The organism is Pseudanabaena sp. BC1403, from assembly GCF_002914585.1.
Taxonomy (GTDB): Bacteria; Cyanobacteriota; Cyanobacteriia; order Pseudanabaenales; family Pseudanabaenaceae; genus Pseudanabaena.
The window spans coordinates 57,672-115,342 of sequence record NZ_PDDM01000008.1; the positions used below are offsets into that span (position 1 = coordinate 57,672).

Here is a 57,671-nt window from a genome sequence, read left to right on the forward strand (position 1 = left end):
CAATCTCTCAAACTATTTAGGATTGCTATATCACTATCAAATTTGATATTCTTTTAAACTATGAGGTGATTTTAAAGTTAATCTCGTAGCTATTAGCCTAATAGATCCATAATTATGCTGATCTTGCCGGACTAGGTAGTATTAAAGTTTTTTTTGCTGAGATTGATCAATAAGAAGTTAGAGGAATTTTTAAATCAGGGAGCATTTTATGACCATAGAAAGCCTTCTAACACTCTATAAAATACCTATTCTTTTATTAGTATTTTTATCTCCTTGGCTAGCTTACTACATTTGCATATTTGTTCCTGGGACTAAAGAGGAACCCTATGTATTAAGTGTAAATTTGAGCATATCTGCATTTGTAGCTATTGTGTTTGCTGGTTACATAGCCTATGCCAGCAATACTGGAGGCTGGGGAAAATTAGGCAAGGAAGCGGATATTTTGTTACTCTTATCCGCCCCTTATCACGTAATCTGCTCGATTATTCTTGCGAAAAAGCGGATGCCACTTAGTCGGATTCCAGCCTTTAAATTTATCCAAGGCTTGATGTTAATGTCAATGGTATTCATATTTTTATCATGGATTTCTAACAGGATTCATTTATATTTCTTCTCATACTTGCCTTTCAACTCATTTTTAATAATTTTGGCAATAGTTCTCCTAATAGGTTATGTAGGCTATACCAAAGTCTTTGGAGAAGATTAGTATAAATAAGCTATAGAGTGGACTTCTAGTGTTTAGAATTTGGAGAAGACAGAATTGATATTTAAAAGATATTTAAATTTCATTCTGAATAACCTTAAAAAATAGCTTTTCAAGTTATAGAAAATTCACCGAGCTCATATTCATGTCAGGGCAAATATCTGGGTTCAAGATCGGGATTGGAACTAAACTTAATTTGATGAACAAGAGATCATACAAATGTTACGTCTTTTTATTGAAGATTTTTAGTACAAATATCTAAATGCTAGCAAAATCAAGGTAGTCACTTAAATTTCAGCACAAATTTAACACCTCAAATGCAGAAGCTTAGTGTCATAATGAGGCAGACTTATTAGACGAACTAAACCTCAAACGGTAATGGCGAAAAATTCCTCTGCGACGGCAAATAGCCAAGTTGATAAGACTGCTCCGAGTGCTCAAGCTGCAAAGACAAGCATCAGCCCTGAGAAAAAGAAAGCGCTCGATGCAATCATGCAAAAAATCGAGAAGGATCATGGGAAAGGCGCAATCATGCGTCTTGGCGATGCTACCAATATGCGTGTTGAGACCATCCCTAGCGGCGCATTACCTCTCGACCTTGCTCTAGGTGGTGGACTCCCCAAAGGTCGAGTCATCGAAGTGTACGGGCCAGAAAGCTCAGGTAAAACCACTCTAGTACTTCATGCGATCGCCGAAGTCCAGAAACGTGGTGGCATTGCCGCTTTCGTTGATGCCGAACATGCCCTCGACCCAACTTATGCAGCGGCTGTGGGTGTTGATATTAATAACCTACTGATTTCCCAGCCTGACTCAGGCGAAATGGCACTGGAAATTGTCGATAACCTCGTGCGATCGATGGCAGTAGATATCATTGCGATCGACTCCGTAGCAGCCCTCGTGCCCCGCGCTGAAATCGAAGGTGAAATGGGCGCATCCCACGTTGGGTTACAAGCAAGACTAATGAGTCAAGCCCTCCGTAAAATCACCGCCAATGTCGGCAGATCTAACTGCATCGTCATTTTCTTAAACCAATTGCGTCAAAAAATCGGCGTATCCTATGGCAGCCCTGAGGTAACCACAGGCGGAACTGCCCTGAAATTCTATGCTTCAGTACGTCTAGATATTCGCCGCATCCAAACCCTCAAAAAGGGCACTGAAGAATATGGCATCCGCGCCAAGGTCAAAGTTGCCAAAAATAAAGTTGCTCCACCTTTTCGGATCGCCGAGTTTGACATTATTTTTGGGAAAGGGATCTCTACAGTTGGTTGCCTAGTCGATCTAGCCGAAGAAATGAGTATCATTGTCCGCAAGGGTGCTTGGTATAGCTACCAAGGTGACAACATCGGACAGGGTAGAGATAACACGATCAAATACATGGAAGACAAGCCAGAATTTGCTCAAGATGTCGAACGCCAAGTACGCGAAAAATTATCCGCAGGTGTTGAGGTTTCAGCGACAAAGGTAGTCCCCGAAGAAATTGAGCCTGAAGATGATGAAGTACCAGTAGAAGATTTCTAACTTCAAAAAGACGAGTGGCGGTGCTTCGCACCGCCACTCGTCTTTTTGAAACTAAAAGTAAAGCTTTGCGTCACTTTTCAATTTAGAAAACCAACATTTCCCTAATTAGCCATCGATTATCTTTTTTTACCAAATCATACTCAACTGTATAGCTGGCATCATCTTTTGATGCTCCACGATCAAGTTCGCCATTATTAAAGTAATTGCGCGACTCGGAAATCTTAGCAACTACTTTAGCCTTACTATCGCCATCAGGCGTAACACTATCAACTGCGCTTGATTTTGTTTGGTACTGCAAATAGGAGTTACTCGCTTTGAGTTCTTTAGCTCGTCCTTTCCAATCACTCAGAGCAGGGTCAATCAAAATTTCTTCTAAAAGATTATCTTCATATCCCTTGCCAAGAGCTTTTGCTTTAGTTGCTTGCCATGACTCGATAACTTTGGTAGCAGTTTCTTTATCTAAAGGCCCTGGTTGCGCAACTGGGACGGCATTATTTTCCTTAAGTGCTTGGACTAGATTTGTGATTGGTTTCTCTAAAGTTATAGGCTGCGGCTGTGGAGAGCCAGTTAAGGCACGAACAGCCCAAACAACTAACCAAATAGATCCAACGAGCACCGCGATCGCTAAAACGATTACCGTTACTAACCGACCAACATTAAATTTACGTTTTGGTGAAGATGTAGGAACTGATGTGTGACCTTGAGATGGGCGCTTGATCTCCCTGACAGATTCATTAGCGGCTCTTGTCGAATTTCTGACAGGCGGCACATTGCTGGTACGACGGGAGCTAGGCAGATCTCTTGTTACATTGCCAGTCCCATTGGCATTGACATAGGCAGCAGGCCTATCAATTACAGGGATCGTGGAGCGTTGAAAACGATTAGGCGTTTCAGGAGCGTAAGTAGATAGTTTTGGTTCAGCAACGGCGCTCTTGGCAGGATTAAGATCAAAATCTCGATTAGCAGATGGCGACTCATCGAGGGAAGACATTGCCGAAAAGCGATCGCCTCCCACAGGTGAAGTCCATTCCGATGACATTGCACCAGTATTAGGTAATTCCTCTAGGTATGCTTGCACCTGCTCATCAGCAAAATAATCCTTAAGCGATACGATTTGACTCATCAGATCGCGGAAATGAGGATAGACCTCTTCTTGCATCCAGCGTTCGCTGTACAGGCATAGTCCTGGCAAAAGATCGGGTGCACCTTCAGAATTTTGGCGGATGTATGCGATTTGATCATCTTCGCCACTCTGATCGATCGCGGAACTCGCTTCCTCTGTTTGCCCTAGTAAAAGAGCACATACAGCTTTTTCTAAATAAATATCTTGCTTGGCACTTAGTTTAACTAGTAGCCCTTTTGCCCGACGGATCAATGCGGGCTGACGTTGTGAAAATCCACGCGCAATCAACGCATATACTGCGAGATAGGTTGCCACGGACGACGGACGACGGGCTTCTTCTTCAAACAAGGTTTGCTGCTCGATCGCAGTCATGTAGCTACGTAATTGCTGAATAAATCGCAAAAAGTCGTCAATGCCGAGACTAGAATAATCATTGCCAGAGCCATCAATGCCGCGCCGCGCTTCTAGCATCTCTTGCAAAAGTGACATGCCTTTGCGATGCGCTTCTGTATGATTGTCAGGAGATGCCAACAATTCGAGAATTCGATAGGGGCGGAGGCGAAATAGATCGGCTTGAATTTCACTACGAATACTGAGAAATAATCCTTCTCGCAATAAAATTTCTTGAGCCGATTCTAGGGATGAAGCCGCAGATTCATATTGTCCTTGTTTCCAATATTCGCGACCAAGATCTAGATAGGAAAGCGATACAGAGAGAAGTAAATCAGGATCATGAGGCGAAATTCTTGCTGACTGATATTCGGCTTCTTCAGGATCATAATAAGGTTTAGCAAGGGATAAAACTTTCTCGGATTCGCCGAGTTCATACAAAATCAGTAATAGCCCCGCAAAGTCTTTTTCGTCAGCTTCGATTTGAGGTGGCAATGTCAAAACTTGGCGATCGCTATCTGCCTCCAATGCATCACTTTCACTTGAAGCGCTAAGGCGATCGCGGTCGGTTAGAGTTTCATAAGCTTTATCAATGATGCGCTTACGAGAAGCGATTGCCGCATCAGAATATTCTCGCCTTGGCATAGAGAGCAGGCGATCGCGATGGGCTTGATGAACTTTGTCTAGCCCTGACAGGTGTGTTAAACCTAGAATACGGTAACAGTCTAGAGGAACTCTCACTTTGCTTCTCTACCCAAAACTTCAATTGGAAATGCCGATCTGAACTCCGATAATGCCAATCTGTTAGCCTCTCAACTCAAAGATGCTCCGTAATCTAATGCACCAAGAACAGATGTAATGTACTCAATCTTTTAAGTACATTAAACGCCCGAATTATACACCAAGTTAATCAACTTGGTGGAAATAGCAAAAAAAGTCACCAAAACCAATTTTGTGGTTTGCAGCGCCTGCGGGGCTGCAAACCACAAAATTGGTTTCATCAAAAGCGGCACTTTAGCTGCACTTTTAAGTCGATGGGCATAATTAATTTCAAACCGAAACCCTTAAGGTTGCGCCCCACAGGGGCGCGACCTTAAGGGTTTCGGTAATTTATTTTTAAGTGTCAAGCGCGATCGCTTTATCAATCGCTAACTTTTGATTAAGACGGGTTTGATAAGCTTGCAATTCCTTCGGCTTGATGCCGCTAATGATGCAAAAACTATCAACATCAATGCCACGAGATAACATTTCTATACACCAAGTATGCCGAGCCTGATCAATTGTTAAAGGTGAGCCATTCAAATTTCGATATGGCTGTGTCCAACGCTCCCAAAGTTGTTCGATCTCTTCTAAGGATAGTGGTTTACCGTCGCTACTAAGAAGCAAAGATGCAACATCCTCAATATTTTTCAGATCTTTTAAATCCTTTAACTCATTCTTGCGAGTCTTGAGGTAAGCACTAAGGGGATTATTAGTTGCCGAGCCATAGCGATGACCAAGAATTTTTTGATTAAGTGGTACGGATCTCTCATTACCCGTAGCATCCCTAGTTATTAAAATTCCGTGGTTAGCTTGGTGTTGATAGTCTTTTAAGCGCAATCTCGTAATATCGAGTGCCGTCAGTCCTGCCCCAAATAGCAAATAGGCGATCGCATAGTCCTTTACCCCACATTTTTTGGCTTGCAATAGGATTTCGCGTACAGTCTCCGCAGAGATATCGTTAATTGGTTGCGCTTGGGCGAGCGGGTTAACTTCTTGAATAAACATATCGACAAGCGTACTGACAAACTCGTCGCGATCGCGCCAAATTGCCTGCACATCGCTGGTTAAAGTGATCACTGCGTAGCCCAAAATACAAGTATTTAATAAGTTAGCAAGCTTGATCGGGGGTAAAGAATATTGCAAGCGCGAATTGACCAATACATCATTGATGGCAGTTGCGATCGTTTGATTAACTTGATTAATTCCTTGCGCCAAGGCTTGTCGGCTTTCAAGGGGATATTGTCCCGCCTCGCCAACTAGCGATCGCACCAACTCAGGCACACTTTCGAGTGCCCGCAATGAGCTTTGAATGTAATATTTGAGAAATCTCCGCAAATCACTCTGACTAGAGATATCAGACACCATGAGCGACTCTCCCACTTGCGCCAACACCAAATATTTTTGCAGACATTCTTGCAATACGGCTAGCAATAATCCATGTTTATTTCCAAAATGACGAAATAAAGTTACTTCGTTGACCTGAGCAAAGTCAGCGATTTGGCGAGTAGTTGTCTCGGTGATTCCTTTACTAGCAAACAATTCTAGTGCTGTGTTCACTATGCGTTGACGAGTAGGAATTCGAGATACAGACATGAGAGCATGTACCATTGAGATGATTTGCAAGTGATACTTGCATTATTACTTAAAAAGCAGTTAAACTTAATATAACTGTAAGTGATACTTGCATTTCCTCACCACCCACAAAGTTGTTATTTCATGACCGCTACTACTGAAGCCATCTCAACTGAACAAAAACTGAACTGGACAAATGTCGCCTTCTTCAGTGCTTTTCATATTGCTGCCCTAGCTGCTCCTTTTTACTTCTCTTGGCAAGCTGTAATTCTTACAGTTTTCTTACATTGGTTATTTGGCAGCATCGGTATTACTTTAGGATATCATCGCTTACTTAGCCATCGGAGCTTTCAAGTGCCTCAGTGGTTGGAATACATCATCGCTACTATCGGCGCATTAGCACTGCAAGGTGGGCCAGTATTTTGGGTGGGCGGACATCGTCAACATCACGGTTTTACAGAAGATAATCAAAAAGATCCCTACTCGGCAAACAAAGGTTTTTGGTGGAGCCACATGATGTGGATCATGTACTCCAAGCCTGAGCATTTTCAGCGTTCCAACTACAGTAAATTTGCGCCCGATCTTGCCAACGATCCTTACTACAAGTTTTTAGATGTTTATTTCCTATTGTTGCAAGTGCCCCTTGCCGCATTGCTATATGTAATTGGCGAAAAGGTTTTCTCTGGACTAGGTGCATCATTCTTGGTTTACGGTGTGGCGGTACGCTCAGTATTTCTCTGGCATAGCACTTGGTTGATTAACTCTGCCTGTCACAAATGGGGTTATAAAAACTTTGCGGAAACCCCTGACCATTCCACAAACCTTTGGTGGGCAGCAATTTTGACCTACGGCGAAGGCTGGCACAACAATCATCACGCTTTTCCTAAGTCGGCACGTTCTGGTTTGAAATGGTGGGAAATTGATCCAACTTGGGGCGTAATCAATCTGCTAAAAGCAGTTGGCTTGGCAAAAAAAGTTTATTTGCCTGAGCCTTGGCAACCTAGCAAATAAGGAATGATTGCTTTTACTAAAAAGAGGGGGCGTTGCGCCCCCTCTTTTTAGTAAAAGTGCAAAATATGTTCTAGCAAAAATAGATACATTGACGGGATCAGTAGTGTGTAAACCTAGTACAAAATGGGTTAATCAATGCGGGAAAACAAGCAGATGGATCATCGCCACATTCGCTTTAGCGATCGCCATGAAGAAGTCGATTTAGAACAGTTACAAGGATTATTTCGACTAGGGGCATTTTGGGCAAAGGAACGTACCTTGGCGGGGATGGCGATCGCGATCGCTAACTCCAATCCAGTTGTAACAGTGTGGGATGGCGATCGCCTAATCGGACATGCTCGCGCTACTAGTGATGGCATTTATCGGGCGACAATTTGGGACGTGGTGATCGATCCCGACTATCGGGGTGCTGGCTTAGGTCGGAAGTTAGTCCAAACAGTGTTAGCGCATCCCAATGTTTGCAATGTTGAGCGTGTTTATTTGATGACCACTCATCAGCAAAAATTTTACGAGCAGATTGGCTTTGAGCAAAATTCTTCAACCACGTTGGTTTTATTTAACGGGGATGGCGATCGCGATCGGCATCTTACAACTTCAGAATTAGTTCCAACGAATGTTTTTAAATAAAAGCATTAAGAGTTAGCACTTCATACTAAGTACTTGTACAAAATAAATTACCCAAACCCTTAAAGCTTTTACCCTGCGGGAGAAACTTTGTGGGTTTTGGTTTGTAATTAGTTATGTATATCTATAATTATCTCTTATTTTTTTTATAGTATTTACAAACACTGTCGATCTCTACAAGTTATGTAAAGATATCTAAAGATAAAGACCTCAAATGGTTTATGGGAGTGTAACCAAAAGGTGTCCACTCTCATAAACCATTTTTAGGATAGTTTTTCATCCCATTTAAATTTGGTGGGAGCCAATGAACGAGACCTCATATCTAAGTCAAAAACGAACAAGGAGCGAATTTGAACGCCAACTGCATCGCCTAGAACAAGATTCTTTACGAATGGGAGCACTTGTCGAAAATTCATTCCTCTTAGCTCATGCAGCTTTATTTGAGCGCGATCTTGAAGCTGCAACTCGTATTGATCCTCAAGACAAACAAATTGATCAAATCTATCGCCAAATTGAAATCGATTGCATTGAATTGATCACCTTACAGTCGCCAGTTGCTCGCGATATTAGATTACTAAGTGCCTTGATGCAGCTGATCCGCGACATTGAACGGATCGGAGACTACGCTGAAAACCTTGGTGATATTGCCATTAAACTTTTTACTTATCCTCCATCTCCCTATCTCAGCGAATTGCAGGTAATGTCCAATCGCTGTCGAGCCATGCTTGCCATGAGTTTAGAAGCCCTAGCTAACCTTGATGAAAATATTGGTTTGCAAATTAAGACAAAGGATGATGCTGTTGACGACGACTACAAGCAAATCTATAACTTATTAGCGGCTCAAAAGCTATTTGGTGGAGAGCCAATGGAACCTATAATGCTGATGGTATTAGCAATTCACCATTTAGAGCGCATGGCAGATCATGCCGCTAATGTGGGGCAGCGAGTTGCTTATATTGTCACTGGCAAGCTTGGCTAAAGGGAAAGAGAGTCGGGGCAAAGCACCGACTCTCTTTATAAAATAAAAAATAGGAGCACAAGCGCTATAGCGCGGTAATCTAAGTTAAGTGCTTTACAGCACATCTGAATTTATGTGGGAAAGTTTTAAGGATTGAAATGAAGTCATATTTGGCGGCTGCCGTACAAATGACCAGTGTCTCTGATGTAGATAAAAATCTTGCTCAAGCAGAAGATTTGATCCAACTGGCAGTGAATCGAGGTGCAGAATTAGTTTGTCTACCTGAAAACTTTTCGTTTTTAGGAGATGAGAACGAAAAGACAAGACTTTCTACAGAAATTGCAGAAAAGAGCGAAAAGTTTTTAATTACGATCGCACAACGCTATCAAATCTTGTTACTTGGTGGTGGTTTTCCTGTGCCTGTTGCTGAAAGCAATAATGGTAATCGTGGCAAAATGTACAACACCGCCTTGCTGATTGGGCGTGAAGGTGAAGAACTAGCGCGTTATCGAAAGATGCATCTATTTGATGTGAATCTGCCTGATGGCAATACTTATCAGGAGTCGGCTACGGTGCTAGCAGGCACTGAGTCTCCACCTGTATATATGTCCGAGAAATATGGCAACTTAGGGCTATCAGTTTGCTATGACGTAAGATTTCCAGAGCTTTATCGCCATTTATCTCAGAACGGTGCAAATGTATTGTTTGTTCCTGCTGCTTTTACGGCTTTTACTGGCAAAGATCATTGGCAAGTTTTATTGCAAGCTAGAGCAATTGAGAATACTAGCTATGTGATCGCACCTGCTCAAGTGGGAATGCATACGCCTCGCCGCCAGTCCCATGGTCATGCGATGATTGTCGATCCTTGGGGCATTGTCCTCGCTGATGCAGGCGATCGCATTGGTGTTGCGATCGCCGAAATTCAACCTTCGCGCATTGACCAAATCCGTCGCCAGATGCCATCTTTGCAACATCGCACTTTTTCCTGTTCTTAAGAAAAGGGAGCACTTCGGGACGGCATTCCAAGAATATGTATTAAAATTATAGGCAAAGGGTTTTTCTTAGTTCTTACAGCCATTTTTCATCAAGTGAACCAATAAATTTTAAAAAAATTTATTGGTTCTAGTTAGAGCACAAAGCTTTGTAATTAAGACACCCCAAGCCAAATTTTAATATTTCAGGTCAATCTCCTAGGCTTTATCAACTCCCTTTCTGGCGTGAGCATATGCAACCTTTTCCAGTGCTTGGTAACACAATCCGCCCACTACAGCACCGCGACATAGAGATCATTCAGAGATTCGCATCTCCCAATGATCTCGAACAAATTGCAGTTAGCGATCTCAGTGGTTGTCGCAGCCGCCAAAAAACCAGCTTGCACCAGCTTGCTAGTTGGTTGCCTGCGCCTGTGCAAACCCTACTCAAGCCCTATTTACGTGCCTATGTCTCTGAATGTAATGGTGTCATCCAAGGGTTTATTCGCGTTTCCCCCTTTAATAACAACAGTAGTACTTGGCAGATTGATCGCGTCGTGGTTTTGCCAGAAGCTCAGAATGGTCAACACAACGTTGGCACACAACTAATTCGCTATTGCCTAGAATCTTGTCTAGAAGCGCGGACATGGGTATTACAAGTTGACATTAATCAAAAAGATACGATCGCGCTCTATCGGCAAAATGGATTTCAGCCATTAGCTCAGTTCACCGATTGGGAAATTGATGCCGCAAGTCTGCACGAACTGGCGCAGCATTCTCCCGATCTACCAAATTTGATGCCCGTTAGTAATGCTGATGCTAGCTTGCTTTATCAACTGGACACAGCTGCGATGCCCCCACATATTCGCCAAGTTTACGATCTCAACATCGATGATTTTAGGGCAAAGACTATCGACAAGCTGGTTAATCACAGTTCATTGTTAATCAATCACTTACAAGATGTATCGGGCTATGTCTATGAGCCACAACGAAAAGCTGCGATCGGCTACTTTTATCTGCTATTGCAGCGCCCGACCGTCAACCAGCCTGAAGAAAAATTGGTTCACCATTGCCAACTTACAGTTCATCCTGCCTATACATGGCTTTATCCTGAACTCACTTCGCAAATCGCCCAAATTGTCACCAAGCAATCTCCTGAGAAATTATCCGACAATGTAAGCTTGCAACTATCATCAGCAGATTATCAGCCTGAACGGGAAGATTATTTAGAAGGGATTCGTGCCGAACGGCAAGGGCATTCCTTGTTGATGGCGCGATCGGTTTGGCACAAAATTCGTGAGACTAAGACAGTCCTTGATGGCTTGCAACTTTCGCGCATGTTGTCGGGGTTACAACCTAATCAAAAGCCAATTCCTGGCAGAATTGAGACTTTACCTCAACAACATCAACATACCGATGAATCTCTGTAGAAATCTGGTATCTTATGGCAGTCAGACAATTGATAGGGGAAAAGCTGAAATTGGTTTAACAATGACTTTCATAATGACAATATCTGAATCACAACAGTTAGTTTAACTAGGTTTTTATTGTTGAAGGTATTTCTAAGTCATTGGTTAACCCAAAATTTGGATTCACCCGAGCGCAAAGCTCTGAGAGAAACAGAATTACTGAAGTTATTGTTAACTAATCTAATTTTGGTTCAATTTATACAAAATGAAGATCCACAAGATCGCTAGGATTAGACACTGGACATTTAGGCATTGGATGCACCTTTAAAAACGCTTGACTATGAAAATTCTCAAAATCCAGACATTACGTGGTCCAAACTATTGGAGTATCCAAAGACATCAGCTTGTAGTTGTGCGATTAGATTTAGAGGATTTTCAAGTACAACGGACTAGCTTTTATCAAAATTTATGTAAAGTTTTGCCAAGTCTAGCGGGGAAAGACATTGCACAGCGTCCAGATATTAGTGACTCTGATTTCTTAGCAGAAATTGTCAAAGATATTGCGATCGCTCTTCAAGGCTATGTTGGCATGAAGGTTGACTTCGGGGCAATCAGACCCACTGTTGAGAATAACGTTTATCAAGTCGTATTTGAGTATCAAACCGAAGGTGCAGGCCGCTATGCAGCGCGTGCAGCAGTAAGAATCTGTACTAGTATTCTGGAAACAGGAACCTATGCAACTACTGAGTTGCAAGAGGATCTCAAGGATTTAAGAGATATTCGCCTTGATGGACAATTAGGACCAAGTACCGAGTCGATTGTTGCCGAAGCTAAAGCCCAAAATATTCCTTGGTTAGAACTGGGCAGCCGCGCCATGATTCAGCTTGGATATGGGGTTCATCAGAGTCGGATTCAGGCAACTTTGTCAAACAAAACGGGGATCTTAGCTGTTGAGTTAGCCTGTGACAAGGAAGGGACAAAGAGTATTTTGCGGGCTTCAGGTGTGCCAGTGCCGAGGGGAACAACGATCCGATCGCCCAAATATCTAGAAGATGCGATCGCGGAAGTCGGCGGATTTCCAATTGTAATCAAGCCCTTAAATGGCAATCATGGTCGTGGGATCACCATTGATATACGTAGTATCAAAGAGTCGATAGATGCCTTTGACATGGCGCAAGAAGTATCCGAAGAAGTAATTATCGAAAGATTTCATACTGGAAGGGATCATCGTATATTGGTGATCAATGGCAAATTTGTGGCAGTTGCTGAGCGCGTTCCTGCCAATGTCACAGGTGATGGGGTGTCATCAATTTCCCAACTAATTGAAATTACTAACCAAGATCCGCGTCGTGGCGATGGTCATGACAATGTATTGACTCGTATCGAGATTGATCGCACGAGTATGGATATCCTTGCGAGACAGGGCTTTACATTGGAATCTGTACCGCCAAATGGTCAAGTTTGCTATCTCAAGGCAACTGCAAATTTAAGTACTGGTGGCGTATCAGTTGATCGCACAGACGAGATTCACCCCGAAAATATCTGGCTGGCAGAGCGCGTGGCAAGAATTATCGGTCTGGATATTGCAGGCATCGATATGGTCACTGAAGATATCTCTTTGCCTGTACGCCAAACTGATGGTGCGATCGTGGAAGTCAATGCAGCTCCCGGATTCAGAATGCATACTGCTCCCAGCATTGGCACACCCCGCAATGTAGCAGCGCCAGTCATCAATATGCTATTCCCCCCTGGAGCGCCTACAAGAATACCAATCGTGGCGATCACAGGGACAAATGGTAAAACTACTACTACACGCCTAATTGCTCATATCTTCAAGCAAACTGGCAAACGAGTTGGTTACACCACTACCGATGGGATTTACATTGGCGAATGTTTAGTTGAAAAGGGCGATACAACTGGCCCCTACAGTGCTCAAGTAATCCTGCGTGATCCTACGGTTGAAGTTGCAGTCCTCGAAACAGCTAGAGGCGGTCTTTTGCGATCGGGATTAGGATTTGATGGCAGCGATGTGGGAGTGGTGATGAATGTAGCCGCCGATCACCTTGGCATTGGCGACATTGACACAATTGAAGACTTGGCAAGGCTTAAGAGTGTAGTTGTCAAAACAACATTGCCGAGTGGCTATGCTGTCCTGAATGCTGATGATCCATTGGTTGTTGCGATGGCTAAAGATGTGGATGCAAAGATTGCTTACTTCAGCATGGATCCTGATAGTCTTTTAATCAAATCTCATATCGAGCAAGGTGGACTTGCCGCAGTATATGAAGAAGGATATCTAACAATCTTAAAAGGGGATTGGAAACTACGAATTGAAGAAGCTGTCAACGTACCTTTGACCCTTGGTGGTCGTGCTGCCTTCAATATTCAAAATTCTCTGGCAGCAAGTTTAGCCGCCTTCTGTCAAGATGTACAGATTGAAGAGATTCGTCAAGGGCTTTCCACATTTGTGGCTTCGAGTGAGCAAACCCCTGGACGGATGAATTTATTTGATTTGGGTAAATATCATGCCTTGGTCGATTATGCTCACAATCCTGCGGGATTTAAAGCGATCGCTGACTTTATCCAGAAATGGAATGGTGAAGCGATTGGGGTGATCGGTGCACCTGGAGATCGACGCGATGAAGACATTATCGAATTAGGGCAACTTGCGGCGAATATGTTTGGGCAAATCTTTATTAAAGAAGATAAAGATCTGCGAGGTCGTGCCCCTCGCGTCGTTGCGGATTTATTGCGTCAGGGAGTTCAAGAGATTAATCCTAATATTCCCTGTATTACAATTCTTGACGAAGCGGAAGCCATCACAGCTGCCTTGGATAGCGCCCCTCAAAGTAGTTTAGTTGTGGTATTCCCCGATAAAGTGGATTCAGCTATTGCTATTATTGAATCGCGAAAGTCCAAAATGTCGTCGTAAAGTCCGCTATGCCGCGTGTAATTTGTCTTGGCGAAGTTTTAATCGATCAAATAGCTGAAGATATTGGTGCTCCTTATGAGCAAGTTAGCTCTTGGAAGCCTTATTTTGGCGGAGCCCCTGCCAATGTTGCCTGTGGTTTGGCCAAGCTGGGAACACCAGTAAGCTTAATTAGCTGCGTTGGTCAAGATGCTACAGGAACCGATTTGCTCAAACAGTTGGGAGCAGCAGGTGTGGAGACTTCAGGCGTGCAAGTGCATCCTGAATCCACTACTCGCGAGGTATATGTCACCCGCGATGCTCAAGGCGATCGCAGTTTTGCTCGCTTTAATGGTGATGCTCAAACTGTATATGCAGACACTTTGATGTCTGCCGAGCATTTGCCTGAGCATTTATTCTCTGATGCCAAGTTTTTGATATTAGGCACATTGGGCTTATCTAGTCCGCAAACATCTAGAGCAATCGGTCGCGCTCTGAAGCTAGCGGAAGAGAACTTTGTAAAGGTGGTCGTTGATGTCAATTGGCGAGCGATGTTCTGGAAAAATCCTGAGCAGGTTGCCAAACTATTGCCTGTCTTGCTGAAGTACACCGATTTCCTGAAAATGACCGAGGATGAGGCAAAGTTACTATTTCGTCTTACCAGTCCCGCCGCAATATCTCAAGCCTATAGCCATCTCGAAGGAATTTTACTCACTAATGGTGACAAAGATTGTCGCTACTATTTGGGCGAACGACAGGACAAACATGCCGTTTTTCCTGTACATTCGATTGATACAACTGGTGCGGGGGATGCTTTTCTAGCTGCCTTTATTCATAAGATTTATCACCGTCCGCTTACCCATTTACTCGATCCAAAGTTTGCCAATGACGCGATCGCTTATGCCTGCGCCGCAGGTGCATTAACCACATTAAGTATGGGTGCGATCACTGCTCAACCAAGCGATCGGCAAATACGCGAATTTTTAGCTATGCGCGAGACCAAACATTAAAATCATACTTTCGTGGCGTGAAGCACCACGAGAGTATCAAAAAAATTATGCACTCTTTATCTCTGCCCACATGGGTAATTCATATTTCTAGCGTCATCGAGTGGACTTTAGCGATTTGGCTAATTTGGCAATACGACAAGCAAAATCCCGATCGCGGTTGGCGCAACTTAGCATGGGCTATGTTTCCTGCTTTAGTCAGTGCGATGTGCGCCGTGACTTGGCACTTTTTTGATAACGCTGATTCGTTGGAATGGCTAGTTACGGTGCAAGCCGCACTAACTTTAATTGGCAATACCACTCTCGCGATCGCAGCCTACTTTATCTGGAAAATCGCCAACGCAAAACCACAAATTTAGCTTTTTGCTTCTGGAAAACCTAGCAGCAAAAAAAGATGAAACTATGCCCAAAGAAGCCTTATTCGGTTTATCTCTATTTCCCTATCTAGCCTTTCTCTGGTTTGCTACCAAATCACGCCAATTTCCCAAGCTGGGACTTTGGGGATTTTATGGGACATTAGTATTTGTGGCGATTACAATTCCCGCTGGAATTTATGCTCAAGTCCATTACGGCAAATCTTTAGCCAATGTTGATTGGTTGCATGGCAGTGCTGAGTCATTCTTGACCATCACAAATATTTTGTTGGTATTAGGCTTTAAAAACGTGATTAAACCTAAAGATTAGAGTTGGCTATTTGAGGGTATCTATTTTTTGTGAATATAATGAGCGATTATTGTAGTTAATATCGCTGACTGCCAATGCGAGGAATTTATGAACAGACATTATCAACGCATTTCTCAGGTTTTGACGATCGCAGTACTAGCGATCGCTAGCACTACGATTAGTCCAGTATTTGCACAATCAACGCAACCACAACGAGGTGATGCTGACCGCCTACGTCCTGCTCAAGGTCAGCCGATCTCTCCTACAAATACTGATCAATTTTCAATAGAAAGAGATTCTCCGCGCTCAGATCTCAAAATTCAAAATATCAATCTCGACGTTGAGGAGATTCAGCCAGTCATCCCTGGTAATTACAATGCCTCTCCCCAGAAAGTGAATCGGTCTGGTACTTTTATTAGCGATCCACTCAACGCGATCCAGATCTTCCAAGAGTCTGGTACATCTCGTCGTGAGAAATAATTAAAGACGGCGCATCGCGTCGTCTTTAATTAATAATTTAACAAGAATTGATTGGCGGCGCGAAGCGCCGCCAATCAATTCTTGGGTTTTATGTCCTAGTACACTTGGCGACAGCTATATAGAAAATTAAAGAGGGTGCAATGCACCCTCTTTAATTTTCTATAAGCAAATGTCCAGTGGCTAAGCCACATGCTCGCTTAATTGGTAAGGCGGCAGCTAGGTCAAAAGCTCCCTGACGCGCGATCGCACCGTCGATTGTCGTTGTTATTACAACATCTAAGCCAGCTTTGAAAGCGATCGCTGCTGCATGATGTGCGGTGATGAGACCGCCTAGCGCCATTGGTTTAAGAATAATAATATCGGCGGCTTGAGTATCGATCACTTGCTGCAATTGAGTGAGATTATTTACGGACTCATCAGCAGCAACTGGAATTGATTGAGATCGCCTGACTTCTGCCATACCTAACAAATTAGAAGCAGCAACAGGCTGCTCGACATATTCGATTTGCAAAAATTCAAGTTTTTTTAAATTAGCGATCGCTTCGGTCACAGACCATCCTTGATTAGCATCAATCCGAATCTGGATATGAGCATCGCACTGCGATCGCACTGCTTCCACTCTTCGCAAATCCATTCCAAAATCGTTGGTTCCTACTTTGATTTTGAGACAGTGATAACCTTGCTCTATATACTGTTTTGCTTTGGATACGGCTCTTTCAGGTGCGATTGCCCCAATCACAGCATTAACGGCTACTTGATCACGAACTATCCCAGAGAAGGAATTTGCTAGCAATTGAGAAATGGATATACCTTGCAATTGTGATAACAGATTGAGCAGTCCTAATTCAATTCCATGTTTTGCGGCAGGAGTGCGATCGTATTTTGCAAGTAAGTTCTCAATATCATTCAGATCGTTAATTTCTGCATTAATCAGCGATCGCTGAGCTTCTCTTAAAACCTTTTCAGTTTCAGTAAGAGATTCCATTCCAAACCCATCAAGCGGGGCAGCTTCACCTAAACCCATATGCTGAACGCCATGATCAGATTTGCGATCGCTGATCTCAACGATAAATCCTTCGCGATGGGAAAGTTTTCCTAATGCTGTTTGAAAAGGCTCTCGAAAAGCAAGCTGATAAGGTTGATATTGAATAGATTGAATAACAAAAGTCACAGCTAAACAAGAGCAAAAGTTATACAAAAGTTATATGAATAGCAATCAATGTTGCAAATAAGATTTTATAGTTTATAGTCATACTTACGAACTGATTTTAAAAATATCAAGATAATGATTAAGAAAAGTTTTTTGGTTTCTGCAAGCCTAATTGCTTTCAGTCTGGTGGCAAATGTTGCTTCCGCTTCTGCTGATCAGTGGTACTTTTACGTTAAAAATAACAGTAATTCTACTATCAAAAAGCTATTGGTTGGTGAGCCAAATAAAACTTGGGGACAATTTGATATCGGCTCAGGTATTGCTTCAGGCGAGAATACCAAGATGGTATGGGATAGTTCCACTGACAACCAATTGTGCAAGCAATGGATTAAAGCTCAATTTGCTGATGGTAGTGAAAGTGAGCCATCTTACATGGATTTCTGCAAAAATCTAGATGATCCTATTGTCTTCAATTAATTTACAGATATTACGTAGAAGGAATTCTTGTGATGGTAAAAATCTAGGATAACCACGGGGAGATTGCTCTGCGTCGCTAGCAGTAAGTAATAGATTCATCATTTGAGTTCTACGTAATACCAACTCTCAAAATGGCAATGCCATTTTGAGAGTTAAAAACCTTCCTTGTGTTGGTTTTTAATTCTTGAGAAGATAACCACAATTTCAAGAATTGGTATATAGCTATCGCCACATAAGCTAAGACACACAAAAAAGAGTTGCTGCACAAAGTGCAGCAACTCTTTTTTGTATAAATTCTTAAAATGGCAACGCTATTCTAAGAATCTGTAGCTATAGCAATGTAAGTTTTACATACAGCAATTTTTGATCAAAAGAACTACAATAAATTTTTTAAAAGTGTTGCGTTGCAACATTTTAAAAAAATTTATTGGTTCGGGTTTGAACACAAAGTTCTATAGCTATAAAAACCAAACAAAAAAGGCGACACAAAGTGTCGCCTTTTTTGTTTGGTTTTGAAATTATTGTGGTGAATCAAGAACGCGATCGATTAATCCATAGGCGAGAGACTCTTGAGAAGACATATAGTAGTCACGATTCATATCGCGCTCGATCTTCTCTAGAGGCTGCCCTGTTCGCTTGGCATATTCTTCATTCAGCTTTTGGCGAATGCGAATAATTTCCCGCGCCTCAATTTCAATATCTGAGGCTTGACCTCTTGTTCCACCTGAAGGCTGGTGAATCATGATCCTGGCATTGGGCAAAGCATACCGCTTGCCTTTAGCGCCAGCCATCAATAGGAATGAACCCATCGAAGCTGCCAGCCCCACGCAAATTGTGGTCACATCCGCCTTGATATGTTGCATCGTGTCAAAGATCGCCAAGCCTGCCGAAACCGATCCACCAGGAGAGTTGATATAGATATAAATATCTTTGGTTTGATCCTCAGAGTCAAAGTAGAGCAGTCTGGCAATAATTGCATTTGCCATACCGTCTGTTACTTCACCACTCAAAAAGATGATGCGCTCCATCGACAGACGCTCATAGATGTTAATCCACTGCGTGTAGGAATCACCAGGATAGCGATAGGGAACTCTAGGAATACCGATAGGCATAGGTTTAATTAAGAATTAGGAATTAGGAATTAGGAATTACAAATTACGAATTACGAATTACGAGTTACAATTTCGTAATTCGTAATTCCTAACTAAACGAGTGCGGGAACTGCTTTGGGCAAGTCTTTTGTGCTTTCAAGAACGCGATCGATCAGCCCATATTCTTTGGCTTGCACAGGAGTCATATACAACATCCGATCCATGTCTTTGGTGATGGCTTCGGTTGACTTGCCTGTGGTGCGCGACAAGATTTCTAGCATTGCGGCACGGTTAGTCAATACTTCCTTTGCCTGAATCTGCAAATCAGAGGCTTGTCCTCTGGTTTGACGGCGGGCTTGGTGCAGGACAATCGTGGCATTTGGCAAGCTAGCTCGAAAGCCTTTGGTTCCGCTAGCGAGAATCATCGCGGCGGTTCCCATGGCTTGTCCGAGGCAGATTGTATGGACGGGGGGCTTGATATAGTTGAGTGTGTCGCAAATAGCAAAGGCTTCGGTTTCAAAACCGATTGCATCGCCTGTATACCAAGATGTCCCCGTGGAGTTGATATACAGAAAAATCGGTTTTTCAGGATCTTCGTATTGCAAATATAAAAGTTGGGCGATGAGCAATTCTGTAACATCGACACCAAGCTGCTGTTTGTATTCGTCGGGAGATACAAGAGGCAACCCAAAGTAAATAATTCGCTCTTTTAGTAGTAGCGAAGGTAAGTCAGGCGGCGGTGTGCGTCCGTATGACGAATCCCCTGAATAGGCGGCTTGTGCGGCTTGGGGAACAGAGCGAGAAGGTCGATCCATGTTTATTCGTGTTAATGACACTAACTCTGCTAGCTTATCACAGCGATCCCCCTGCTATGGGCGATGTTAGCCAAGATTGAGGTAGGGTTAGCCGTCTAAGGCTGTGTGACTAGACATCTGTTGTGATAAAAAAACAAAAAGAGTTGCGGCGCAACTCTTTTTGTTTGGCTTTAACTATGTCAAAACATTAAGCATCGATTGGGCAAGAATGATGGGTTACGCGATCGCTAACCAATCTTACGTTTAGGTGATTTCCGCTAAAAAATTTCCCCAGCCTATAAATTAGTAATACCAAAACACAAAATGTCTACGCCACTTTGAGTTTTGGTATTATCGATAGGGGCGATGCCCCGTGCTCGACCGTTTTCGCAGATCTTAAGCCTTTATTGTGTTCAGCACCCAGCGAAAGGCGTAGCGCCATTTGAGCGAGAAATTAATCAATCCTGCCGATTCAGCGATGCTTTTTAATTCAGAGGATTTGAACCCACGCAAAACTGAAAGTGGTGCATCATTGCGAACCATCTGCACAGCAGGCAATAGCCTTGTTAGCGCATAGATTCCATAATAGGCAAAAGGATGACGATGTAAATCATTAATCAGAATGCCATGCTTCGAGATCCGCTGCATCGATCGCACAATTTGCGCGGCATTCTCATGGGCAAAGTGATGCAAAAACATTGCTGCGATCGCAATATCAAACTCATGGTCAGCATAGGGCAAAGCCAAAGCATCCGCAACTTCCACTTTGATTTTTGCTTGTAGATCTGCTGGCAATCGCTTTTTTAAAGCTGCACGGGCATAATCTACGGTGACAGGATTAGCATCGATCGCAACGATCTCGACATTAATTGCAGGAGATTGAGCTGCCGCCCAACGCACAATATATTCAGGGAAATCGCCGATGCCAGTGCCAATATCAAGAATGCGTGTCGTTTGATTTGATTGCGATCGGGCTTTGAGAAAAGGCGAGAGGATTTCCATCGTAGTTGCATATCCGCCCAGTAGTTGATTGATCGGGCGCAGTTGCTCTAATGCGTCAGTAAGTCGCTCATCCTGAATTGAAAAATCATCCATCAATTCATCTTGATTAGTACGGATTTGAAATGAAGGCATATATGTTCCTAATTGTGTGAGTTATTGCCCTACAATGTAACGCCCGCGCAGCGGGCGTTACATTGTAGGGCTTTATACGCTTAGACTTTTTGAAATAGACAACCTTCAATTGATAGCCCAGGACCAAAGGCTAAGGCAATCCCATTTTGAAAGGGAGCAGATGCTCCTGATTGATGTTTATCTAAAATCTGTTTGAGGATAAATAGAATTGTCGGCGAACTCATATTGCCATAACGGCACAAGACCTCAAAGGAATCAGCCACCATGCGATCGCTAAGTTCACAAGCTGATTGAATATTTTCAATAATCTTTCTTCCCCCTGGATGAATTGCCCAAAAATCCAGATCATTGGTCGTGAGATGATGTTGCTTTAAGAAAGCTTGTAAATAATCTGGTAGATGCGATACTACTACATCAGGAACTCTCGGTGATAAGCCCATCAAAAAACCAGTATCACCAATTGTCCAATTCATTAGTTCTTCAGTGTTTTCGATCAGCAAACTATATCCATCGGTATAAGCTAGCTTTCCTTCCGCTTGAGCAAATGGATTTGAAGTCAAAATCGCGGCAGCAGCTCCATCGGAAAAAATGGCGTTGATAATCGTATTTTCTAAGGTGTCAGCGACTTGAAAATGCAATGAACATAGCTCAACGCAAACTAAGAGAACTTTAGCTTGGCGATCGCTTTGACAGATGGCATGAGCAGTTCTGAGTCCATTAAAAGCTGCATGACAGCCCATAAAGCCAATCATCGTGCGAGAGACAGTATAGGAAAGCCCTAAATGCTTGATGAGGTGAATATCGATACCAGGAGCAGAAAAGCCAGTACAACTGACTACAATTAAATGGGTGATGTCTTGAGCATTAAGATTTTCGGCTTCAGCGATCGCTTGTTGTGCAGCTTGCAAGGCAATTTTCGGAGCATAGGTTTCATATTTTTGATTGCGGCTAAAGGTAGTTGGGGCGGGCGTGAGTTCCCAATTATGAGGATATAATTCAAAATTTTGGAGATCGCCACCATAGTCTGAAATACAGCTAAAGCGATAATCGATTCCTGAATTTGCATAAATTGATGGAATTCTTTTTCTAATGGAAGCTGATAAACTTTCTGTTTTTAACATAAAGTCCGCAGCTTCTGCCTGTGTTAGTTTATAAGGTGGGTTCGCAGTAGCGATCGCTTCTAAAACTGTATACATTTGGTTAAGCCCAATATACGAATATCAAATTAAACTTTTCACTTTTGCCATAGGCAAAGCGATGTAATTTGCTTTACAAATACTTTTATAGAAACAATCTGAGAGATTAAGAACCCATTCCTTATAGCTGTTTACAATCAAACAAAGCTCAATAAATTTTTCAACAGTGTTACTTCGCAACACTGTTGAAAAATTTACTGATTCAATCTTAATCGCAAAGAGCTGGAAGGAATAAATATACAAATCAATCGTTAGGTGCAATAGCCTTAGCCTTACATTGTATATCTTTCTCAATATTCCTGTCTGAGACTCATTACTCCCACAGATAGAGATGTCAACCAGATTGACTGATAAATCTCTGTGGGGGCAGGTTTAGTAGATCCGTGATTGGCTTACAGCAAATCTTTTAGCAAAACCTGCCCCTAGTGTAAAATGCGGATTCCCACAGTTTTATCAGTCAATCAGGATATCAACAAGTTCTTTGAAATCGATAGCAAATATCAATCCAAAATAATTTGTGAGAAGTACGTTCGTAGGATGTGCTGCTCAAAAAATCTCAAAAGTCTACAATGAGGTGACTTTACTAGCGATCGGCATCCTCCAACCAGAACCAAAAGCGCGATCAGTGATTTTCAAACCAGGGGCAGCTTGGCGGCGCTTAAATTCCGCGATTTTGACCAGACGCACTACGCGATCAACGATCGCTGGCTCATGCCCTGTGGCAATAATTTCCGCAGCAGCGAGATGTTGATTAATCAGCTTGTGCAAAATATCATCAAGGATGTCATAGGGAGGAAGGGAATCTTGATCTAGTTGATCAGGCTTGAGCTCAGCACTGGGCGGCTTGGTAATAATATTCACAGGAATTACTTCAAAGATTCCTTGTTTAATCGATAAATTATAATTAGTACGGTTTAGCCATTCACAAATAGAGAATACTCTTGTTTTGGGGACATCTGCGATCGCAGCAAGCCCACCATTCATATCACCATAAAGCGTGCAGTACCCCACTGAAACCTCTGATTTGTTACCTGTAGAAAGGAGTAAATGACCAAACTTGTTAGAGATTCCCATCAGCAGGCTCCCGCGAATTCTCGACTGCAAATTCTCTTCAGTCACATCATTAGTTTGCCCCGCAAATAGATTGCTAAGACTAGCGTCAAAGGCTTCCATCATTGGCTGAATTGGAATTGTTTGCGTAGAGATTCCTAAGTTATGAGCCAAGGCGATCGCATCGGTAATTGAATGTGCAGAACTGTAGGGAGAAGGCATCAGTACCCCTAACACATTCGCTTTGCCAATTGCCTCTGCTGCGATCGCTGCAACTAGAGCCGAGTCGATGCCGCCACTCAAACCAATCACTACCTGACGAAATCGACATTTCTGGACGTAGTCACGCACACCAAGCACTAGAGCCGCAAAAATTTCCGCATCATCAGTTTCGTATTTAGATGGAGTGGGGCATAGCACCACTCCATCTAAACGCACAATTAATAAATCTTCCTCAAAACCCTCGCCAAGCGCAATTATTTCACCACGTCGATTGAATGCCATACTCCGCCCATCAAAGATCAAATCATCATTTGCCCCAACCTGATTGGCATACAGCAATGGCAAGTCGTGCATGAGCGCACTATGACTCAACATCGCTTCGCGTAACTTCTGCTTACCAACCGCATAGGGTGAAGCCGATAAATTGAGTAGCAAATCTAATTCGTGATTCGCAGCTAGTTCAGCAACAGGATCATCGGCATAGCTACGTTTTCCCCAAAATTTCTCGTCATTCCAAATATCTTCGCAAATGGTTACACCTATATTTAGAGATGATCCCCCCTTCAGATTTAGCGTAAAAACTTGGCTCCCATTCCCTACCGCAAAATAACGATCTTCATCAAATACGTCATAGGTTGGCAATAACCGCTTATGAAAAATTTGCTGAACCTTGCCACCTAGCAATAGAGCCGCACTATTAAATAGTGGTTTTCCTCCTGCTTGGTTAGCCTGTGGGTTTACTGATACTGTCCCCACTAGTACTGCAACATCAGGTGGGAGATTACTCGCAAGCTCAGCGATCGCCTTGTCCATATCGCGCACAAATTGATGATTCATCAACAAGTCACGAGGTGGGTAGCCACAAAGTGATAACTCAGGTGTCAGAACTAGCTGCGCCCCTTGCTCAGCTAATTTTTGGGCAGCAGCTAGTATGCGATCGCAGTTACCGACCAAATCACCAATGACTGGATTAAGTTGTGCGATCCCAAAAAGTATAGGAGACATAATTATTTTATCTTTTTGAAGTTATACCAATTCACAAAAGTGTGACAACACTTCTGTGAATTAAAAACCAAACCCTGTAAGGGTTTTAAAAGCACAAAATGGCTGCGCCACTTTGTGTTTTGGTATTATTAGTGATGAGCTTGTCCAAATATATTAGAAAAGCCTTGCAAAGCAAGGCTTTTCTAATATATTTGAGTTTGCAAAAGAGTGCAAAACCATCTAAACAGCTAATCGCTAATCGCTTTTATCTCAAGAAACAAGCATGAAGCCACATCACCAACAAAATAATTACTGTCTGGATGGGGCTAGGGAAAAATCCACTTCCTACTAAACGTGATACTACTAAAACTTGATTGGTTAAAGTTGCTAATAATACACCGACAGTAATTCCTGATAAGGAGATAAGCAAAGCACGTCCAAAGCGATTTTCTTTGCGGGTTAGCAAAATAACACTGGCAATCAAACCAAACGATAGCCATGTAGTAGTGACAGCAGGGACAAAAAAGCTAACTGCTGCAAGTCCTGTAAAAATCCCCAGAGAGATATAAATGTCTTTTTTGCTTGGACTGTCTAAGAGTTTCGACAACCAAGATGGGGCGCGACGCTGTGTATTGTTTTGGAGAGCAGCAGGGATCGCCGCAGATAAACGTTCAGGATAACGAATGCGATCGGGTACGGCAATCTTTCCTTCTTTTCGGGCGCGTAAACGATCCATAAGGATGGCATCGTAAGCAACCTCAATCATTTCTTGTTGAGACTCATCCCCCTCATTTTCGCGCAATAGGCGATCGCGTGCATCGCGCACTTCTTCAAAGGAGGCTTCGTCGTTGACTCCTAATTTGTCGTAGGGAGTTGGTTCGCTCATTTTTCCAACTATGAATGTTTAAAGGAAGGTAAGCAACTAAATTAGAAAATAGTATGCAGTTTAATGTCTAAAGATAGTATAGCGCCTCATTTAAAATACTCATCGAATTTTATAAACCCGAAAAGAGAGTTGAGGTGTTTCGCGCCGCGACTCTCTTTTCGGATTTTAGAGTGCAAAGCGCTGTAATAGCCATGCCCCAACTTCAGATTGAGATTTTTCGCGACTGAGTTTTAGTGCAGCTTCGAGATCAGCGATCGCTAGTCCACCTAATAATTTAGATGAGGTGATTTGACGACTGCCACCATTTTCCAACATTTCTAAGGCGATAATTTTCACCTCTTGGACATCAATCACCCAATATTCACTAGTACCTAACTGCTCATACAGCAAGCGCTTCTTTCCTAAGTCATCATTGATCGTGGAACTAGATATTTCAATCACCAAATTCGGTGCAGGCGATTCATCGAGACTGACGATGGAACTACTGCAAGGTGCGTGGGATGAGACTTCACCAACGTAGTACGAGATGTCTGGCTGACAGCCTTGAACTCCTGTTTTGACATAGCTAGCATTAAGTAAGCCTGTAATGGGAATATTTTTTAATGTGCAGTATAAGGCGATCGCAAAGTAGATAATGCCATTATCTCGTGCATGTTCTGAACCCACAGGCATAGTTTCAATCCTCATTTGCTTAATTTGATTAGTGTCGTAATAGCAACGAGATTCTGCATACAGAGGATTTTCGAGAATCTTTACAAACTCGTCCCATGTTGCACTAATCCACTGATCAGTGATGAGTTGCTGGGATCGTGAATCTGCTAAGTTTTCCTGTTGTTTGATAGGGGGAGGAGCGATCGCTGTCATCTTGATATTCTCCCAAAACAAATACTTTTCTTTAATGATATCAAACCTGAAATACTAAAGGCGTTGCAAAGCCCTGCTTTCCAGCAACTCTAATTATGAAAACAATTTTGTTAATGAGAATTGCTGACTGTCTTCAGTCTTTCGGATTAAAGGTGTGTTTCTCATAACGCATTTCCGATAGCGATCACCATACAATTCTGTAGACTGTCATGATGTACGAATTGTTTTTAAAAAAATCCTTTTATTTTTAATGGATCTGTCCAAATGGATTTAGACCTAATCGTTTCTAATGTGCTTAACCCGCCAATCCTGTTCTTTTTTCTGGGCATGTTAGCGGTGTTGATTAAATCAGATTTAGAAATCCCGCCGCCAATTCCGAAATTATTTTCACTATATTTACTGTTGGCGATCGGGTTTAAGGGTGGGGTTGAGCTAGTTAAAAGTGGCATTAGCCAAGCTGTAGTGCTGACCATGCTTGCCGCGATCCTGATGGCTTGCGTTGTTCCTGTTTACTCATTTTTTATTCTTAAGATCAAGCTTGACTCATACAACGCCGCCGCGATCGCGGCAACTTACGGCTCGATCAGTGCTGTTACTTTTATTACGGCAAGTTCATTTTTGAGCCAGTTGGGGATTTCTTTTGATGGCTATATGGTGGCAGCCTTAGCGCTGATGGAGTCTCCTGCAATTATTGTGGGACTGATCCTCGTGAGCCTATTTACTGCCGCAGACAAAGCGAACAAAGGAGAAACTAGCGAATTTGCATGGTCAGAAGTTTTACGCGAAGCTTTTTTAAATAGTTCCGTGTTTTTGCTAGTTGGCAGTTTGATTATTGGTTGCTTAACAGGTGAAAGGGGATGGCATGTATTGTCGCCTTTTACTCAAGACATGTTTTATGGAGTGTTGACGTTCTTCTTGATGGATATGGGGCTAGTCGCCGCCAAAAGAATTAAAGATCTCCAAAAAACAGGTGTTTTCTTAATTGCTTTTGCAATTTTGATGCCAATCTTGAATTCGGGTGTTGGCATTGCGATCGCTAAATTGATTTCCATGTCACAAGGAGATGCACTCTTATTTGCGGTGCTATGTGCCAGTGCATCATATATTGCAGTACCTGCTGCCATGCGTCTTACTGTGCCAGAAGCCAATCCTAGCCTCTATGTTTCGACGGCTTTGGCTGTTACATTTCCTTTCAACATTATTGTAGGGATTCCTTTGTATATGTACGTGATTAATTTGTTTTGGGTAACAACTTAATCCATAATGACGGCGCTTTGCGCCGTCATTAATTTTTGATTATCGGCAAAAAAATTTAGTAAGAATTTATTACATATAAAATCATGCAAGCTGTTAAAAGAATTGAAATTGTTTCTGATTCTGTTGAGTCTCACAAGATTATCAATGTATTAGAAAAAGTTGGCGTTTTGAACTACACAGTAATTCGCAATGTCGTCGGTAAAGGGGTCAGAGGGACTAATTCAGGCGATCTCGACATGAGTATGCTGGAAAATGACTATGTGATTGCTTTCTTTTTGGAAGACAAAACTAAATTGCTGGTCGAGAAACTCAAGCCCGTTACCAAAAAATTTGGTGGAGTTTGTTATATCTCCGATGCGATGGCAATTAGTTCGGTAACTGTTAGTTAGTGCTAACGCGAAAAGCGACGCTTGATTTGATTGGTTAAAGCTTTGATTTCAGGGATTTTCATTTGCATAGCGATCGCACCAAAAATAGTGAACCCAACAGCGCTTGCGATCGCTAAACCGCCAAGCTCTACGCCGAATTTTGCCACAGAGCTTAAACTACCAAAACTCTGACTAAGCAAATGATAAACGCCCCAGCTCGCTCCACCTGCGATCGCACTAGCAATTATTAAGCCCAATATGGTTATGCTCCAACTTTTGAGGGGCATCCCATTCAAGCGGCGATCGAGAAAATAAATCATCGCAAACATCGAAATCACATTCACGGAAACAGTTGCTAGGACGATCCCTGCCGCACCAAATTTTTGGACGAGAAAATAATCAAATAGTCCATTCAAGAAAATATTGACCACACTGATCTTAAAAGGTGTATCGCCATCACCGAGCGCATAAAATACGCGCACCAACACATCGCGCCCCAAATATACAAACATGCCGACAGCGTAAGCCATCAAAACTACAGCAGTGAGCTGTGAAGCCTCAGCATCGAAAGCATAGCGCTCATAAACCACCTGAGAAATTGGCAAAGCCAGCACTACCATCACCGCACTAATTGGCAGCATAGTAAGAGCCGTGAGCATCAAGCCTTGACGAATACGTTGTTTCAGCTCATCCCAATTTTCGGGATCAGTTAGCTTTGAGAGAACAGGAAACAGCGGTACAAGGATCACATTTGACAAAATCCCCAAAGGAGTTTGCACTAATAGTCCTGCATAACCCATCGCCGACACCGCCGCCGCCGCATTAGGGATAAAAGAAGCAAAAAATAAATCTGTCCAGACATTAATTTGCAGCATCCCCGATGAAAAAGTGGCGGGGATCATAATTTTTAAGACTTCTTTGACCTCAGGTCGTTGAAAGTCAAACCGCAGCTTAAATCCACCCATACCAGCTTTAAGCTGTACAGGTAATTGCACCAGCCATTGCAAAACTGCCCCTGCTAGAGTTGACCAAGCAAGCACTTCACCGCCCAAAACCGCATTTTCTGGCAACAACATTTTGCTGCCCATAGTCCAAAACAAGCCGCCGATGCCAATGAGCACTGTCAAGCTCGAAAATATAGGACTGACCGATGGCAACCAGTATGCGTCAGCAGCATTCAGCGCTCCAAACCCGATCCCCACTAGCCCAGCCAAAACTGCCATTGGAGCCATGATCCGAAACTGCTCGATCGCAATATCTTTAGTGATCTTCAGGTTCTGAATAGTTTCAGGGGTAATTCCTTTTACGAGTAAATCTGCTTCTGGGACAAATAACCCAGGCGCAACCAGATGCATCAATGGTTCGGCAAAAATCACTAGCGCGATACTCACCAGCAATAAAATCCCTGTAACGATGGTGGTGATGCTATCGATGATTGCTGCGACTTCTTTGCGATCTCGTTTAGCTAAAACACTAATGATCGCGCTATGAAAAGGCCCATTAATGCCGCCCAGTAAGATCAGCAAAAACCCTGGGATCACGTAGGCAAAGTTATATGCGCCGTAAGCAGTACCGTTACCAAAAGCTGCTGCGATCGCCACTTGACGCAGTAATCCAAATATTTTGCTCAGTAATGTGGCGATCGCCACAATCGTAGCGATATTCAGTAGCGATCGCTTAGAAGACTGTCCAGTGGATTGTGGTTCCTGCGTTTCCGTGTTGATTTTTTCTTCGTTGCCAGACAAAATTTGTGATGCCTCTTTGCAGTTTAGACTTTTTAGGCTTTGAGAAATGTAGCATCAAAATACCACTCACACGAAAGCTTGCCAAATATGCTTTATACAAATCCCCAAAATGGCAGCCCTATTTTTGGGATTGAAAATGCCAACTGGATTGGATCTGTCATAGATGTTGCTATTCACTTCTATAAAGCAGATTTCTGGAAGGGAGTAGTAATTGGTAAAGACTAAAAAGCTCCGAGCGTTGCACATAAAGTACTAGCGATCGGAGCTTTCAAAAAATTTATGAAAAGAAGCGATTAGTAGAGAGCTTCTTCTTGGTGGGTCAAGATTTCACAATCAGACTGAGCATAGGTTACGCAAAGGAGAGCGTAGCCAGCTTCGATTTGCTCGTCATCCAAGAAGGACTGATCGCCTTGATCAATCTCACCCTTAACGATTTTGCCTGCACAAGAAGAGCAAGCACCAGCGCGGCAAGAATAAGGAAGATCGATGCCTTGAGCTTCAGCAACATCAAGAATGTACTCATCAGAAGGAACTTCGATAGTTTTATCAAGCCCTTCAGCTTCGTTAATCAGTCTTACTTTGAAGGTAGCCATGTATGTAATAAACCTCTTAAAGATTGCAGCCAAAAAAATAAACGATGTCTCGAAGTTATACCCAATTAAAGGTAGTCAGCCAAGTTACGTTTATCTCAATCACCCACAAGGGTATCAACACGCATCATATCGTTCTTGGCAACCAAGCGAACAACTAGCTTATTATTTCTACCATTGGTTATAGGTGATAGTTATCGATCGCTTTCAAGACCACTTAAACGCTTTAAATCCTTGCTAGAAAATAGTTATAGCCATTTTAGTGAGCGAGGAAAATGATGAGTTTTCGTTTGTATTTTAATTTGTTTGATAAGTTTTTCTAATCTCATCCACAGACGTAATCACATGCCAGTTTTTGATATGAAAATTCAATCAATGACTATCTGTTATGGCTGTTGCCAAGTGTGAAATATACAGCAAAAAAAGAGTTAACTAGTACCAACTAAACCCAGAAGATGAGTGGCGGCGCAAAGCGCCGCCACTCATCTTCTGGGTTTATGTCCTAAGTAAACCTTGGTTTGCTATAAAAACAAAAAGAGAGTTTCGCCGCAACTCTCTTTTTGTTTTTACCTGACTGGCGCATCCTTATAAATAAAGGAGTAGGGACAAATTACGACCCTTCTTGTTTATTTAAGGATGGCTCTAAAGTCTGCAAGGTTGAGGCTGTAGTTGCGGATGATACCAAGCATATTGAGGCGGTTTTGACGTACCTGTGGATCTTCTGCCATGACTAACACATCATCAAAGAATTTAGCTAAAACTGGCGTGATCGCTATAATTCCTGCCATCAACTGCTCATCGCTAGGCTGACTTGGCAAAGCGGCGATCGCTTGATATAAATTTTGTTCCGCAGGTTCGGTTAAGGTCGCAGGATTAATAATTGCCTTCACATCAACGGTCACACTATCTAAGTCGCCCTGAACCGCGAGGCGAGAAGCTCTGACAATTGGCTCATAGATGGCGCTGAGTGTGGCATCTTCGCGAGATTTTTGCAGAAAGTGAGCGCGTTCCTTGATGCGGGTGAGATTGCTCAAGCCTTGCAAGGTATAGGCGATATCTTCAGTGCCTGAGACAGCATTAACAAGATCATATTCAATACCTTGATCAGCCAAAATCGTCTCGTAACGCTGCTTAAACCATTTGTATAGATTCTCAAGAACATTTTCCGCAGGTTTGGCTAGCAAATTCTTGTCAGTGTAAATTGCGATCGCGGCTTGCAGGAGCTTGGGCAAATCGAGGGCAAAATTACTCTCCCATACAATCTGGACAACGCCAGCAGCGGCGCGACGTAATGCAAATGGGTCAGACGAACCTGTAGGAATAATCCCTAAACCGAAAATACCAACGAGGGTATCAATGCGATCTGCGATCGCCACAATCTTACCAGCCAAAGAAGTTGGCAATGAGTCACTAGCTCCGCGTGGTTGATAATGCTCACGAATACCCTGCGCTACTGCCACAGGTTCTTCGCTAGAAAGGGCGTAATAATAACCCATTTGACCTTGCAGCTCTGGAAATTCCTTGACCATCTGGGTGACGAGATCGGCTTTAGCAAGTTGAGCCGTGCGATCTATGATCGCCTGATCAGCCTCAGTGGTTTCTAAGTTAGCAATAGACGCAATCACAACTTTGGAGATCGCCCGAATTCTTTCTACTTTTTCTGCAACTGAGCCAAGTTGGGCTTGAAAAGTAACTTTTTCTAAAAGTGGCAAGAATGTTTCTAAATGCACTGCGCGATCGCTATCGTAGAAAAACTTGCCATCGGAGAGCCGCGCCCTAATTACACGACCATTTCCAGCCGAAATCAAACGCGATTTATTAGGATCACCATTGGAAATAGTGATAAAGCGCGGTAATAATTGATCGGGATTTTTGAGCGAATGTACGGGGAAATAGCGCTGATGGCTAACCATTTCGGTCTTAATTACGGGCTGAGGCAGTTCTAAATATTCCCGCTCAAATTCACCAATTAGTGCAGTGGGAAATTCCACTAAATAAGTAACTTCTTCGAGTAAATCATTAGGAATTTCGGCTTTACCGCCAAATAATTCCACAATGCTATTAATTTGGGTGACTATATGCTTTTGGCGCTCGTTGCCATCCACAACCACAAAAGCTTCACGTAAAGTCGCCACATAATCGATCGCAGTGTCAATAATTACTGATCGTGGATGCAGGACTCGATGCCCTTGGCTAATGCGATCGCTTTGGACATTTTCTAAAGCGATCGGCAACAGCTTGGAATTAAATAACGATACCAACCAACGAATCGGACGGGGAAATTTCAGATCGCCATTACCCCAACGCATCAAGCGCTTACCTTCGAGTCCCGTAATCCAAGTTGGGGCAAGTTCTTGCAAAATATCCATTGTCTCGCGACCGATAATCTGCTGATGGGCAAAGACAAATGCGCCCTTATCAGTTTCTTTAATAAAAATATTTTGCAGATCTATGCCTTTAGACTTGGCAAAACCTAATAAAGCCTTAGTTGGTTCGCCTTGCGGATCGCCATTAACAAAAGCTGAACCGATTGCAGGCCCCTTAATTTCTAGATTGCGATCGCTTTGATGAGTTGGCAAACCCTCGATCAGCACAGCAAGACGGCGAGGTGTACCATAGACATTGACCTTACTCGTGGTTAGTTGGTGTTCATCTAAATTTTTTGGGATGCGCTCTTGCCATTGTCGCAAAGCATCTACAACAAAACTAGCGGGTAGCTCTTCAGTACCAACTTCTAACAAAAAACTTGCCATAACCACGATTTGAGGGACGATCTTTAGTTTAGCGCTCTGACGTGCAATATAGAAAGATGTAGAGCTTTAGTCAGCAATTCACATTCCAAAAAACCAATTTTGGGTTTATAACAAAACCAGAAAGGTATGGCGGTGCTTTACACCACCATACCTTTCTGGTTTTAATTTTATTGCACTGTGCTACTTAGCATAAAATAGCTAGAGATTAACTTTTATTGAGCAGGGATATTTAAAGAGGCAAAACATGGGGCAAACACTCGAAGCTGTAGCGATTGACTATCAAACAGAAAACTATCGCGATGCCTACAGTCGAATCAATGCGATCGTCATTGAGGGTGAAGCTGAGGCGTACAGCAACTATCTCCAATTAGGGGAACTACTGCCCGAATTTACTGAAGATTTTACCAGACTTGCGAAGATGGAGGATCGCCACAAAAAGGGTTTTATAGCCTGTGGTAAGAACCTTAAGGTCACACCTGACATGGATTTTGCTGAGAAATTCTTTTCTGAATTGCATGGCAACTTTCAAAAAGCATTTGCAACAGGGGATATTGTCACTTGTCTGCTGATTCAATCACTCATCATTGAGTGCTTTGCGATCGCTGCTTACAACATCTATATTCCTGTAGCTGATGCTTTTGCACGCAAGATCACTGAAGGCGTGGTCAAAGATGAATACTTGCATCTTAACTTTGGCGAAGAATGGTTGCATAATCATTTTGATGACTCCAAGGCAACCCTAGAGCAAGCAAATCGTCAAAACTTGCCTATTGTCTGGAAAATGCTCAACCAAGTCGAAGCCGATGCCAAAGTCCTTGGCATGGAAAAAGAAGCTTTGGTTGAAGACTTCATGATTCAATATGGCGAAAGTCTAGGCAAAATCGGCTTCAACACCCGCGACATCATGAGAATGTCAGCAATGGGCTTGGTAGCTGCTTAGTAGCAATTAGCTGTTAGCTGTTAGCATTTAGCTAATTGCCAACAGCTAATCATCTTTAAATTCTCAAAAAAGAAATAATTATTTCTAAAAATTCTAAATAAAAAAAGCTAACAGCTAATAGCTAATAGCTAATTGCTAATAAAAAACTGGTAACTGCAATCGATGTTTGGTCTTATAGGGCATTTGACAAGTCTTGAACACGCTCAGTCTGTAGCAAGGGAATTAGGCTATCCCGAATACGCCGATCAAGGTTTGGAATTTTGGTGTAGCGCCCCGCCCCAAATCGTCGATCGCATTAAAGTTACGAGTGCCACAGGTCAGCAGATCGAAGGGCTATATGTAGAATCCTGCTTTTTACCTGAAATGTTAGCAGGTAGTAAAATTAAAACCGCCATTCGCAAGATCCTCAACGCGATGGCGCTTGCGCAAAAAAATGATGTGGATATTACGGCTTTAGGTGGATTTTCTTCGATCATTTTTGAGAACTTTAATCTCAGCCAGATGTCGAGCGTGCGAAATATCCAACTAGAATTTGATCGCTTCACCACGGGCAACACCCACACCGCTTACATTATCTGTCGTCAGATCGAAGAGGCAAGTCGTAAGTTTGGTATTGATCTGGCTAAAGCCACGGTGACTGTTTGTGGTGCAACGGGGGACATTGGTAGCGCTGTATGTCGTTGGCTAGATACACGTACCAACATTAAAGAGTTATTGCTAGTTGCGCGGAATCAGGAACGCTTACAAGAATTGCAAGCCCAACTTGGACGCGGTAAGGTCATGAATATGGAGGCTGCTCTGCCGCAATCAGATATTATCGTGTGGGTAGCGAGTATGGCGAAGGGCATGGCGATCGACCCAGCCACTCTCAAGCATCCTTGCATTCTCATCGATGGTGGCTATCCTAAAAATATGTCTACGCTTGTGCAGGAAGACGGAATTCATGTAATTGATGGCGGCATCGTTGAGCATAGTCTCGATATTGACTGGAAGATTATGAAGATCGTTAATATGACTGCTCCTGCGCGTCAACTTTTTGCCTGTTTTGCGGAAGCGATGCTTTTAGAGTTTGAAGGTTGGCATACTAGTTTCTCTTGGGGACGCAATCAAATCAGTATTGAGAATATGGATAAGATTGGTGAAGTCTCCATCAAACACGGATTTAGACCGCTAATCAACTAAAGGGTTTTAGATGATCAATTCTCAAAACTGGATTTAATATAGCCGTAGTCGGAGAAGTTATACCAAAACACAAAGTGGCGCAGCCATTTTGTGTTTTGGTATAAAGGGTTTTCGGATTGCCGTCGCTAAGGATGGACAAGAAGCGATCGCACTAGTGCGATCGCAAACTCCAGACTTGGTACTAATGGATATCCAAATGCCGAAGATGGAAGGACTAGAAGCAATAGAATGGATTCGCAACCATCATTCTACCGATGTGCCGATAATTGCTCTCACCACTTTGGCAATGACAAGCGATCGCGAAAAATGTTTGGCAGCAGGAGCGAATAATTATTTGAGTAACTCGATTAAGCTAAAGCAACTCGCAACTGCGATTCAACAGTTCTTAGAATAATTTTTGTAGAAGTATTGCAAAGCAATACTTCTACAAAAATTATTCTGGTTTGCGTTTGAGTGCAAAGCGCTATGATATTGTCTTTTTGCCGCCAGATATTGATTAACGGTTAACAAGATGATGTTTAAAATAACTCAACTAAGTTCCATTACTAAAGTTTTTGCTTCTATTGCGATCGCAATGAATGTTGCATATTCTTCAACTTCTAACCATCTCAGTTCTGCTGCGATCGCCGCCGAAAACCCTCCCGTTTCTGCGGAAGCAAAACAGTTGACTGAAAAACTAACGGGACAATGGCAACTAGTACCCTCTACCATCAATAATCCTGAAACATTGACCTTCATCTTCACTGCTGATGGCAAGCTATATCTGTTAGGCACAAATGAAAAGACAGCATATGCATTGGAATATCAAGTTAATACGACTAATGGACAGACGTACTTATATATTTTGCAAGGTGGTTTTGCGTCCAGAACAACCGTTGATTTTAGTCAAAAAGGTCAGCTAATTTTGCAACAGTTAGTCGTCCCTGGGGCTTTCCAGCAGTCTGGAAATATTCTGGGAGGATTGCTTTTGACTAATGCGCTATTTCTCAATCGCATTTCCAACGACACTAATTTGCCAAAAGAAGTTGAGATTTCTAGCCTAAGTTCAGCAAGACAGTCCGAAGCGAAAACTTATGTTGGTTCTATGAATCGCGCACAGCAAGCTTTCTTTCTGGAAAAAACTTATTTCGCAGTTAACCTTGAAGTATTAGCCATTGGTATCCCGTCCGAAACTGCGAACTACAAGTATCAAGTGATGGGTTTAGACAGTACTAAGGCAGTTCAGAATATGGCGATCGCCAAGGGTGATGGCTTGAAGTCGTATACAGGATTGACGTATCTTGCCAAAACGCCTGACTCTCCCGAACCCTACACCACATCTCTACTCTGCGAGAGCATAGCACCTACTCGTCAGATGCCTCCCAAGTTTATCCTCCAAACTGTCCCAGAATGTCCATCAGGATATAAGCAGATTTAATCGCCGTAAGACAAAAGGTAGTGCGAGGCACTACCTTTTGTTTTGCGAGCCAGCATCAGGGCGATCGCTGTAGTAAATTTATTAGGCTGATAAAGTTTTGATAAATTGCAAATATGACTCAAAAGATTGCATTTCTTGGTTTAGGCGTAATGGGTGGGGCAATGGCTGCCAACTTAGTCAAACGTGGGTATTCAGTACTAGGTTGGAATCGCACTAAAGATCGCCCCACGATCGCTACATTTACAAGTGTAGGCGGCACATTAGCTGATTCCTTAGAAGATGCAGTCCGTGAAGCAGATGTGGTGTTCTCTTGCCTAGGCGATGTCCCTGATGTCACCGAAGTACTCATTGGTGACATCGGAGCGATGCACTTTGCCAGAGCCAATACCTTATTTATTGATACCAGCACGATTGGCAGTGATGCTGCGAAGAAGATTGGGAATGCCTTAATGCATGACGGTTTACGTTTCTTGGATGCGCCAGTTTCGGGTGGTGATGTGGGTGCACGCAATGGCACATTAACTTTTATGGTTGGCGGTAATCCCGAAGATTTACAGGAGTGTTTATACCTATTTGAGGCGATGGGCAGCAATATTAAACATTGCGGGGCGATCGGTAGCGGTCAAGCCGTCAAGCTCTGCAATCAAACTCTAGTGTCAGTCTATATGCTGGCTCTTTGTGAAACCATGCAATTTGCCGAAAAAATGGGCATTGATCCGCGATTAATCGTCGATGTTTGCGGCAGTGGGGCAGCAGGGTCTTGGGCTTTAACAAATCTTGGCATGAAAGTTGCGACTGGGGATTATCAGCCAGGGTTTGCAATTAAACACATGATCAAGGACTTAAGGCTTGTACAAGAAATTAGCGATCGCCAAAATTTAGATTTTCCTGTAGATCTACCTGCGATCGTCCTAGCTATGCAAAATTTCCAAAAAGTGAGTCAACTCGATGACGGACAAGGCGCAGAGCAAGGCACACAAGCGATGATTCGGGCCTACCTGTAGGGGCAATTCATGAATTGCCCCTACAGGTAGGGTTTTAAAATTTGTGCTAAATCGTAAATTGTTAAAAATCTATCAAACTCTAGCAAGTATGCTTTGATACAATGCGATGCTAATCCCATAAAGATGCCTCCGCTCCTCCAGAAAAAATGCAACTGGCAAAAAGACTTCGTAATATTCAGCCTTCCTTAACTCTAGCGATCGACGCAAAAGCTAAGGCGATGAAGGCTAGTGGAATTGATATTTGTAGCTTTAGTGCTGGCGAACCAGACTTTGATACACCCGACCATATCAAGGCTGCTGCCAAACTCGCACTCGATCAAGGCAAGACTCGCTATACAGCCGCCGCAGGTATCCCTGAGCTAAAACAAGCGATCGCTGCTAAGCTTCTGCGCGACAATAACGTAACCTACAAGCCCGAACAAATCATCGTCACCAATGGTGGTAAGCACTCGCTGTATAACCTGATGATGGCAATCCTTGACGAAGGAGATGAAGTAATTATTCCTGTGCCGTTTTGGGTGAGCTATCCCGAAATGGCAAAGCTTGCTGAAGCGACACCAGTATTTGTGATTACAACTGAAGAAACTGGCTACAAAATCACTCCTGAGCAATTAGAAGCAGCCATCACACCCAAAACCAAGCTATTTGTTCTCAATTCGCCTTCTAATCCCACAGGCATGGTGTACTCACCTGCGGAAATCAAAGCTCTAGCTGAAGTCCTAGACCGACATCCCCATGTTTATATCGTCTCCGATGAGATTTACGAAAAGATTCTCTATGATGGGGCAACCCATCTCAGTATCGCGGCAGTGAGTCAGTCGATGTACGATCGCACTTTGATCAGTAGCGGTTTTGCCAAGGCGTACTCGATGACAGGTTGGCGAGTTGGCTATTTGGCTGGCGCTCCCGAAATCATCAAGGCGACTACGATGATCCAAGGACATAGCACCTCGAATATTTGCACCTTTGCTCAGTATGGCGCAGTTACAGCACTCAATGACTCTCAAGACTGTGTCGAAGTGATGCGCAAAGCTTTTGCCGAACGTCGCGATGTTATGTATGACCTATTAACTGCGATTCGAGGGCTTACCTGTCCCAAACCTGATGGAGCATTCTATCTCTTCCCTAGCATCAAAGCCTACGGTATCCCTTCTCTAGAATTTTGTGACAAATTACTAGAGGATCAGAAAGTTGCTGTAATTCCAGGGATTGCTTTTGGTCTAGATGATTGTATTCGTCTCTCCTATGCCACTGATTTAGGAACGATTCGCGAAGGATGCGATCGCATTCGCCAATTTGTCGAGAAACATTTCTAATCTCTAGATAAACAGAAAAAGCGGCGCAATGCGCCGCTTTTTCTATTGATAGCCTTATGAACAAAATCTACTTCGCGATCGCAGCCCTTGTTATTTTAATCGGTGGATATTTAGGTCTAAATTTTTGGTTTCTAGACAATCGCTCCCCCAGAAATAGCATGACTGAATCTCTAGGCTTAGATCCCTACGAATTGAGAACATATCCTGTCAATCCTGATCTGTCAAAACGCGATCTAAACAAACCTTTAGTCGTGTTTTTTGGGGACTCCCGTACGGTGGAATGGCCAGCGATCGCCAATATCCCCTTTGAATTTATCAATCGCGGCATCAATGGACAAACTACCGATCAAGTCTTAGGAAGACTATCTGCTCATGTTGCGTCGTTATCGCCCCAAATCGTGGTTGTCCAAGTCGGTGTGAACGACCTGAGAGATTTTGCCACATTTCCCAATGAATCGCGAAATATCGTAAATAACTGCAAACAAAATATTCAAAAAATTGTTAATAGATTAACTCAAGAACTACAAGCAACCGTCATTCTCACTACGATTTTCCCTACTAGTGAGTTATCTCAATCAGTACGAGCTTATTGGCCAGAAGAAGCCGATCGCGCGATTATTGAGATTAATCAATTTATCAAATCACTCAATGGCGATCGCGTTATTATTCTAGATGCAGCGACACTCTTAGCGGATGAGCGCGGCAAGGTTCGCCAAATCTATAGCCGAGACATTCTGCATCTCAATAGCCAAGGCTATACAATGCTTAACCATGAGTTATTAAAAATACTCACGAATAAAAACCCATAAGGTTTCGCCCCTGCGGGGCGAAACCTTATGGGTTTATCTAGTTAGAAATATACTTCACGAGGATTGGACAGATAAACGGATGGCTAAATTTTACGATCGCCTGACGACCGAACTACAGACCTTCATCGAAGCACAGCATATTTTCTTTGTGGCGAGTGCTCCCAATGATGGGCGCGTGAATCTGTCGCCAAAAGGAATGGATGCTTTGCGCGTAATTAACGAGTCTGAAATTGCCTATCTCGATCTCACAGGAAGTGGCAACGAAACTGCTGCGCATTTGCTAGAGAATGGCAGAGTTACTATCATGCTCTGTAGCTTCACAGAGAAGCCCTTAATCCTGCGTCTCTATGGTCAAGGCGAACCAATCCGCCCCAGAGATGCGGCATGGCAAGAATATTTATCGCTATTTCCTGCGATCGCTGGTACTCGCCAAATTGTGCGCGTCAAAGTGGAATCTGTACAAACATCCTGTGGTTTTGCGGTTCCCTTTTATGAATTTTCAGGCGATCGTCAAGTGTTAAAAGAATGGGCTGAGAAAAAAGGTGAAGAGGGTGTCTACGAATATTGGCAAAAAAACAATCAGCAAAGTATCGATGGCTTACCAACTGGACTATTAGAACCCAAATAATGAAGACAGAGCTAAGCGCTGTCTTCATTATTCTGCAAATATATATATGCACATATAAAAGCCTACTAATAGTGTGATCAATAATTTTTATTTAGCTTTTGACGCTAAATGTGAGTTAAGGTATTATCTGACTCATCGTTAAAACAACAGCATTTTTTATGGTGCAAGAACTCACCCTCCTCTCCAAAGAGGTCAGATTCCCCGACAGCGCTCCTGCCGCTTATCCTGTATTTTTCAGGACATATAGCCGTAAATATAATAACAAACGCGAAAGCTGGGCTGAAGTATGCGATCGCACACTTTCAGGTTTAAAGACGCTCGGTAAGCTGACCCAAGAGCAAGCTGACCTGATCGACAAAATGCAGAAACAGCTCAAGTCACTCACTTCTGGACGTTGGCTGTGGGTTGGCGGTACGGAATGGGTCGATCGTCCCGAAAATTTCTCAGGCTCTTATAACTGCACTAGCACCAATGTGATCGACTGGCGCTCCTTTGGCTTGATGATGGATCTCGCCATGCAAGGTTCTGGTACTGGCGGCGTATTAGAGCCTCAGTACATTAGCCAATTGCCCGTAATTCGTAACCAATTGCAAGTGAATGTAGTCGGTGAGATCGGCGCAACACCTGTTAGCGATCGCCGCCACAATACCGAGGTCGAATTTGACTATGCCAACAATGCCGTTAAGTTCTTCGTTGGTGATAGTCGTCAAGGTTGGGTCAAGTCCTACCAATCGCTATTAGAGCTATGCAGCGATGAAAAGTTTGACGCAGCTAAGCCTGTCCAAGTCACTGTTGATATCAGCGATGTGCGCCCCAGTGGTGAAGCCCTCAAAGGTTTCGGCGGTATGGCAAATCCTGTTAAGTTGCCTACGCTTTACGATCGCTGCGCCAATATTTTAAATAAAGCGATCGGTCGTCAACTCACCTCAGTCGAGTGCTGCATCCTCATCGATGAAGCCGCAGTTTGTATCGTGGCAGGGAACATCCGAAGATCGGCCGGCATGAGGCAATTCTCTTCAGAAGATGCGCTCGGCTCTGTCGCAAAGGATAATCTCTGGCAGCAGGATGAAGCGGGTAACTGGCGTATCGATCCTGAGCGTGATGCTTTGAGAATGGCAAACCATACTCGCGTATTCCATCGCAAGCCGACTGAACAAGAATGTGTTGATGCTGTTCGTAAGCAATACTATTCGGGTGAAGGGGCAATTCAATGGGCGGGTGAGGCGATCGCACGTTCTAATGCGGACTTGATCACAACTCCCGAACTCAAGCGTGATTTCCTTGCTGCCTATGTGAAAGGAGAAGGGAAAGAATGGTTGCGATCGCAACAGACTGAAGTTTCTGAGCATGAGCTAGAGCATAGATTACAGCGTTATGCTCTGAATCCCTGTCTAACGGCTGATACATGGGTTCATACTGAGCATGGTGCAAGACAGATTAGTGATTTGATTGGTAAGCAAGTCGGTGTCTATGTGAATGGAGAACTCTTTAGCACGACAGCTGATGGTTTCTTTTTGACAGGTAACAAGTCTGTTGTGAGTCTCCAAACCAAGGAAGGTTTTGGACTACGATTGACAGAAAACCACCAATTGCTCAAGGTAACTGCTCAAACTCAGCACGCCCAATATACTGAGTGGGTAGAAACTAAGGATCTCAAAATTGGCGATCGCATTTTGCTCCATGACCACCGCGAAATCCAGTCTTGGGATGGTGAAGGAAGTTTTGAAGAAGGTTGGCTAGTTGGTAATTTACTTGGAGATGGTAGCCTTTATCAAACTCAGTGGAATGATGCAGCTTGTCTGCGCTACTGGGGTGAGACTAAGGAGGAAATGGCGAGTTATGCAATCAAGACCTTAGAATATGCCACCAATTATGAGTCGCAAAACTCTACAGGGCATTATCACAAGCAGCTACAGCATCAAGTAATTAACTCGTCTGGTCTAGCCACCCTTGCCGCAAGATTTGGGCTTTCTCCTCAAAACAAAGTGCTGTCATCTGCGATCGAGAAAGCTAGTTATGCTTTCTATTGTGGATTTTTGCGCGGGTTCTTTGATGCTGATGGAAGTGTTCAAGGGAAGCAAGAAAAGGGTGTTAGTGTCAGACTTGCTCAAAGCAATCTGGAAACCCTGCAAGCTGTGCAGAGAATGTTAGCTCGTGTTGGAATTATTTCTTCTGTATACCAACAACGCCGCCCTGCGGGTGTACGCATGTTGCCAAATAGCGATCGCGAACTTGCTCCTTACATGTGTAAAGAACAACATGAGCTAGCGATTGCTAATGATAACTTGCAGCACTTTGCGACTACTATTGGCTTCCAAGATCCGCTGAAGGCAGCCCGTTTACAAGAATCATTGGGCAACTACTCGCGCAAAATGAATCGTGAGAGGTTCACGGCAACGATTACAGGTATTACTGCTGATGGAGTTGAACCTGTATATGATTGCACAGTTCCTCAAGTTTCACGCTTTGATGCTAATGGTATTGTTGCTCACAACTGCGGCGAGATTCTTGGAGCAGATTTCCATTGCAATCTCTCTGAAGTACATCTTAATCTGATTAATCCTAAGGATGAAAAAGAACAGGAAGCAGCATTTAAAGCAGGGGCTTTATCAGTTGCATCACTTCTTAATCATCAATTCATCGAGAAGCGTTATCAATTTAGTCGTGATGTCGATCCGATTGTCGGTGTATCCTTCACAGGACTATTTGACTTCTTCGTTCATGCCTTTGGTGTGGAATGGTTGCGTTGGTGGGAAGCAGGTCGTCCTGACACCGTGCAAGGGCTAGACTTCAAAGAGAAGGAAGCTAATTATCTAAATCGCTGGCGCGAAATCGTACATCAGACGGTTTGGGAATATTGTGACTCGCATGGTTTACGCCGCCCGAATCGTTGCACGACAACTCAGCCTGCGGGCACGAAATCCTTACTGACTGGTGCTTCTCCAGGGTGGCATCCACCGAAGGCACAGCGCTTTATCCGTCGGATTACTTTCCGTAAGGAAGATCCTGTGGCGCGGGCTTGTATGGACTATGGCTATAGTATCATTCCTTCGCAATCGGATAAGGATGAGAATGGACAATTGTTGAATGATCCTTTCGATCCGAGATGCACGGAATGGCTGGTGGAGATTCCTGTGAGCGTGTCTTGGGCTGACCTTGACGGTGCTGACAAGGTGGACATCAGTAAGTTCGATGTGATGGCACAGTTTGACTTCTATATGCAGGTGCAGAAGCATTACACTCGTCATAATACTTCCGCAACGTTGGAGTTACGGGAGCATGAAATCGAGCCTTTAGGGAAGAAGATTTACGAAGCAATTCGTGATGATGAGGGTTATATCTCGGCAGCGCTATTGGCGCGTTTTGATGACCTCCAAACTTTCCCTCGTTTGCCCTTTGAGCCAATCGACAAGGAGACTTATGACAAGCTCAGTGCTGAGGTGCTAGTACGTCGCAAGTCCGATGACTTTTACGCAAGTTTGTTGCGTTATGATTCGGGTGAGTTGATGGATGCTGGCCCTGCGGGTTGCGATTCTGATAAGTGTATGTTCCCTGAACAGAAGCCATAGATTGCAAAAATAGCATATAGGTGTTGCTACAATAGCGATCAAAACTTGTAGTAAACACTTATATGCTCTCTCAACAAATATCAGGATTTCAAGAAGCATTAAATGCGATCGAGTCTTTGTCTTTAGATGATCAGTTAGCGTTGCTAGATGTATTGCATAATCGATTGAAACTGCGTCAACGTCATCAAATTGTGCAAGAAGTACAAGAAGTGAGGCAAGAATTTATGGAAGGTAAGTTTAAGAGTGGTTCTGTTGATGACTTTTTAGCGGAGCTAGATCGTTGAGAAATATTAATTGGACAGCTAAATCTTTGAGGGCTTTTAAAAAGCTAATTCGCAAGAATCCACAACTAAGACCACAACTTGAGCAGACTTTGCGTCAATTGGCAGGAGATCCTTTTCATCCTAGTCTCAGAACTCACAAGCTGATTGGAGATTTATCGGATGTTTGGTCTTGTTCTGTGGATTATAAATATCGAATACTATTTGAATTTGTTCAAGATACTGCCCCTGAAAATATCCTTTTACTAAACGTAGGATCGCATGATGAGGTTTACTAGAGACCTAGTTAAGCAAGCAATTCGGTTACAACAAATTGTAGAAGAAGATGGTGAAATCTATCTATCTGGGTTGCCTGTAGTAAAAGGGCAAGAGGTTGAAGTAATAATTTTATTTTCTCCTTTGACTGAGTCTAAAAAAACTTTTACTGCGCGTCAATTACTGGATTCTGGGTTGATTGGTATGTGGGAGAATCGGATGGAGCTAGGTGAGGATAAAAAACATGTTAATTAAGGAAAGATCAAGTGAACTGAAGATTATTGTTAAATCTATAGATGCTCTCAATATAACTGAGCAGTTATGGCTTTTGGAGCATATAGCGCATCAAATTCGGATTAAGAATGAATTAGCGTCAATGGCACAAGATCCGCAAATTCAAGCTGAGCTTTCTCAAATTAATATGAGTTGATGAAATTAATTATCTTAATCGTAACTAAACCTGAAAAACTATGCCTAGTCCTTCTACGACAAATCTTCCGCGCCCTAAATCTTGGGATGAATTTGAGGATATATGTACTGATGTTTTGAAGAAAGTGTGGGGAGTCCCCTATTTATCCCGTCATGGTCGTTCAGGGCAAAGACAAGATGGAGTAGATATTTATGGATGCCCTAAACATCTAGGAGGATATGATTATGCTGGTGCACAATGCAAGGAGACAGATAGCCTATGCATTACAACTATTGAGAAGGAGATAATAAAAGCCGAAAACTTTGATCCTCTTCTCAAAGAGTATTTGATAATGACTACAGCACTAAGAGATGCAAAGTTACAAGCAGAAATCCGTAAACTGAATAGAAAATTCAGAGTTCACATATTATTTTGGGAAGATATAAGTCAAGAGTTATCAGGACATACTGATTTACTGCAAAAACACTTTTCTGGATGGGTGAAATTAACGACTACTAAAGATCAAGTTCTTGATCAGATAATGCGTTCTCAGCCAGAAGATTTCGACTACAATGACGAAACAGGAGCATTTTTTCATTCTAGGGATATTAAACTTCAAATAGTTCTAGACTACGATATTGAAGAAAGATTTATCGAGCCTTGGATGAATTGCTTTGCTAAAGAGGATGGAATGAGATTACCAGTTTATATTTACTATGAAGGAACAAGAGTTTTCGATGTCTTATGTATTTGTGTAGATAATAGACATAGAATCCCAATTCCAAAAAGTATTAACAATTTAACTATTAGCGATTTTGCTTATCATCTAGGTCTTATTATTAATCATCCACTTAAAAAAACTAACCCATCATGGGATACTTTTGATAATGCATTGATGAGAGCAGGAATTTCTATTCGAGATGAATGATTCTCAGATGTTTTCTCTAAGAAATTATTGATTAGGATATTGATGATTTCTTAGGCAATCGCATTGCAAATCGTAGGCTAGACTTATATATAATTTTGTCTAACTACTTAACTACTATATTTTCTAAGATGATTGCTCAAGAGTTTTTGACCTTCAACTAAAATTGAAAAGATACATAATAAAAGTCAAGCCAAGTTAACTAAATAGAGTCGAAAAATTTATTTTTATCTAAAAATCGCTATAACTTTATGATGTTAATTAACGAAGAAGAACTCGTATCATCAAAACGTGGTAAATGGTCTACTGCTGGTATTCCACATAAAGGTTGGGTATGTATAGATATTGAAGACTTAGGTGAACCTGTAATAGAATGTGAAATGTGTGAATCTCAAAAGATTCGATTTGTTCATTATATGAAACATCCTGAATATCAAAATGGAGATGGACTTCTTCAAGTTGGATGTATTTGTGCGGGACATATGGAAGGAGATCTAAGTGCATCCCACGCACGTGAAGCATCCATGAAAAGCCGCGCAAGCAAACGTAAGCGTTGGACATCTAGGGCTTGGAAAATATCTAGCAATGGGAATCCTTTTATTAATGCCGATGGTTATAGAACTACCATTTATCGACGTGCTGATGGTTGGGCATGGACAGTTGCTGATCATTTGACTGTTTCCCATGCTCGGCGTAATTTCAAGACAAGGGATGAGGCAAAGCTTGCAGCCTTCGACCACATGACTAAACTTTTGTCATAAGTTGTAAATACAAGCCCTAGTAAAAGATTCCTACTATGCAGACAAACCAAGTAACTGTAAATTTATCTCTACCTTTTGAATCGCTCATTGAAATGATACGATCTTTGCATACTCCAGCAAGTTGAGTTAAATCTTCCTGACATGAAATATTCTTATCAAATACACTTTAGAATTAATAGAGAATACAAAAATGCCAAGCCTAACACTAAGTAACGAGCAAGTTGTAGAACTTGTTAAACAACTACCACAAGAACAAAAAACAGAGATTTTTAGATTCCTATTACTTTCTCAATGGCAGCGCTGGCAAGACTTATCTAGCTATGGCGCGGATAAAGTTAAACTTGCTGCTAAAGAGCGTGGCTATGACTGGGAAAAGATGTCAGAAGAAGAAAGAGAACAATTGATTGATTCAGTTGTCCACGAAAAATAGTGAAATACATAATGGTTATCGAATGCGCTGTAGTCTGTAACACAAGCCATATAGTCATAGGAGACAAACATCTTTTATCACTTGTTAAATATCAGGACATTGCGATCGCTAAAGCTACTGATTTTGTTAATTTATTCTCTTAGATAGCGATCGACTATGGTGCAGCCAAAGCCAAACTTTAAACGGGGTGATATTTTGATTTATTAGGCGATCGCATGGCAAAGCAGAGACTATGCGATCGCTTTCAATACTTGTTAAAATAAACTGATGAAATATGAGTGGGACGAAAACAAAGCAGTCAAAAACTTGGCAAAGCATGGAGTTTCTTTCTCCGAAGCCAAAACCATCTTTGACGATCCGCTATATGTTGATTTCTATGATCTAGACCACTCAGAAGACGAAGAACGTTACCTAATTGTCGGCGAATCAAATCGAGGACGATTGTTAATCGTTTCCTATACAGAGAGAAGAGAATCAATTCGGATCATCAGTGCCAGAGAAGTTACAAAATCGGAGCGTGAAGCATATGAAGAAGGCTGAATTAGAACTAGAAGATGACCTTAGACCCGAATATGACCTTAAAAGTCTGCATGTCAGAAAACTAGGCTCAGGACGTAAGAGCTTTGGTGGCTCAATAGTGCGCTTAGAACCTGATGTCGCCGCAATATTTCCTAGCGCCGATGCAGTAAATGAAGCTCTAAGATTCTTGATTAGAGTTACACAACAAAACCAACCCACTAAGGTTCCAACATTATCTAACACTCAGGAAAATAATCTGTAGTGTGGTAGCGATATTTTGATTTATTGGGCGATCGCATGGCAAATCAGAGAATAAGCGATCGCCCAAACATCTCTCCACCAAATGTTAATAAAGCTGCTTTGATGTTTAGAAGGAAAGCCCAAGAGCCAAGCAAGAATTATCTGAGGTAGCACTAAGACTGTAGGATTGTGTTTCAATTGTTTTCGCAACTACCAGCATATCCTTGCCAAAAATCTTACCGTTAATATTGCAACTTCCTTTGAGGACAAGCAGGTAATTTCCTAAGTACTTATATCTTATCAAGGAAGTACTTTTAATAATCTTAGAACTCATTCCACCCTTAGGATCTACAGGAACATCATATACTTTAACACCTGCTTGGGAATAGTTAAATGTATGATTTCGCTCTAAATCTGGGTCAGCCGTATTGATTTGAACGGGAGTGTATGGCTTGATCTTGTCAGTATTAGAAAAGTCAGGTGGTGAAGCATAGGCAAGGATAAAGAACCCTGTACTATTTGTGATTTTATGACCACTTTCAGGTGGATTAAAATAAAGAGAACCTGTAGGATAAACACCTTTAGCATCGGTTTGTGTACCATCAATTGTATAGACAGATTCAGTCATCGAATGATAATGGAGTCCGACACTCCCATTTGGAATTGTGTACCATAGGATGCTGATATGCTTAGAGTCTGCTGTACCAGATAGAATAAGCTTCTCTAGATTGGGTCTGAAGGTAAAAAAATCGTATTTTTTAGGATTAGCGATGAGTTCCTTGAGATCGATAATGTTTGATTTGCTCAAAGCGGAATCTTTGTCACGGAGAGCGATCGCAGAACTGCGTAAATTGTTTGCGAGGACGGTGTTTGCATGAAGACTAAAGCCAACTGAAAAAAATAGCCCCATCGCCAAAAGGGGAATTCTAAATAGTTTCATCACTGCTCACTCTTTCACATATTGAGATAGATATAGTTAGCTCAGAAAGTATCATGGAACCTACTGATTTATCTGACCGAATTGCTACAGAATAATTTATATTTTTTATGTTCAAAAAGTAAAAACAGAGCTACTGAGTCATGCTGTTTCAAGTTGGCATGGGCATAAAAAAAGGTAGCGCTAAATAGGTAAGGATGGGCAGCACGAAGCGCCGCCCATCCTTACCTATTTAATACCAATTCACAGAAGTATTGTCACACTTTTGTGAATTAAAAAGCAAACCTCGTAAGGGTTTTAAAAGCGCAAAGTGGCGTAGCCACTTTGCGCTTTTAAAACCATTTCCTTTTTAGGGCTACCAAAGAAAAGACATTCATAGAAGAAAGACCCGCAATGCGAGCCTTTCTTGATTAAATCACGCGATCGTTACCGCCATCAATGGGAACTTGAGCCGCAGTCGTACAGGCAAACAGCGCACCACACATCTCCGCCGCAAGTTCGGCGACATGGCGACTAGTGACTTCTACTTTGAGTAGATTATTGGTTTTATATTCCTCAACCGTTAATCCATAATGCTGAGCGCGAGATGTCAATACATCCTCTGTCCAGATGCCAGTATCAAAGACTGCATTGGGATGTAAGGTATTGATACGAATGCGATCGCTACTCCATTCCAGAGCCGCCACCCGCATCAGTTGCGTTAACGCCGCCTTCGAGGCAGAATATGCGGCGGCAGCAGGGCCAGGGGCAGGAACATTCTTAGACCCGATCGCAACGACGCGACCGCCATTGGGTGCAAGTTTCAGCAATGGATAACATTCACGCATCAAAATTAAATTTGCATCGAGATTGATATGCATTACCTTTTGCCATGTGGCAGTATCAAGATTTTCAATGCGACAGCCAGATGGAAAGATTCCTGCATTGAGAATGAGGATGTCTAGACCACCAAAGGATTTGACGGCTTGATCCAGCGCATTAGCGATCGCAGATTCATCACTGACATCGCAAGTAATACCGACAAAATCTGGGCGATCATAAAGCTTCTCAATCTCAGGATTGATATCTAAGCCCACGACGGCTGCGCCGCGTTTTAGTAACGAATCTACGCAAGCTTTGCCAATACCTGAAGCCGCACCCGTAACTAGTGCAATTTCACCAGTAAACACAGGAGCAGAACCACCTTTTTTGAGTTTGGCTTGTTCTAATTCCCAATATTCTACTGCAAAGATATCACTGGCAGGTAATGCTTGATAGCCACCTAAAAGTTGCGATCGCTGGATGATTTCCATCGTGTGTTCGTAGATATCCGCGACGATTGCCGCATCTTTGGCGGATTTGCCAACTGTGACTAGCCCTAATTGGCGATCGATAATTACACGGGGGGCAGTATCAAGGATTGTTACAGATTGGGTTGACTTAGCAGATTCTTCCGCAAAATAGGTGCGATAGGATTCAGCATAAGCTTTTACATCTCTCCCAACTAGGGGCAAGCGCTTAGTACGAATGACGTGATCGGGAGTCGCACAGCCCTGTTGCGAAATGATGTTTACATCTTTCCTTTGCGCAAAGGCTAAACTTTTTTCGTCCGCATGAGAACTTAAAACCACGGGAAACTCTGCAACTTGAGAAACTTCAGAGCGGAGTTTGGCGATCTCTAATCTTGCAGCACTTTCCCTAATTAGAGATGCAGGTGGTGAGATCTCCCAAGCATGATGTTCTTGAAGATAAACTTCAGCACGATCAACCAAAGCAATCATTCGCTCATAGGATTCATGAGCCGTTTCACCAAAGGAGAAAATACCATGATTCATTAACACCATGCCGATGGTGCGATCGCTCTTCTCAGCGGCAAACTTCTCAGCGCAGACTCTTGCTAGGTCAAATCCTGGCATCACGTAGGGAATAATCACCACATCATCGCCGTATATTTCTTGAATTCGCTCCCATCCATTCGCCGTATTCGTTACCGAAATTACCGCATCCGCATGGGTGTGATCAACAAATTTATAGGGCAAACTGGCATGGAGAATTGTTTCCACCGATGGCGCAGGTGCACTTGCCTTGGTCATCTGAGTTTTCAGTTCATTCACCATTTGTGAATCGGAGAGAACTTGCAACTTGGCTAATTTCAATAAATGCGCCATGCGGACAGGGGCAAAACCTGCCTCTGCGATCGTTTCTAAATCCCAGCCACTTCCTTTTACATAGAGAATCTCTTCTTCTTCACCAACAAGATTCTGCTCACGGATTTTGACGGAAGTATTCCCACCACCATGCAGCACCAACGATGGATCTCGTCCCAGTAGCTGTGAGGTATATACTCTTAATCCCAAATCACCTTTATATTCCGCAGCCTCGCGATCGCTCCACAAACTTTTCATTATGACCTCTTTATATAACTCTCTAAAATTCAAAAAAGCCTTGCTAGGCAAGGCTTTTGCTGAAGGGAAATAGTGTTGTTTTCTCTAGATTGCGACGATACACTCGATTTCTACGCGCACATCAAGGGGCAATTTGGCGACTTGAATTGAAGAACGCGCAGGATAGGGAGCAGTAAAATATTTGCCATAGATGGCGTTCATGGCGGCGAAGTCTGCCATGTCTACTAGGAAGACGGTGGTTTTAACGACATTGGCAAAATCTGCACCTGCTTCAGCGAGAACAGCTTGAATGTTTTTGAGAACCTGCTCAGTTTGATCTTCAATTGTGGTAGCAACGACTTTGCCAACAGCAGGGTCGATCGCAATTTGTCCCGCCATGAACACTAACTTGCTGGTGGCAGGAACTGCGATCGCTTGATTATAGGGGCCAACAGGAGCAGGAGCTTTGTCGGTTAGGATTACTTCTTTTTGACTCATTGTTTATCTTTAAAAAAATCGCGAATTAATATTTTTGGGCAGCTAAAGCTGCCCAAAAACTATGGTTTTTGCTCTTTGAGCATTTTGGCATATTCTTGATCCGCCAAATCTTGCTCAGTGGTGTAGGCAAGATTATTTTGATCGATCGCCTCTTGCTGCATCGCAAAAGTCTTCGCAAAATCTAGCTTTTCACGTAGAGCAGACGATGGCTTTTGCAATTGCTCGACTCGGGCAGCCCGTTTTTGATTGCGATCGCCGATACCCTTATTCAGATATTGCAAGACAAAATATCGCACCACAGGCGTGGATAGGAATAGCACGGCATAGCCTAGCAGGAAGCCATAAGCTGCTTTGATAAAACCTAAAAATCCAACAAGGGACTTAGCGAGACGCGGATCGCCCAGCAAACTACCTAGATACAACGAGGCAACTAGATAAAAAATGCCTAAGCCGATCGCTAAAGCAATTTTGCCTTGAGAGGCTTGGCTAAATTTCCAGAGTTTTTCTTGCAAATAGGAACTGGTAGTTTTGGCTTTGCGCTCGGAGGCAACTTTTTGTAATTCAGGAAACTTATAGGCAAGGGTTCCCGCATCACTGACTTCGGGGAAACCATTAAATTTTGACAGCACAGGGATCACAAAATATTCGTCACCCTCTAGACGGCTAGTTTCATCGAGGTAGGGTGCTATTTGCTCAGCAATGACCACACCATTGTTACTGCGGATCATTGAAGCAATATCGCGCCAACGACGTTCATCAAGATCGGCGTTAGGGTTGCCATCGCCAAACAAAAATGAAAATACGCTTTCCAAAAAGCCCATTTCATCAGGATCGCGTTTACGAACTTGCTCTGGTTCGTAGTAGTAAGGATCAAACATGATGAATGGGTTGCCGAAGGGGCTGCCCCAACCACCGAGCCAGATAAATCCACCGCCACCGCCACGATTATCGCTACGGCGATCATCGCGATCGTTGTCGCTACGTCCCTGACTTTGGATTGCGATCGTCGCGGCAATAATGCCCAGTACTACGATCAAAATCGAAACAATCAGCAAAATACCAAAGGAAATACGGATCGCGTAAAATACCCATTTCCATGCGCCCTTGAGCCATTCCTTGACCTGTAGCCAAAATGAACGACTGACAAGGACTTGACGAAAATTGGGCGCAAATTTATAAGCAATTTCGCCCGACTCGGCAACTTGGATATTGCCCCCAGTCTCCGAGGCAAGCGCCAGTACTTCACGCTGTGCTACATTCAAACTAAGTCCAGATTGTGCCGCCACATCACCTATCGTGACCCGATAGTTGAGCTTTTCGACGGCCTCCATCACTGCTGTACGCGGAGCCATATGCTTTCCCTAATCGAACTTCTAAGACTATTATGATGGAAATAGTTAACAACTAGCGCATAAGCAGTTTTAGGATATCCGTCATGCAGCAAGAACCAATGCGATCGCCTGCAAATCAAGATTTCACTTCAGAGCCAACAGGGGATAGTGACTCTGAATTTGTGTTGACACCTGCACAGGAAGCCGCCATGCTGGCTGAATACGGCAATACTGATGACTCACAGTACGATCTCCAAGATCCTGACGCTGAGACTGTGCAGGAAAAAAGCTTGACGCAAGAGGCTGACAAAAACTCTGACCTCAAACATTTTCACAATCATTACATTGGCAATATGGAATTGCTTGCTGATAAGCAAACCGTGATGAAATATTTTGATGCTCATCAGGGCTGGTTTCGGCGCTGCGCTCATCCTTTTAAAGCTGATCCGATTGGGGAAACTGGCTATGCGATGGGTATCGGCAAAGTGGGAGCATTAGGTTTTCAAGTTGATGCCAGAGTGGGGCTAAATTTGTTGCCACCAGATGAAAATTGTGTTTATCGCATCGTTACTATTCCTATTCCTGAGCAAAAGCCCCAAGGCTATGAAGTAGATTTCCAAGCCGAAATGCGCTTACAGGAGAAAAAATTGGATTTAAAAGCGGGAGAGAAGCTCAGTTACGATCCGTTAATCACTTGTGTCGAGTGGGATTTAAATCTCACGGTTTCCTTACATTTTCCCGCCTTCATTCAGAAACTAGCTAAAGATATGATTCAAAAAACAGGTGATAGTGTATTGGGATTCATTGTGGAGCGAGTTTCTAAGAGCTTGACAGCGAAAGTGCAAGACGATTTCCATAAGACCCACGAAATTAAAGTTCCGAAACAAATTAAGCTCAGAAGATAGCCTTTGTACAAGGAAAAAGGAAAAAGGAAAATGCTTTATACCTTTGCGATTTTGCTTGCGCCAGCGCCAGATAAAGTACCTTTGGGAATTACGGGCAAGCCTATTCAATATTTGCAGTGCGATCGCTTGATTGCGGCGATTGAAGCAGATGTGGATATTGAGGCGTTGAAGCTTTTACCTGAGCAGTCTTTAATGCAGGCGATCGTTCAGCACGATCGCTTGATTTGTGAGTTGTTTAATGATCGCACGCTTTTACCTTTGCGCTTTGGGACAGCATTTGTGTCGATTGGGGCTTTAGAAACTTATTTAAAAGAAGAGGGCGACAGATTATTAGCAAGTTTGGAGAGACTAGATGGATATGCGGAATTTTTGATTACTGGTTCGGCGATCGCACCGAAAGCAGAAGCTGCTGCGAATCTCAAAGGCAAAGACTATCTCTTGGCTAAGCGATCACAATATCTGCAACAGGAACAATGGCGATCGCAGTTACAAGAGGAAGTTCTCGACTATCGTCAGATGATTACTGCCAGCTTAAATCCTGATCTCTATAAACCTGAATTTCAGCATGTGGAAACTCAAGGCTCGGAGGATGTGCGGGTTTATGCCTTGTTGCCGCGATCGCAGGTTGAGGATTTGCAAAAGATATTGCGATCGTGGGAAAAGCAACATTCCCATTGGCAGATCTCATGGAGTGCTGCTTTGCCACCTTATCATTTTTTGAATTAATGCTGGTAGCAATATAATGAGATTTAGTCCTCAAAGCATCTGAAAAAATGTGAAACACTACCCCATTTTCAAACCTTGATATGAATGGTAAAGCTGAGATTGTTATATTAGCGATCGCTTACAGTAAAACCCTAAATTGGATTTTCCTTTTTCCAATCGTTTTCAGTCTTCGCATCTGCTGGAAAGAAACATTCAATTCTAATTTCCTGAAGAGTGATGTCGTAGGGAGTGCCAAGAGTTGCGATCGTTGAGAAAAACTGCCAATTTAGATTACTTTTCTTTAAGTGCATAGTAAGCAGCAAAGTATGTTGTGCAGAATGACTTGAGTTATTCCACAATTCAGAAGCATCAGGATAGCTCATGAGTTCATTAAACAACAAAGCAGACTGTTCACTCTCAATTGATGAATTAGCCTCGCGGTGTGTTCTCTGAAGCAAATGCCCAGCCACTTCTTCCCAATTAGCAATAAAGGGACGTAAACCCAGTGGATCGAAAACAACTCGCATCAAATTGATTTTTCCATCAACACAAAAAAGAGCTTGCAACTTGTTAGGATCGATGAAGGTATTAATCAGTCGGGCAGCGCCTTGATTGGTCAAGAGTAAATTCCAATAGCGATCTATGACGATCGCAGGATAGGGTTCTTGCTGGTTCAGCATAAAATCGATCGCTTTGCAAACTGGTGTCATCTCAGGAGCCAACAAATCGGTTTCTGCATGAATAGGCGCAAAGCCAGCCGAACTAAGCATTAGATTTTGTTGCCTGAGAGGGATTTCTAAAACTGTCGCTAACTGCAATACCATCTCCTGACTAGGCTTTGCTCGTCCTGATTCCAAAAAGCTAATATGTCGCTGGGAGACTTGACTAGAAAGGGCAAGATCAAGCTGACTGAGGCTTCGGCGATCTCGCCATTGCTTCAGCATAGTTCCAAAGGTTGACTGTTGATGGTTGCTCGCCTGTTGTTGCATTATCAAACTCCCAAGACAACTTTTTGATTACCTCTGAGGTAATTGCTTTGATTATCTCTCTTTGACAAGATAATGACAAGCACATACACAGTCAACTGTCTATTTGGCTGATTCGCATAATTAAGAGTAATAACAACATGTCATTACCTCATTCTGTTCTATTTCCCTCTGAGTCGCTATTGCCCGCGATCGCTGCTGTATTATTTTTGCTATTCACCATATACATTCCTGCCAAAGATGAGCGGCGAATGAATAACAGTTGGATATTTCCTGCTACGTTATCGCTTTTGTTCTTACTTTTTTCTTTGAAAGCGATCGCGTCAGAAGGACTGTCGGGAGTTTGGTTTGAACATACTCGCGATTTGTGGGGTAATCAGATTTGGTTCGACCTTCTCTTGGGAATTGGTATTGGATGGTACTTGATTGTACCGCAAGCAAAATCATTAGGAATGCGCCTATACCTTTGGTTAGCACTCATTGTTTGCACTGGCTGTATCGGTTTCTTAGCGATGATCGCACGCCTACTATACTTACGGGATTGTTCTGCGGAAGCTTTAGCAGTTGTCGAATAACTCAGTGACGTTATTTAGCAATCTCCCCATTATTTGTTTAATTTGGCTAATAAGAGTAACAAAACAACATGACATTACTACGCGCTTTTTTAATTACTGCTGCACTACTCATTTACTCCGTATCAATTTATGTCATTGTCACAATGGGCATTAACTATCCAGCCGTCTATCTTAGTGACATGTTAAAGCTTGACTGGCGATCGCAGTTCAACACAGATCTTTTGATTGCTCTATGCCTATCCTTTATTTGGGTTGCATGGCGAGAAGGATTTACCGCCAAGGGATTTCTATTCGGCTTTCTGTTCATGAACTTGGGTTTTATGTTCGGATGTCCTTATTTGTTGTTCGCGACATATAAGGCAAACGGCAATGCCAAGGTTCTGCTACTAGGTGTCCATGCTGACAAGTGATCAAGATGGATTATTAGGAGCAATCGTTAAAGGTGATCGCCTAAAAATCATGACTCACAGTAATAGCGATCGCCTTGAGAAGATAGATTGTTAATGCGATCGCCTAGAGATCAATAAAACCAAAAAGCAGAAGTTGACAGACTATGCTGAAACCCTGAGTGAAGTTGCTTCACCTTGCTTTCATCTGAATCTTTATAAGCTGCTCCAAGTGCTACAATCATCGGTAAGAAATGCTCAATGCTTGGATGAGCGAGAGAATAAGACTCATGGGACTGAAAGTCCAGAATAGCAGATGTTCTCTCCTGAATGTTTTTTGTAGTTAACATATCAGTAACCCAACTATCAAATTTTCGACTCCACTCCTTGACAATATTTGGATTTTCTCCACTTAAAAAACTTTTTCGGAACTCTGCCTGATTATGAGTCACACCTCCACTACAAATAATCAGTACGCCTTCATCCTGCAAGGATTGTAGAGTTAGTCCCAATTTAAAGTGAAGTTGCAGATCGTAGTCTTGTTGCAGAGAAACTTGTAAAATTGGAATATGAGGCTCTGGAAACATCAGTGAGAGTGGAACCCACGCTCCATGATCTAACCCGCGATCGCGATCGATCTCACTTTCAAACCCATCATGAATTAGGCAGTCAATAATTTTGTCAGCAAGTTCAGGAGAACCTTTCGCAGGATATCGATTCGAGTAGAGCGACTTAACTGGATGATCGTGAATTGTGATGGGAGATTGAGTTGCTGTCACTGAGAATGTCGGCGCGATGAAATGGGCTGATATACAAACAATCGCACGTGGCTGGATGTTTTGCAGCATTACACCTATTTCTTGCAAACGTTGATGGGTAGGATCTTGCGGACTCGTAGTGTAGACCGAAGCTCCATGCCCAACAAAAATAACGGGTAGTGTTTTCGATTCCATAAGACTGACCAAATTAATTTCTATTGAGCACGATTGTTTATAGCGACTTCAATACTTCTAGTCCTTTTGCAACAGCAGTCCGTTCGCCAACTATTTTTACCCAACGCTCCAGTGCAGTCAAGTTCTCGACTCGATCCGCGTGGGCATTACGGATAAAGCTAAGTCCTCCCGATACCCAAGGATAATTCGCGATATCAGCGATCGAATAATCTCCAGCAATAAAAGTTTTATCTTGTAGATGGCAATCGAGGACATTCAACAGACGGATACTTTCATCTAGATACCGATTAATTGCATAGGGCAACTTTTCTGGTGCCGATTGGGAGAAGTGTCCCCATTGTCCAATCATCGGTCCGAGTCCACCGACTTGCCAAAATGTCCAAGAGAACACCTCAGCCCGATCTTTAACCTGAACGGGCAAGAGTTTACCGACTTTTTCCGCCAGATAGACCAAGATTGCCCCAGACTCAAAGACTCGTTGATTGCTGTCGCGATCAACAATGGCGGGGATTTTGCCATTGGGATTGATGGCAAGGAAAGCCTCTGCGTGCTGCTCTCCTTTGGCAATGTTGATGGTAAAAAGCTGATAGGGCAGACCGATCTCTTCTAGCATAATCGATGCCTTCTGACCATTTGGTGTGTTCGCTGTATATAGTTCGATCATTTGTTTTTACCTCTAATACTTTA

General features: G+C 42.8%; 58 protein-coding genes. 38 read left to right on the forward strand and 20 right to left on the reverse strand.

Annotation, left to right across the window (positions count from 1 at the left end):
- The first annotated feature begins 208 nt into the window (after window positions 1–208).
- On the forward strand, window positions 209–706 hold the full coding sequence (locus CQ839_RS09220; protein WP_103667988.1) for a hypothetical protein: 498 nt from the start codon (window positions 209–211) through the stop codon (window positions 704–706).
- Between the two features lie 375 nt (window positions 707–1,081).
- Entirely contained in the window at window positions 1,082–2,221 is a 1,140-nt protein-coding gene (recA, locus tag CQ839_RS09225) for a recombinase RecA (RefSeq protein WP_103667989.1), read from the forward strand.
- An 82-nt stretch (window positions 2,222–2,303) separates the two neighbouring features.
- On the opposite strand, the gene CQ839_RS09230 is transcribed toward recA, so the two are convergent.
- Both CQ839_RS09230 and CQ839_RS09235 read right to left on the reverse strand, forming a co-directional pair.
- Entirely contained in the window at window positions 2,304–4,475 is a 2,172-nt protein-coding gene (locus CQ839_RS09230) for an IMS domain-containing protein (RefSeq protein WP_146048715.1), read from the reverse strand.
- Between the two features lie 375 nt (window positions 4,476–4,850).
- Window positions 4,851–6,089 (reverse strand): TetR family transcriptional regulator, encoded by a 1,239-nt coding sequence (locus tag CQ839_RS09235; protein ID WP_258040675.1) that lies wholly within the window; start codon window positions 6,087–6,089, stop codon window positions 4,851–4,853.
- A gap of 123 nt (window positions 6,090–6,212) precedes the next feature.
- Here CQ839_RS09235 and CQ839_RS09240 point away from each other — a divergent pair, with 123 nt between their 5' ends.
- The 10 genes from CQ839_RS09240 (at window position 6,213) to CQ839_RS09285 (ending at window position 16,099) form a co-directional block, all read left to right on the forward strand.
- Window positions 6,213–7,079, forward strand: coding sequence for a fatty acid desaturase (locus CQ839_RS09240; RefSeq protein WP_103667992.1), 867 nt, complete (start codon window positions 6,213–6,215; stop codon window positions 7,077–7,079).
- Window positions 7,080–7,232: 153 nt separating this feature from the next.
- Window positions 7,233–7,706, forward strand: coding sequence for a GNAT family N-acetyltransferase (locus CQ839_RS09245; RefSeq protein WP_103668109.1), 474 nt, complete (start codon window positions 7,233–7,235; stop codon window positions 7,704–7,706).
- A gap of 301 nt (window positions 7,707–8,007) precedes the next feature.
- Window positions 8,008–8,682, forward strand: coding sequence for a phosphate signaling complex protein PhoU (phoU, locus tag CQ839_RS09250; RefSeq protein ID WP_103667993.1), 675 nt, complete (start codon window positions 8,008–8,010; stop codon window positions 8,680–8,682).
- 137 nt (window positions 8,683–8,819) lie between these two features.
- A complete protein-coding gene (locus CQ839_RS09255; protein ID WP_103667994.1) occupies window positions 8,820–9,656 on the forward strand; it encodes a carbon-nitrogen hydrolase family protein in 837 nt (278 codons plus the stop codon).
- Window positions 9,657–9,886: 230 nt separating this feature from the next.
- The gene (locus tag CQ839_RS09260) at window positions 9,887–11,062 is read left to right on the forward strand and encodes a GNAT family N-acetyltransferase (protein WP_103667995.1); all 1,176 of its coding nucleotides are present in this window, start codon (window positions 9,887–9,889) and stop codon (window positions 11,060–11,062) included.
- Window positions 11,063–11,381: 319 nt separating this feature from the next.
- Window positions 11,382–13,973, forward strand: a complete 2,592-nt coding sequence (cphA, locus tag CQ839_RS09265; RefSeq protein ID WP_103667996.1) for a cyanophycin synthetase — start codon at window positions 11,382–11,384, stop codon at window positions 13,971–13,973.
- Window positions 13,974–13,981: 8 nt separating this feature from the next.
- Entirely contained in the window at window positions 13,982–14,959 is a 978-nt protein-coding gene (locus CQ839_RS09270) for a carbohydrate kinase (protein ID WP_103667997.1), read from the forward strand.
- A gap of 47 nt (window positions 14,960–15,006) precedes the next feature.
- Complete coding sequence (locus CQ839_RS09275) at window positions 15,007–15,315, forward strand: DUF2499 domain-containing protein (protein WP_103667998.1); 309 nt, start codon at window positions 15,007–15,009, stop codon at window positions 15,313–15,315.
- Between the two features lie 43 nt (window positions 15,316–15,358).
- Window positions 15,359–15,640 (forward strand): DUF3593 domain-containing protein, encoded by a 282-nt coding sequence (locus tag CQ839_RS09280; protein ID WP_103667999.1) that lies wholly within the window; start codon window positions 15,359–15,361, stop codon window positions 15,638–15,640.
- Window positions 15,641–15,727: 87 nt separating this feature from the next.
- A complete protein-coding gene (locus CQ839_RS09285; RefSeq protein WP_103668000.1) occupies window positions 15,728–16,099 on the forward strand; it encodes a hypothetical protein in 372 nt (123 codons plus the stop codon).
- Between the two features lie 151 nt (window positions 16,100–16,250).
- Here CQ839_RS09285 and menC read toward each other — a convergent pair whose 3' ends face one another.
- Complete coding sequence (gene menC, locus CQ839_RS09290) at window positions 16,251–17,270, reverse strand: o-succinylbenzoate synthase (RefSeq protein WP_181016157.1); 1,020 nt, start codon at window positions 17,268–17,270, stop codon at window positions 16,251–16,253.
- A gap of 114 nt (window positions 17,271–17,384) precedes the next feature.
- Here menC and CQ839_RS09295 point away from each other — a divergent pair, with 114 nt between their 5' ends.
- Window positions 17,385–17,726 carry a hypothetical protein gene (locus tag CQ839_RS09295; protein WP_258040676.1) on the forward strand — a complete coding sequence of 114 codons (342 nt, stop codon included), beginning with the start codon at window positions 17,385–17,387 and terminating at the stop codon, window positions 17,724–17,726.
- 518 nt (window positions 17,727–18,244) lie between these two features.
- On the opposite strand, the gene CQ839_RS09300 is transcribed toward CQ839_RS09295, so the two are convergent.
- The 7 genes from CQ839_RS09300 to CQ839_RS09335 form a co-directional block, all read right to left on the reverse strand.
- The gene (locus CQ839_RS09300; protein ID WP_103668003.1) at window positions 18,245–18,838 is read right to left on the reverse strand and encodes an ATP-dependent Clp protease proteolytic subunit; all 594 of its coding nucleotides are present in this window, start codon (window positions 18,836–18,838) and stop codon (window positions 18,245–18,247) included.
- 92 nt (window positions 18,839–18,930) lie between these two features.
- Window positions 18,931–19,632, reverse strand: a complete 702-nt coding sequence (locus CQ839_RS09305) for an ATP-dependent Clp protease proteolytic subunit (protein WP_103668004.1) — start codon at window positions 19,630–19,632, stop codon at window positions 18,931–18,933.
- 375 nt (window positions 19,633–20,007) lie between these two features.
- Complete coding sequence (locus CQ839_RS09310) at window positions 20,008–20,745, reverse strand: methyltransferase domain-containing protein (protein WP_103668005.1); 738 nt, start codon at window positions 20,743–20,745, stop codon at window positions 20,008–20,010.
- 80 nt (window positions 20,746–20,825) lie between these two features.
- Window positions 20,826–21,941, reverse strand: a complete 1,116-nt coding sequence (locus CQ839_RS09315) for a type III polyketide synthase (RefSeq protein ID WP_103668006.1) — start codon at window positions 21,939–21,941, stop codon at window positions 20,826–20,828.
- Window positions 21,942–22,505: 564 nt separating this feature from the next.
- Window positions 22,506–24,218 (reverse strand): NAD+ synthase, encoded by a 1,713-nt coding sequence (locus CQ839_RS09325; RefSeq protein ID WP_103668008.1) that lies wholly within the window; start codon window positions 24,216–24,218, stop codon window positions 22,506–22,508.
- 244 nt (window positions 24,219–24,462) lie between these two features.
- The gene (locus CQ839_RS09330) at window positions 24,463–25,083 is read right to left on the reverse strand and encodes a CPP1-like family protein (protein ID WP_103668009.1); all 621 of its coding nucleotides are present in this window, start codon (window positions 25,081–25,083) and stop codon (window positions 24,463–24,465) included.
- A gap of 165 nt (window positions 25,084–25,248) precedes the next feature.
- Entirely contained in the window at window positions 25,249–25,947 is a 699-nt protein-coding gene (locus tag CQ839_RS09335; RefSeq protein ID WP_103668010.1) for a Uma2 family endonuclease, read from the reverse strand.
- Window positions 25,948–26,211: 264 nt separating this feature from the next.
- Here CQ839_RS09335 and CQ839_RS09340 point away from each other — a divergent pair, with 264 nt between their 5' ends.
- Together CQ839_RS09340 and CQ839_RS09345 are read left to right on the forward strand one after the other, a co-directional pair.
- Window positions 26,212–27,204: a sodium-dependent bicarbonate transport family permease gene (locus CQ839_RS09340; protein ID WP_103668011.1), complete on the forward strand. Its 993-nt coding sequence runs from the start codon at window positions 26,212–26,214 to the stop codon at window positions 27,202–27,204.
- A gap of 83 nt (window positions 27,205–27,287) precedes the next feature.
- On the forward strand, window positions 27,288–27,593 hold the full coding sequence (locus tag CQ839_RS09345; protein ID WP_103668012.1) for a P-II family nitrogen regulator: 306 nt from the start codon (window positions 27,288–27,290) through the stop codon (window positions 27,591–27,593).
- Between the two features lie 2 nt (window positions 27,594–27,595).
- Here CQ839_RS09345 and murJ read toward each other — a convergent pair whose 3' ends face one another.
- On the reverse strand, window positions 27,596–29,317 hold the full coding sequence (gene murJ / locus CQ839_RS09350) for a murein biosynthesis integral membrane protein MurJ (RefSeq protein WP_103668013.1): 1,722 nt from the start codon (window positions 29,315–29,317) through the stop codon (window positions 27,596–27,598).
- A gap of 87 nt (window positions 29,318–29,404) precedes the next feature.
- Here murJ and CQ839_RS25095 point away from each other — a divergent pair, with 87 nt between their 5' ends.
- Window positions 29,405–29,542, forward strand: a complete 138-nt coding sequence (locus tag CQ839_RS25095) for a hypothetical protein (protein WP_181016158.1) — start codon at window positions 29,405–29,407, stop codon at window positions 29,540–29,542.
- A gap of 68 nt (window positions 29,543–29,610) precedes the next feature.
- Here CQ839_RS25095 and CQ839_RS09355 read toward each other — a convergent pair whose 3' ends face one another.
- Both CQ839_RS09355 and glyS read right to left on the reverse strand, forming a co-directional pair.
- The gene (locus CQ839_RS09355; RefSeq protein WP_103668014.1) at window positions 29,611–29,910 is read right to left on the reverse strand and encodes a 2Fe-2S iron-sulfur cluster-binding protein; all 300 of its coding nucleotides are present in this window, start codon (window positions 29,908–29,910) and stop codon (window positions 29,611–29,613) included.
- Window positions 29,911–30,533: 623 nt separating this feature from the next.
- Window positions 30,534–32,660, reverse strand: a complete 2,127-nt coding sequence (glyS, locus tag CQ839_RS09360) for a glycine--tRNA ligase subunit beta (RefSeq protein WP_103668015.1) — start codon at window positions 32,658–32,660, stop codon at window positions 30,534–30,536.
- Between the two features lie 244 nt (window positions 32,661–32,904).
- Between glyS and CQ839_RS09365 the strand changes: the two genes are divergently transcribed.
- From CQ839_RS09365 to CQ839_RS09450, 18 genes are all read left to right on the forward strand, one after another.
- On the forward strand, window positions 32,905–33,600 hold the full coding sequence (locus CQ839_RS09365; protein ID WP_103668016.1) for an aldehyde oxygenase (deformylating): 696 nt from the start codon (window positions 32,905–32,907) through the stop codon (window positions 33,598–33,600).
- Window positions 33,601–33,762: 162 nt separating this feature from the next.
- On the forward strand, window positions 33,763–34,782 hold the full coding sequence (locus CQ839_RS09370; protein WP_103668017.1) for a long-chain acyl-[acyl-carrier-protein] reductase: 1,020 nt from the start codon (window positions 33,763–33,765) through the stop codon (window positions 34,780–34,782).
- Window positions 34,783–34,870: 88 nt separating this feature from the next.
- Complete coding sequence (locus CQ839_RS09375) at window positions 34,871–35,176, forward strand: response regulator (RefSeq protein ID WP_219817756.1); 306 nt, start codon at window positions 34,871–34,873, stop codon at window positions 35,174–35,176.
- A 117-nt stretch (window positions 35,177–35,293) separates the two neighbouring features.
- The gene (locus tag CQ839_RS09380) at window positions 35,294–36,199 is read left to right on the forward strand and encodes a type IV pilin-like G/H family protein (protein WP_258040677.1); all 906 of its coding nucleotides are present in this window, start codon (window positions 35,294–35,296) and stop codon (window positions 36,197–36,199) included.
- A gap of 113 nt (window positions 36,200–36,312) precedes the next feature.
- Window positions 36,313–37,203, forward strand: a complete 891-nt coding sequence (locus tag CQ839_RS09385) for an NAD(P)-dependent oxidoreductase (RefSeq protein WP_103668019.1) — start codon at window positions 36,313–36,315, stop codon at window positions 37,201–37,203.
- A gap of 146 nt (window positions 37,204–37,349) precedes the next feature.
- Complete coding sequence (locus CQ839_RS09390) at window positions 37,350–38,519, forward strand: pyridoxal phosphate-dependent aminotransferase (protein ID WP_103668020.1); 1,170 nt, start codon at window positions 37,350–37,352, stop codon at window positions 38,517–38,519.
- A gap of 56 nt (window positions 38,520–38,575) precedes the next feature.
- The gene (locus CQ839_RS09395) at window positions 38,576–39,328 is read left to right on the forward strand and encodes a GDSL-type esterase/lipase family protein (protein ID WP_103668021.1); all 753 of its coding nucleotides are present in this window, start codon (window positions 38,576–38,578) and stop codon (window positions 39,326–39,328) included.
- 79 nt (window positions 39,329–39,407) lie between these two features.
- Complete coding sequence (locus tag CQ839_RS09400) at window positions 39,408–39,956, forward strand: pyridoxamine 5'-phosphate oxidase family protein (RefSeq protein ID WP_103668022.1); 549 nt, start codon at window positions 39,408–39,410, stop codon at window positions 39,954–39,956.
- A 158-nt stretch (window positions 39,957–40,114) separates the two neighbouring features.
- Entirely contained in the window at window positions 40,115–43,525 is a 3,411-nt protein-coding gene (gene nrdJ, locus CQ839_RS09405; protein WP_103668023.1) for a ribonucleoside-triphosphate reductase, adenosylcobalamin-dependent, read from the forward strand.
- Between the two features lie 62 nt (window positions 43,526–43,587).
- Window positions 43,588–43,809 carry a hypothetical protein gene (locus CQ839_RS09410; RefSeq protein ID WP_094534027.1) on the forward strand — a complete coding sequence of 74 codons (222 nt, stop codon included), beginning with the start codon at window positions 43,588–43,590 and terminating at the stop codon, window positions 43,807–43,809.
- Window positions 43,806–44,084, forward strand: coding sequence for a type II toxin-antitoxin system mRNA interferase toxin, RelE/StbE family (locus tag CQ839_RS09415; RefSeq protein WP_103668024.1), 279 nt, complete (start codon window positions 43,806–43,808; stop codon window positions 44,082–44,084). Before CQ839_RS09410 ends, CQ839_RS09415 begins: the two co-directional genes overlap by 4 nt.
- Entirely contained in the window at window positions 44,068–44,316 is a 249-nt protein-coding gene (locus CQ839_RS09420) for a hypothetical protein (protein WP_146048716.1), read from the forward strand. Before CQ839_RS09415 ends, CQ839_RS09420 begins: the two co-directional genes overlap by 17 nt.
- Window positions 44,306–44,491: a hypothetical protein gene (locus CQ839_RS09425; RefSeq protein WP_103668026.1), complete on the forward strand. Its 186-nt coding sequence runs from the start codon at window positions 44,306–44,308 to the stop codon at window positions 44,489–44,491. Before CQ839_RS09420 ends, CQ839_RS09425 begins: the two co-directional genes overlap by 11 nt.
- Window positions 44,492–44,531: 40 nt before the next feature.
- Window positions 44,532–45,398, forward strand: coding sequence for a hypothetical protein (locus tag CQ839_RS09430; RefSeq protein WP_103668027.1), 867 nt, complete (start codon window positions 44,532–44,534; stop codon window positions 45,396–45,398).
- A 248-nt stretch (window positions 45,399–45,646) separates the two neighbouring features.
- The gene (locus CQ839_RS09435) at window positions 45,647–46,156 is read left to right on the forward strand and encodes a hypothetical protein (protein WP_219817757.1); all 510 of its coding nucleotides are present in this window, start codon (window positions 45,647–45,649) and stop codon (window positions 46,154–46,156) included.
- 190 nt (window positions 46,157–46,346) lie between these two features.
- Window positions 46,347–46,586 (forward strand): hypothetical protein, encoded by a 240-nt coding sequence (locus CQ839_RS09440; protein WP_103668028.1) that lies wholly within the window; start codon window positions 46,347–46,349, stop codon window positions 46,584–46,586.
- Window positions 46,587–46,853: 267 nt separating this feature from the next.
- Complete coding sequence (locus tag CQ839_RS09445) at window positions 46,854–47,126, forward strand: BrnT family toxin (protein ID WP_103668029.1); 273 nt, start codon at window positions 46,854–46,856, stop codon at window positions 47,124–47,126.
- A complete protein-coding gene (locus CQ839_RS09450; protein ID WP_103668030.1) occupies window positions 47,113–47,367 on the forward strand; it encodes a hypothetical protein in 255 nt (84 codons plus the stop codon). The genes CQ839_RS09445 and CQ839_RS09450 overlap by 14 nt, the downstream gene beginning before the upstream one ends.
- Window positions 47,368–47,472: 105 nt before the next feature.
- Here CQ839_RS09450 and CQ839_RS09455 read toward each other — a convergent pair whose 3' ends face one another.
- The 4 genes from CQ839_RS09455 to CQ839_RS09470 all read right to left on the reverse strand — a co-directional run bounded on the left by CQ839_RS09455 (window position 47,473) and on the right by CQ839_RS09470 (window position 52,495).
- The gene (locus CQ839_RS09455) at window positions 47,473–48,285 is read right to left on the reverse strand and encodes a cupin domain-containing protein (protein ID WP_103668031.1); all 813 of its coding nucleotides are present in this window, start codon (window positions 48,283–48,285) and stop codon (window positions 47,473–47,475) included.
- A gap of 407 nt (window positions 48,286–48,692) precedes the next feature.
- Complete coding sequence (locus CQ839_RS09460; RefSeq protein ID WP_103668032.1) at window positions 48,693–50,666, reverse strand: bifunctional aldolase/short-chain dehydrogenase; 1,974 nt, start codon at window positions 50,664–50,666, stop codon at window positions 48,693–48,695.
- Window positions 50,667–50,750: 84 nt separating this feature from the next.
- Complete coding sequence (locus tag CQ839_RS09465; protein ID WP_103668033.1) at window positions 50,751–51,143, reverse strand: RidA family protein; 393 nt, start codon at window positions 51,141–51,143, stop codon at window positions 50,751–50,753.
- Between the two features lie 59 nt (window positions 51,144–51,202).
- Window positions 51,203–52,495, reverse strand: a complete 1,293-nt coding sequence (locus CQ839_RS09470; RefSeq protein WP_103668034.1) for a hypothetical protein — start codon at window positions 52,493–52,495, stop codon at window positions 51,203–51,205.
- 83 nt (window positions 52,496–52,578) lie between these two features.
- Between CQ839_RS09470 and CQ839_RS09475 the strand changes: the two genes are divergently transcribed.
- Window positions 52,579–53,379: a DUF1997 domain-containing protein gene (locus tag CQ839_RS09475; RefSeq protein WP_103668035.1), complete on the forward strand. Its 801-nt coding sequence runs from the start codon at window positions 52,579–52,581 to the stop codon at window positions 53,377–53,379.
- A 30-nt stretch (window positions 53,380–53,409) separates the two neighbouring features.
- On the forward strand, window positions 53,410–54,105 hold the full coding sequence (locus CQ839_RS09480; protein ID WP_103668036.1) for a GvpL/GvpF family gas vesicle protein: 696 nt from the start codon (window positions 53,410–53,412) through the stop codon (window positions 54,103–54,105).
- A gap of 131 nt (window positions 54,106–54,236) precedes the next feature.
- On the opposite strand, the gene CQ839_RS09485 is transcribed toward CQ839_RS09480, so the two are convergent.
- Window positions 54,237–55,073 (reverse strand): helix-turn-helix domain-containing protein, encoded by an 837-nt coding sequence (locus CQ839_RS09485; protein ID WP_103668037.1) that lies wholly within the window; start codon window positions 55,071–55,073, stop codon window positions 54,237–54,239.
- Between the two features lie 137 nt (window positions 55,074–55,210).
- On the opposite strand from CQ839_RS09485, the gene CQ839_RS09490 reads away from it, so the two are divergent.
- Window positions 55,211–55,645 (forward strand): hypothetical protein, encoded by a 435-nt coding sequence (locus tag CQ839_RS09490; protein ID WP_103668038.1) that lies wholly within the window; start codon window positions 55,211–55,213, stop codon window positions 55,643–55,645.
- Between the two features lie 68 nt (window positions 55,646–55,713).
- Window positions 55,714–56,055 carry a hypothetical protein gene (locus tag CQ839_RS09495; RefSeq protein ID WP_103668039.1) on the forward strand — a complete coding sequence of 114 codons (342 nt, stop codon included), beginning with the start codon at window positions 55,714–55,716 and terminating at the stop codon, window positions 56,053–56,055.
- Window positions 56,056–56,165: 110 nt separating this feature from the next.
- Here CQ839_RS09495 and CQ839_RS09500 read toward each other — a convergent pair whose 3' ends face one another.
- Both CQ839_RS09500 and CQ839_RS09505 read right to left on the reverse strand, forming a co-directional pair.
- A complete protein-coding gene (locus CQ839_RS09500) occupies window positions 56,166–56,984 on the reverse strand; it encodes a class III extradiol ring-cleavage dioxygenase (protein ID WP_103668040.1) in 819 nt (272 codons plus the stop codon).
- A gap of 37 nt (window positions 56,985–57,021) precedes the next feature.
- Entirely contained in the window at window positions 57,022–57,648 is a 627-nt protein-coding gene (locus CQ839_RS09505; RefSeq protein ID WP_103668041.1) for a glutathione S-transferase N-terminal domain-containing protein, read from the reverse strand.
- Window positions 57,649–57,671 lie beyond the last annotated feature (23 nt).

Excerpts from the sequence above, each read along its gene's own strand:
- CQ839_RS09220 (WP_103667988.1), top strand. The coding sequence starts at position 209 with ATGACCATAGAAAGCCTTCTAACACTCTATAAAATACCTATTCTTTTA.
- recA (WP_103667989.1), top strand. The coding sequence starts at position 1,082 with ATGGCGAAAAATTCCTCTGCGACGGCAAATAGCCAAGTTGATAAGACT.
- CQ839_RS09235 (WP_258040675.1), bottom strand. The coding sequence starts at position 6,089 with ATGTCTGTATCTCGAATTCCTACTCGTCAACGCATAGTGAACACAGCA.
- CQ839_RS09240 (WP_103667992.1), top strand. The coding sequence starts at position 6,213 with ATGACCGCTACTACTGAAGCCATCTCAACTGAACAAAAACTGAACTGG.
- CQ839_RS09245 (WP_103668109.1), top strand. The coding sequence starts at position 7,233 with ATGGATCATCGCCACATTCGCTTTAGCGATCGCCATGAAGAAGTCGAT.
- phoU (WP_103667993.1), top strand. The coding sequence starts at position 8,008 with ATGAACGAGACCTCATATCTAAGTCAAAAACGAACAAGGAGCGAATTT.
- CQ839_RS09255 (WP_103667994.1), top strand. The coding sequence starts at position 8,820 with ATGAAGTCATATTTGGCGGCTGCCGTACAAATGACCAGTGTCTCTGAT.
- CQ839_RS09260 (WP_103667995.1), top strand. The coding sequence starts at position 9,887 with ATGCAACCTTTTCCAGTGCTTGGTAACACAATCCGCCCACTACAGCAC.
- cphA (WP_103667996.1), top strand. The coding sequence starts at position 11,382 with ATGAAAATTCTCAAAATCCAGACATTACGTGGTCCAAACTATTGGAGT.
- CQ839_RS09270 (WP_103667997.1), top strand. The coding sequence starts at position 13,982 with ATGCCGCGTGTAATTTGTCTTGGCGAAGTTTTAATCGATCAAATAGCT.
- CQ839_RS09275 (WP_103667998.1), top strand. The coding sequence starts at position 15,007 with ATGCACTCTTTATCTCTGCCCACATGGGTAATTCATATTTCTAGCGTC.
- CQ839_RS09280 (WP_103667999.1), top strand. The coding sequence starts at position 15,359 with ATGCCCAAAGAAGCCTTATTCGGTTTATCTCTATTTCCCTATCTAGCC.
- CQ839_RS09285 (WP_103668000.1), top strand. The coding sequence starts at position 15,728 with ATGAACAGACATTATCAACGCATTTCTCAGGTTTTGACGATCGCAGTA.
- CQ839_RS09295 (WP_258040676.1), top strand. The coding sequence starts at position 17,385 with ATGATTAAGAAAAGTTTTTTGGTTTCTGCAAGCCTAATTGCTTTCAGT.
- CQ839_RS09300 (WP_103668003.1), bottom strand. The coding sequence starts at position 18,838 with ATGCCTATCGGTATTCCTAGAGTTCCCTATCGCTATCCTGGTGATTCC.
- CQ839_RS09305 (WP_103668004.1), bottom strand. The coding sequence starts at position 19,632 with ATGGATCGACCTTCTCGCTCTGTTCCCCAAGCCGCACAAGCCGCCTAT.
- CQ839_RS09310 (WP_103668005.1), bottom strand. The coding sequence starts at position 20,745 with ATGCCTTCATTTCAAATCCGTACTAATCAAGATGAATTGATGGATGAT.
- CQ839_RS09315 (WP_103668006.1), bottom strand. The coding sequence starts at position 21,941 with ATGTATACAGTTTTAGAAGCGATCGCTACTGCGAACCCACCTTATAAA.
- CQ839_RS09325 (WP_103668008.1), bottom strand. The coding sequence starts at position 24,218 with ATGTCTCCTATACTTTTTGGGATCGCACAACTTAATCCAGTCATTGGT.
- CQ839_RS09330 (WP_103668009.1), bottom strand. The coding sequence starts at position 25,083 with ATGAGCGAACCAACTCCCTACGACAAATTAGGAGTCAACGACGAAGCC.
- CQ839_RS09335 (WP_103668010.1), bottom strand. The coding sequence starts at position 25,947 with ATGACAGCGATCGCTCCTCCCCCTATCAAACAACAGGAAAACTTAGCA.
- CQ839_RS09340 (WP_103668011.1), top strand. The coding sequence starts at position 26,212 with ATGGATTTAGACCTAATCGTTTCTAATGTGCTTAACCCGCCAATCCTG.
- CQ839_RS09345 (WP_103668012.1), top strand. The coding sequence starts at position 27,288 with ATGCAAGCTGTTAAAAGAATTGAAATTGTTTCTGATTCTGTTGAGTCT.
- CQ839_RS25095 (WP_181016158.1), top strand. The coding sequence starts at position 29,405 with ATGCTTTATACAAATCCCCAAAATGGCAGCCCTATTTTTGGGATTGAA.
- CQ839_RS09355 (WP_103668014.1), bottom strand. The coding sequence starts at position 29,910 with ATGGCTACCTTCAAAGTAAGACTGATTAACGAAGCTGAAGGGCTTGAT.
- glyS (WP_103668015.1), bottom strand. The coding sequence starts at position 32,660 with ATGGCAAGTTTTTTGTTAGAAGTTGGTACTGAAGAGCTACCCGCTAGT.
- CQ839_RS09365 (WP_103668016.1), top strand. The coding sequence starts at position 32,905 with ATGGGGCAAACACTCGAAGCTGTAGCGATTGACTATCAAACAGAAAAC.
- CQ839_RS09370 (WP_103668017.1), top strand. The coding sequence starts at position 33,763 with ATGTTTGGTCTTATAGGGCATTTGACAAGTCTTGAACACGCTCAGTCT.
- CQ839_RS09380 (WP_258040677.1), top strand. The coding sequence starts at position 35,294 with ATGATGTTTAAAATAACTCAACTAAGTTCCATTACTAAAGTTTTTGCT.
- CQ839_RS09385 (WP_103668019.1), top strand. The coding sequence starts at position 36,313 with ATGACTCAAAAGATTGCATTTCTTGGTTTAGGCGTAATGGGTGGGGCA.
- CQ839_RS09390 (WP_103668020.1), top strand. The coding sequence starts at position 37,350 with ATGCAACTGGCAAAAAGACTTCGTAATATTCAGCCTTCCTTAACTCTA.
- CQ839_RS09395 (WP_103668021.1), top strand. The coding sequence starts at position 38,576 with ATGAACAAAATCTACTTCGCGATCGCAGCCCTTGTTATTTTAATCGGT.
- CQ839_RS09400 (WP_103668022.1), top strand. The coding sequence starts at position 39,408 with ATGGCTAAATTTTACGATCGCCTGACGACCGAACTACAGACCTTCATC.
- nrdJ (WP_103668023.1), top strand. The coding sequence starts at position 40,115 with ATGGTGCAAGAACTCACCCTCCTCTCCAAAGAGGTCAGATTCCCCGAC.
- CQ839_RS09410 (WP_094534027.1), top strand. The coding sequence starts at position 43,588 with ATGCTCTCTCAACAAATATCAGGATTTCAAGAAGCATTAAATGCGATC.
- CQ839_RS09420 (WP_146048716.1), top strand. The coding sequence starts at position 44,068 with ATGATGAGGTTTACTAGAGACCTAGTTAAGCAAGCAATTCGGTTACAA.
- CQ839_RS09425 (WP_103668026.1), top strand. The coding sequence starts at position 44,306 with ATGTTAATTAAGGAAAGATCAAGTGAACTGAAGATTATTGTTAAATCT.
- CQ839_RS09430 (WP_103668027.1), top strand. The coding sequence starts at position 44,532 with ATGCCTAGTCCTTCTACGACAAATCTTCCGCGCCCTAAATCTTGGGAT.
- CQ839_RS09435 (WP_219817757.1), top strand. The coding sequence starts at position 45,647 with ATGATGTTAATTAACGAAGAAGAACTCGTATCATCAAAACGTGGTAAA.
- CQ839_RS09440 (WP_103668028.1), top strand. The coding sequence starts at position 46,347 with ATGCCAAGCCTAACACTAAGTAACGAGCAAGTTGTAGAACTTGTTAAA.
- CQ839_RS09445 (WP_103668029.1), top strand. The coding sequence starts at position 46,854 with ATGAAATATGAGTGGGACGAAAACAAAGCAGTCAAAAACTTGGCAAAG.
- CQ839_RS09450 (WP_103668030.1), top strand. The coding sequence starts at position 47,113 with ATGAAGAAGGCTGAATTAGAACTAGAAGATGACCTTAGACCCGAATAT.
- CQ839_RS09455 (WP_103668031.1), bottom strand. The coding sequence starts at position 48,285 with ATGAAACTATTTAGAATTCCCCTTTTGGCGATGGGGCTATTTTTTTCA.
- CQ839_RS09460 (WP_103668032.1), bottom strand. The coding sequence starts at position 50,666 with ATGAAAAGTTTGTGGAGCGATCGCGAGGCTGCGGAATATAAAGGTGAT.
- CQ839_RS09465 (WP_103668033.1), bottom strand. The coding sequence starts at position 51,143 with ATGAGTCAAAAAGAAGTAATCCTAACCGACAAAGCTCCTGCTCCTGTT.
- CQ839_RS09470 (WP_103668034.1), bottom strand. The coding sequence starts at position 52,495 with ATGGCTCCGCGTACAGCAGTGATGGAGGCCGTCGAAAAGCTCAACTAT.
- CQ839_RS09475 (WP_103668035.1), top strand. The coding sequence starts at position 52,579 with ATGCAGCAAGAACCAATGCGATCGCCTGCAAATCAAGATTTCACTTCA.
- CQ839_RS09480 (WP_103668036.1), top strand. The coding sequence starts at position 53,410 with ATGCTTTATACCTTTGCGATTTTGCTTGCGCCAGCGCCAGATAAAGTA.
- CQ839_RS09485 (WP_103668037.1), bottom strand. The coding sequence starts at position 55,073 with ATGCAACAACAGGCGAGCAACCATCAACAGTCAACCTTTGGAACTATG.
- CQ839_RS09490 (WP_103668038.1), top strand. The coding sequence starts at position 55,211 with ATGTCATTACCTCATTCTGTTCTATTTCCCTCTGAGTCGCTATTGCCC.
- CQ839_RS09495 (WP_103668039.1), top strand. The coding sequence starts at position 55,714 with ATGACATTACTACGCGCTTTTTTAATTACTGCTGCACTACTCATTTAC.
- CQ839_RS09500 (WP_103668040.1), bottom strand. The coding sequence starts at position 56,984 with ATGGAATCGAAAACACTACCCGTTATTTTTGTTGGGCATGGAGCTTCG.
- CQ839_RS09505 (WP_103668041.1), bottom strand. The coding sequence starts at position 57,648 with ATGATCGAACTATATACAGCGAACACACCAAATGGTCAGAAGGCATCG.